Raw genomic sequence first — 56,440 nt, forward strand, 5'->3', positions numbered from 1 at the left:
CTTTCTTTTTGGCGGCCTTTTTCTTCGTCGCCTTCTTTTTCGCAGGCGCTTTTTTAACAGCCTTCTTCTTGGCGACTTTCTTTTTCGCCGGGGCCTTCTTCACCGCTTTCTTTTTGGCGGCCTTTTTCTTCGTCGCTTTCTTAACGACCTTCTTCTTGGCGACTTTCTTTTTCGCAGGAGCCTTCTTTACCGCTTTCTTTTTGGTGGATTTTTTCTTCGCCGGAGCCTTTTTGGCAATCTTCTTTTTGGCCGGAGCTTTCTTCACCGCTTTTTTCTTAACAGCCTTTTTCTTGGCGACTTTCTTTTTAACCGGTGCCTTTTTAACTGCTTTCTTTTTCACAGCCTTCTTCTTCGCTGCCTTTTTCTTCGCTGCCATTGTGGCCTCCTTAGTTTTTACTCCTGACCAACGATCATCTCCCCATTCCTGCGTGTCTTGTCCGAGTTACACTTTGTTAAAGATGCTTGAATGATCGTCCTTCTGAAAATGTTTATAAGCACAATGTTAATTTTATGCAAATGGTTTGAGTTATAAAAACTCATGGTGTCATTGGGGTTACAACAATAAGACCAACGGCCATGAACACTCACGCCCCCCGTGAAGCAGGACATAGCAACAACAGGAAAATGAATCTCGTTACCTGGAACGAATAAACCACTTTACCCAACCCACTGCTTTTTTATGGACGCCGGTCCTTTACGTAACGAAAGAGCCGGACCGCACGTTCAACAGCGCTTTCTGTGTCGTGAAGAAAGGCAACAAATCAATTGGCATGAGAATGATCTATCCTCTCCCGGAAACCTGATCTGTGCACAAAAAAACCGTTCGCAGCACGAACGGTTTTCGATGAATCTTTCAAGCAGCAGATCAGAGTTCCTGCGTAATCTTTTCAACGATGTACGCCTGAATTGTATCCCCGGATTCGAAGTTCGTAAAGTTGTCCGGACGAATACCGCACTCCTGACCCTGGCGAACTTCAGAAGCGTCGTTCTGGAAGCGCTTAAGCGAACCGATGAGCCCTTCGAACAGAATATCTCTGCCGCGTTTAATGCGGATACTTGCTTTAGCTGTAACCCGGCCGCTCATCACCATACAACCGGCGATCTTGCTTTTCTTGCTGAGCTCAAATACTTCCCTGATTTCAGCTTCGCCGATCACCTGTTCACGCAGCTCAGGCTCCAGGAGCCCCTTCATCGCGCTTTCAACATCTTCGATCAGTTCGTAGATGATGCTGTACAGACGGATCTCAACACCCTCGCGTTTCGCCGCAGCGTTGGCTCCGTTTTCTTTCCCGGTGTGGAAGCCGAGAATAATGGCATCCGATGCACTCGCCAGCATGACATCATTCACCGTAATGTTTCCGACATCGTTGGAGATAATATTGATTTCCACTTTGTCGCTTTTGATGCCGCTGAGTGAATGCGCAATCGCCTCTACCGAACCTTGCACGTCGGCTTTGATGATTACTTTCAGCTCTTTCTTCTCGCCGCCGACTCCGGCGGTACCGAACAGATCATCAAGTGACATCTTTTTCGGCGCTGCCGCACCGGCACCGCCCAGCTGATTCTGGCGTTCTTCCGCCTGCAGTTCTTCAGAAATCGCCCGGGCTTCTTTATCACTGCCCATGGTCTGAAATTCATCACCTGCTCCCGGCGCATTGGTCAGACCGAGAATCTTAACTGCGGTTGAAGGACCGGCCGTACGGATCTTTTTCCCCTGATCGGAAATCAGCGCTTTAATGCGACCCCAGTACTGTCCGCAGATGATCGGATCACCGACTTTCAGTGTCCCTTCTTTCACCAGCACAGACGCCGTCGGTCCCATACCCTGTTCCATCTGAGCCTCAACCACAAAACCATTGGCCGGTTTATTGGGATTGGCTTTCAGCTCCAGCATTTCGGATTCAAGCAGAATACGTTCAAGCAAACTGTCAATACCTTCTCCGGTATGCGCACTGACCGGAATACAGCCGATATCGCCGCCCCAGTCCTCCACCATCACTTCATGTTCCTGAAGCTGCTGTTTTACGCGATCGGGATTAGCCGAACGCAGGTCCATTTTATTCATGGCAATAATCATGCAGACGCCGGCCGCTTTCGCATGCCGAAGTGCTTCAAGCGTCTGAGGCATTACACCGTCATCGGCTGCAACCACCAGCACCACGATATCCGTCAGATTTGCCCCGCGGGCACGCATGGCGGTAAACGCGGCATGGCCCGGTGTATCGAGAAAAGTGATTTTATGATCATTGAGCTCCACCGTATATGCGCCAATGTGCTGGGTAATCCCGCCGGACTCACCGGCGGTCACCCGCGTGTCGCGAACTTTATCGAGCAGCGACGTTTTACCGTGGTCAACGTGGCCCATAAACGTAACCACCGGCGGGCGCGGAAGCAAAGCATCCGGAGTATCCGGAAGCTCCTGCTTCTTCTTGGCCGCCGCTTTCTTTGCGGATGCCTTGGGCTGCTGCGGTGCGGCCTTTTTCTTTTCTTCCTTGCGGACCGTAAAGCCGTGTTTCGCACCGATCTCTTTGGCCACCTTCAGATCAATCTCTGCATTGATCGATGCAAAGACGTTCATTTTCATCAGTTCAGCAATGACAACATTCGGCTTGAGATCCATCATCTCCGCGAACTCTTTCACAACCACCTTCGGCTTTTTCAGCTCAATCAGGCCAGGCTCTTTCGAGGGTGCAGCCGCCGGCGCGGCTTCCTCGGCAGGAGCCTGCTTTTCAGCCGGAGCTTCCTGAACGGCCGGTTCGTCGGCAGCCGGAATCTCTTCAGCAGCCGGAGCTTCCTGCTCCGGTTCCGCTTCGGCCTCGGAATTATCTTCGCGGGCCTCGTCAATGGAAGCATAGCCCAGCTCGTCGCAGACCTGGGCAATCTGTTCATCGTTCAGCTCGGCATCCGGGCCATCGACAGCAATGTCGATATCGCCCAGAATCTCTATCAGTTCATCGGCAGAAACGCCGACATCTTTTGCAGTTTGTACTACAGTCATCATTCTGAAATCTCACCATGTTCTTTAATGTATTCACCTTCGGCAGCATACCAGATTGATTTGGCCTGCTCGCGGGAAATGCCCTCGATAGAAGAAAGGTCGTCCATATCGGCCGCCAAAATTCCTTCCAGGGTCAGGAAGCCGGAGAAGACCAGCTTTTCTGAAAATTCGTCGCCGATACCTTCGATCGCCGCCAACTTTGTGACCGCGACAGCAACGCGTTCCTCAAAGTCCATACTCTCTTCATCCTTCTGGATGTCGACCCGCCAGCCAGTCAGCTTGGAGGTCAGGCGCGCATTCTGGCCGCGTTTACCGATGGCCAGCGAAAGCTGATCCGGCTCAACCGTAACCTGCACGGTCTGCGTCTCTTCATCGGCATCCACACTTTTCAGACGCGCCGGCGCAAGCGCATTGGTAATCAAGGTGTGGATATCTTCACTCCAGCGGACAATATCTATTTTTTCGCCGGAGAGTTCGCGCACAATATTTTTGACCCGCATGCCGCGCATGCCGACGCAGGCCCCAACCGGGTCCACCCGCTCGTCATAGGAAATGACCGCCACTTTGGAGCGGTAGCCCGCTTCTCGGGCAATGCCTTTAATCTCCATCGTTCCATCAGAAATTTCCGACACCTCCAGCTCAAACAGACGCCGGACAAAATCAGGATGATTGCGCGAAAGCACAATTTCAGGTCCACGCTCCCGTTCGCGTACATTCTGGATGATGGCGCGAATACGCTCACCGACTTCATACTCTTCAGTCGGAACACGTTCCTTAGAAGGCATGATGGCCTCGCCGTGCTCGAGCTCGATCACAACATCCGAACGATCAAAACGGGTAACAGTACCCGTGATGATTTCACCGATACGGTCTTTATACTCTTCGAAGATCAGTTCCTTCTCGGCATTGCGTATTTTCTGCATGATCACCTGTTTGGCAGTCTGGGCAGCAATACGACCGAGGCGCGGAGGAGTGGTTTCAATTTCAGAACCGTCCGAAAGCTTCCGGTACGCCTTCTGTTCAAACGTTTTCCGATCAATGGAAATACGCAGGGTGTCGTCTTCCATGCCATTCTTTTCCGCCACGCTCTGAAGCGCCAGCTCAATGGCACGTACAATCACATCACGCTCAACGCCGCGCTCGCTTTCCATGTACTCGACAACGGCTTTCAGCTCTGCAGGATTCATAACCGCTACCTCCTTCACTCAACCTTCAATTTCAAATAACCGGCCCCTTTATCGAAAAAGAGCGGCCGATGGGGCCACTCTTTACCAGAGCCAAAATATCAACAAGACGTGGAAGCTACTCCTCCACCCCCGCCCCGTCAAGGGCCAATCCGGGCAAATCCCGGCCCGCCAAACACAAAAATACGGACCGCACACCGACATACCCGCCCATGACAGAACATTGATTCATACCCCGCCCACGCGGCTTTTTCCCCTGCAGACTCAGGCAGTTTGTGTGATTAGCCCGATACTTACGAATCCGGTGAAATACAGATGGGTTGAAGAAAAGTGGAGCCAATGATCGGAGTCGAACCGATGACCTATTCATTACGAGTGAATTGCTCTACCAACTGAGCTACATTGGCCACTTGAAAGAAGGCCTGAGTGTTTACGAAAATCGGGGGACGGGGTCAACCCGGATTTACAGCTTTTCACGGTCAGCCGGAAAGCGGATTGAGCGGCACAGGCTGTTTCGGTACGGTCAGAGAGAACCGAAATGCACCGGATTCATCAGCGGCCCGGTTTTATGTGCCCGAAATTGCGGCCTGCCACTCCTCGCTGTCGGGGCCGACCACACATTCGTTGTTGACCCGCATGGCAAGGCGTTTTTTACATTTCGACACAACATCGGAAAACTCACCGGCCGGGATGGAGCCCACGGATTCAACCAGCGCCTGCCAGTGCGGTTCATTCTGTTCCGCCAACTGATAGTAAACCCATTTGCCGGATTTTTTCTGGGCCAGCAGGCCGGCTTTGTAGAGCATTTTCAGATTCCGGGAGGCATTGTACTGCGTATCGCCGGTCACATCCATGGCTTCGGCCACGGTGATGCATTGGTCCACGTGGATCAGCAACCAGAACAGGCGCAGCCGATGAGGCTCTGCAAGGGCTTTGAGGGCATCGATATATTCTTCATTCATGACGGTCCTTCTGATTCACTAAACCGGCAATCATGATAGCAATTCCGAGCAAACATACCACTCCGGAATGCATCGCATGAAAGGCCAGTGCCGCCCCCCGCTCTCCGGAAAACAACGCCATCCAGAAAATCGGGCAGCACAACCCCAGCAGGGCCATATTCCGACCGGCTTTAACCTGCCCGGACATACTGCCTCCTTTAATAAGGGTGGTAATCACCAGATACAGATAGCGGTATGCACACCATTTGCTCATACAGGAGATGAGTCGCCTGCCGGACATTCCCTCTTTCTCCTTCGATTGCATATCGGTCGTTTTTTCCATTTCGGGAATCTCCTTTAAGGCGCTGTTCTCCGCCGCCGTAATACGCCGGCGGCGGAGAAGACCACGCGGTTACCGGGTTAAAGGACGTATTGAACCAGAACACCGCCGCAGACTGCGGTGATCAGGACAATGGTGATAAATGCGATTACCGCTTTGGGTTTGAGCACGGAGGAGACCAGCGCAATTTCCGGCAGACTGGCACCGGTCCCTCCGATGATCAGGGCAATGGCCGGACCGAGGCCCATGCCTTTGGCGATCAGCACCTTGAGCAACGGAACCGCCATTTCAATGCGCAGATACACCGGAACACCGATCACGGCGGAGATGATAATTGAAAGCAGACTGTCGCCGCCGACATATTTTTCAACAATTTCAGCCGAGAGATAGGCCGCCGACACCCCGCTGATCAAAGCCCCGATCAATACATACGGAATAATTTTTTTGAACAGCACCCACGCGAAACGAATGGCCAGCACCGGCTTTTTCGTCTCACCGGAACCTGCAGCAGTACCCGGACAGCAGGTTGGCTGCGGTTCGGGCTTCGGTTCAGGCTCTGCGCCGCAGCAGGAGACGGGAGCACACCCGGAGTCCGCCTTTTTATCGCCCAGCTCTTCGCCCCGCCTGATCTCATTTTTCCAAGGGGTTTTCGTAATAAACCAGCCGCCGATAATCGCCGAAATGAAGGTAATCGCAAAATAACTGGCGGTGACCTTGAACCCGAAAACAGCATACACCATGGCCAGAACCACAAAGTTGCAAAGCGGAGCCGAAATCAGAAAACTCAGCACCGTACCCAGGTTTACCCCCATCGTGGCCATGCCCATGGTCAACGGAACAACGGATGCGCTGCAGAACGGGGTGAGCATCCCCAGAAAGGCTCCCAGCAACGGACCGAACCGCTCATGTTTCGTCAGTTTTTTCTGCAGTTTGTCCTGCGGAATATATTCCCGCATAAAACCCGTCAGCACCGATACCACGGCGATAACAATAACGAGCGCTCCGCCCACATGAACAAATTCTTCCAATGCAACAGTCAGTTTTTCAGCATTCATAATCCTGCCTGGTTAAGGGTTAATTTAAAAACGTCCGCGCATAATTACATACTTGCACATGTCTGCAAGTATAATGTCAAAAATTCGGGGCGAGGCGGTTTTTCGGAAATTTCGGGCCTTCGATCGGGTTTTCTGCAACAGCGGATTCTGTCCGCTCCGCCGACGCCCATATGCCGCACAGCCTATCGCAGATGAACCGGAAACAGATCTCAGTGCATCGAAGAAAGCAGGTTCAGTTGCTCGTTCAAATCCTGCCAAAGTGTATCGGTTGCAAACTCTTCATACTGGCCGTTGATGTCGGCCATATCCATAACGGTGACCCACGGGGAGCCGTCAACCCGGAAGGCTTCAAGGCGGAATTTACGAAGTCCCCGGCCGTTGGCCAGCTTCAGATGCTCGCACTTGAAAATAGTCTGAATGACTTTCCGTTTTATAAAACTGCCGGTTTCAAACCGGAGATTGGCATCGGTGATATAGGCCACCTCGCGCCCGTTGGCATCTTTCCAGACCACTTTGGCATCCTCAAGCTGCAGCAGGGTTTTGGCATTGATGGCCTTCGGCGGAAATTTCGGCAGCGAATCATCCGCCTTATCCGGCGGGCGGAACCCCACCACCGCCCCGAGCCGACGGCCGATTCCACTGAGAATCAGCGGTTCCCAGTTTCCCGTGTTTGGAACCTGCCGGAAGGTCATTTCCATATTCCTGATGCTCAACTCGCGTACAAACGGCGTCTCTTTGGAGAAGAAGAACAACCAGTTGAACTTCATCTTCACATCGGGCATTTCCACCCCCTGGAAACTCAGCCCCTGAAGATGGAGTCCGCACAGCAGCGTCATCCCCGTTTTCTGGATGGAAATCGGCTGGCGGGTGCCGTTGGACAACTTATCGACAATGGCCTGCCGCGTTCCCTCCAGCCGCGAAATAACATGCCCGCCGATATAGAGTATAATCAGAATAATCAGCGTTGTGACGGCATTCCGCTTGAAACGCTGCCATTTACTTTTTTTCGGCGGTGCTGTTTTTTTCTTAGCCATTTGCCAGTTCGATCGACCGCGTCTGCGCCGCTTTGAGCGCCGCCACAACGGCATCCTTCACGCCGTGTTCTTCCAGCGTTGAAATGGCGGCATGGGTGGTGCCGCCTTTCGATGTTACTTTTGCACGCAGACCGGCCGCCTCTTCGCCCGATTCCCTCATCAGTTTAGCCGCTCCGATCACCGTTGAAAGCGCGAGTTCACGGGAAACTCCTTTTTCCAATCCCATCTGTTCCGCCGCTTCAAGCATACTTTCGAGCAGATAAAAAACATAGGCCGGACCGCTGCCGCTCAGCGCCGTGACCGCATCGATTTCCTTCTCGTCAACCACAACCGCCACGCCAACCGCACCGAGCAGATTGCAGGCAATTTCCACATCCGCTTCAACGGCAAATTCCCCGGCGGCAATCCCCGCAGCCCCTTCTCCGACCAGCGCCGGCGTATTCGGCATCACCCTCACCACACGAATCGGTTTTCCATTGGCAATTTTAGCAGAAGGAATTCCGGCCATAATGCTGATCACCAGCGCGTCGGATTTAAGTGCGCGCTCAATCTCCGGCCAGACGTCCGGAAAAATCTGCGGTTTAACCGAAAGCACAATGACATCCGCCTGCGCCACCGCCGCCGCGTTATCCGTAGTGCGCCCGACGCCGTACTGTTCGGTAAAATGGTCCAGCCGCTCTTCGTTAATATCCGTCACGCAGACATCCGCCGCTTCAACCACGTTCTGCTTAATGATCCCCGCAACAATGGCTTCCGCCATGTTACCCGCTCCGATAAATGTAATTTTCATGATGATTTCCTTTTACCACAGGGCGCACAGAGTACACAGAGGCTAATTGCTCAATCGCGCATCCAATCCCTTTTCCCTGTTGGCGGATTTTGATTCATCCGCCGTGCGCTCGGGGGTTAAATCCTTATCCTCTCTTCCCAAACAGATCCGTTCCGATGCGGATCCAGGTGCTGCCCTCTTCAATAGCGACTTCCAGATCGTGCGACATCCCCATGGAAAGTTCGGGCAGCGGCGTACCGGTTTCGTCCTGCAGCTGATCGCGCAGTTTCCGAAGGCTGGAAAAATGAACACGCGTTTTTTCCGGATCAGGCGCAAACGGCGGAATGAGCATCAGGCCGTGCACCTCGCACTTGCTCATTTGGTTGGCCGCCTCAATGGCCCCCGCCACTTCTTCAGGTTTAAACCCGTATTTTGCGGCTTCCCCGGCAATATTGACCTGCAGCAAAACCGGCAGGGTCTGGTTGGCATGACTTTCCAGGGTTTGGAGCAGTTTCAGCGAATCCACGGAATGGATCATTTGGAAAAGGTTGGCTGCAACCTTGGCCTTGTTGCTCTGCAGATGCCCGATCAAATGCCATTCCAGCCCGCCGGGACTCATCGGAATTTTGGACTGCGCTTCCTGCACCTTGTTTTCACCGAAAAGCCGAAGTCCGCAGTCAACCGCTGCGCGCACCGCTTCCGGCGGTTTCGTTTTTGAGACCGCAAGCAGCGTTACGCTGTCGCGCGCCCGGCCGGCTTTTTCACACGCCGCCTGAATTCTGTGTTCCACCCGTTCCAGTCGATCTGAAAATGTTTCTTCCATATATTTCACGTCCTTTTCGACCCAACAGCATTACCGATGACCCCGTATCGAATAAAGAATGAAAACCGCGAATCTCAGTCGCTCAGTAGAGAGCGGTTATTCCCGGGAAAGGCCCTTCCATGAAAACCCCCGATTTGCCGGCCGCATCATTCCCGTTCATGAGCGCCGGCTGACCCTTGAAGGAACATAACCAAATCCGTACCATTTAAACGTGGTGAGCATCGGGTTCAGCCGGAAACCGCCGGGCCGGTTTTCAGGAATACGATATTAATCCCGCCCCGGACAACACATTCTAAAACTTTTGCTCCCAATCATTTCGAACACTTCCTTTCAAAGGAACCGTTGTATTATAGGATCTGAAAATAGACGTAAACGTTACTCCGTAAAATAAAAGAAAAGCGGTTGCAGTCTTATTCCGTTGTTTCTATGCTCCCAAACATAAATCACCAGCAACATGTAAAACCACAAGGAGAGAAAACATGAAAAAATTGATGATTGTAGCTGCAGCGTGCGCGCTGACCGCAGGATCTTTTGCTGAAACCGCAGGCTTCCAGCTTTCGTTGACTCCGGATATCGCCCTCCAGGACCGTGATACTGAAATCAAAGGCGTATCGATCGGGGTATGGAATGAAAACCCCGGTGCACAGTGGCAAATCGGTTTTGTGAACGGTTCAACCGGCGACAGCAAAGGTTTCGCCTGGCTGCCCTACCTCACATTCTATAACTATGCTGAAAACTTCTCCGGCGTACATTGGGCTTGGGTGAATAACACCTCCGGTAAATTTGTCGGCTGGCAGAGCGGCATTGTGAACATCGCTCAGGAAGAGTTTGTCGGGCTCCAATCCGCCTGGGTGAACTACACCGCAAAAATGCACGGCGTTCAGCTTGGCCTGGTGAACTATGCAAAAACTGTTGATGAATGGGCCTTCCAGCTCGGGCTCGTAAACATCATTGAAGACAACCCTTGGTTCAGCAACCTCCCAGGAGAACTGGCTCAGGGCATGATCATTGCCAACTGGAGCTTCGGTGATTAATTCAACGTGCTGAATTAAACATATCCAAAGCAAAGCCGCTCCGATGTTTCAGAGCGGCTTTTTTTACATCCGCATCTGATCACATGAGGATTGACAGCCTTTAAGATCTTGCAGAAAGTGAATTTGTTTGATCCCAAGTAGTTTTTTATGAAAGCCATCGATATTACTTCAGAGGATCGATATCGATAAACTGCAACAAAAGTAGGAAGAACCTTTTATTTCAGGAGAAAGCATGATGAATAAAAAGCTTAGATCTTCGGTTTCCTGCGTCGGCTTCATACTGATCGCCGGCTGTGCAACGGTTGATAAACAGCCGCAGGCGGTTGAGGCCCCGGTTTCGCGCGAGGCCCAGCTTCAAGCCCAGAAGCAACAGGCTCTTCCCCCGAAACCCCGTTTAAAACGAAAAATTGCGATCGGACGCTTCAGCAACGAAACCCGATACGGCCGCTCATTACTGCGCGACGATGAAAATGACCCGCTGGGCAAACAGGTTTCAGATATTCTGGCCGGACGGCTGGTGGAATCGGATCGTTTCCTGGTTTTTGAACGCCCGGATATCAATAAGCTGAAGACCGAAAGCGAACTGACCGGTCAAACGCTGAACCTTGTCGGCGTGGATACCATGATTTTCGGATCGCTGACAGAATTCGGAATGAATACCACCGGCAAAAAAGGCTTTCTCAGCTCCACCAAAAAACAGACGGCGGAGGCTTCGGTGGAGCTCCGGCTGGTGGATGTTAAAACCGGCCGTATCTTCTTCACCGCCAAAGGCAGCGGCTCGGCCAGTGTTGAATCCGGAGAAATTGCAGGGTACGGCAGCAAAGCCTCTTATGATGCAACCCTGAGCGATAAAGCCATTGATGCCGCCGTATCCGATGTGCTCAATACGCTGATCCGGAAGCTGGAGGAGAAAACCTGGAAAACCTCAATTCTTACGATAGAAAACGGCCAGGTCTACATCAGCGGCGGAGCCCATCAGGGCATCAGCAAGGGCGACACCTTTGCCGTCATGAAACGCGGAAAGACGGTGAAAAGTCCGCAGACCGGACTCGATATCGAACTTCCGGCTTCAAACGTGGCCTCCATTGAAATCCTTTCACTGTTCGGCGAAGACGAAGCCGGCGAAGGTTCAATCGCCCGGGTAACAGCAGGCGATCTGTCCGCTTACGATATAAACGACCTCTTCATCACGGAACAGGAGAATGAATCATGAAATGGATTTTCCTAACAGCAACCCTTCTGACCGCCGGCCTTTTTTCCGGCTGTGCCTATCCGGAAAAAGCGAAAGTGGAGCAGAAAGACGCCCGGCCGACCCTCGGCATCGCCGGAGCACCCGCCGGCGCAAAGCTCTTTGTTGACGGCCTCGATATGGGGCCGGCAGCCCGCTTTAATGGAAAAGCAGGCGTTCTGCTCGTCGAAAGCGGAAAGCACCAAATTGAGGTCCGCAGCCCGAGCGGCGCGGTTCTTTACACCGAGGAAGTTTTCCTGAGTGGAGAAACAACAAAAATCCTGACCTTTAAACCATGAACCGAAAACTGCTTCTGTACTGTTGTGCCGTTCCGCTTTTTCTTTCCGGCTGTGCCGCCCCGACCCTTTTCACCTGGGGCAATTACGACCAGTGGTTGTATGAAAACTATAAAAACCCCAAAAACGATGAAGTGCTTTATGCCGATTTGTCCGCCCTCATTTCGGACTACGAAAGCAGAAAAAATCCGCAGACCAAACCCCTGGCGCCCGGACTGTATGCCGAATACGGCTTTCTGCTGATGCGGCGGGGGGAAAACAAAAAAGCCATCGAATATTACAACAAAGAAAAAGCACTCTGGCCGGAATCCGCAGTATTTATGGATCATATGATTCAGGTGGCCTCCATCAACACCGGCACCGCAGACGGGGGAGAAATTCATGAATAAGAACATCATTTATTCTCTTTTGCTTTTACTCCCCGTTCTGCTGGCGGGCTGCAGCACCACCCCGCCCGCCGGATATGACTACACCGCGTTCCGTTCAGCAGACCCGCACTCCATTCTGATCGTACCGGTGGTCAACAACACCGTCGATGTGGATGCCGCCGATTATTTTCTGTCTGCCATTTCCCAGCCGGTTGCCGAACGGGGCTACTACGTCTTTCCGGTCAACATGGTCAAACGCGTAATGGAAGAAGACGGGCTCGCCGATGCCCATATGGTGCACCATGCCGACCCGACCCGCCTGGCCGCCCTGTTCGGAGCGGATTCGGTTCTTTATATTACGGTGGAACGCTGGGACGCACAATATGCCGTACTCGCCACCACCGTGACGGTTGAATTCAATTATGTGCTGAAAGACGGCCATACCGGAAACGAACTCTGGAGTACGGCGCAGAAAATTGTCTATCAGCCGCAAAACAGCTCCAGCGGAAATCTGATCGCCGATCTGGTGGTTGCCGCCGTTCAGGCGGCCGCAACCAAAGCTGCACCCAATTACATGCCTCTTGCACGGCAGGCCAACGGAAAAGCGGTTGTCCAGACGCACTATGGTCTTCCGGCCGGTCCGTATAACCTCAAAGAATATCAGAACGATATGGATCGATTCTAACGCCGGCGCCGCGGTGGGGCACAGAGTTTGGCCAGCAGCGTTTCAAGCATCAGCTCATGCGGGATCGATCCTTCCGAAATCATCTTTTCGTGGGTATCCACCACCAGCCGCTTGCTCGCCGCCAGGCGGGCGACCGTGTAGGGAGCCGCCTGGTTGGCAAATTTCGAAGCCCGGAACCAATGCATTTTCCGCGGATCATCTGGCATGGCCGCAAAATAATCATCAATCTCTTCGTCGTTCGCCCACTGGATCCGGTTGCCGTTCATGCGAAGCCAGCCGATCTCCATATATTCCCGGAACCGCAGTAGATTCTGAAACAGATTTTCAATCTGGATAATCAGACCGATGGCCGTCTGTTTCTGGAAAAGCAGCTGCCGGAAAATCCGGATCGCCTCCCCGAGTTTCCGCTCGGCAATAGCATCCGTAAAGTCCCAGGCCACCGCTTCATGAGAAGCCGCCGTCATCAGCTGCACATCCTGAAGCTGGATATTTTTATCCTCGCCTTTATAGAGCACCAGCTTCTCCACCTCATTCATGATCTGGCGGGTTTCAAAACCGGCCCGGTCGATAAACAGGTCCGCCGCATCGGAATCGATGCTGTACCCTTCGCGCTTAAACAACGATTTCGCCCGTTTCAACGCCACCGGCCGCGCCTCATAGTCGCGTTCGGGAATATCAAACTCCTCGAATTCAACGATATCCTTAATCGCCTTGTAAAAACCCGAAACCTTGTAAATCCCCGGCGCGGAAACCACCAGAAACTGATCCGGCGAAAGCCCGGCCTTCAGATCATTGGAAAGTTCCGCCAGCAGCCGTTTCACATCGGCATTCTTCATAATGACCTGATTTTTCAGAAACGCGGCATCGCGCAGCCAAACCACTTTTTTACCGCCGAAAAGCCCCACGGTCCGGAATGCCGCCACGCACTGATCGATTGCCGCAATGGCCTCATCCACCTTCGATGCACTGCCGTCGATCACTTCCAGCGAGAGCGACTGCTCCTCCGCAGGGCAGATCTGATCCACCTTTTTCCGCGCATTCGTACCCACCAGGTATTCATCATTTCCACAATAAAAATATACGTTATCCGCCATGATTCCTTCCAAACTTCCAATCTCCGGAAGATATGATTTAATCCTCTCCTTTGAAACTGAAAACAGGATCAAGCATGAACAAAACCATCTGGGCGCCGTGGCGCATTGAATACATTCTGGGCGAAAAAGAAGGCGGCTGTTTTCTCTGCCGCATGTTCGCCGAAAACAACGACCGTGAAAACCTGCTGCTTAAACGCGGAAAAACCTGCGCCGTCGTCATGAACCGCTATCCCTACAATTCCGGACATCTGATGGTCACTCCGTACCGCCACCTTGACAATCTTTCCGAACTCACGGCTGAAGAGCGGCTCGAACTGATGGATCTCACCGCCGAAGCCGTGGATATTTTAAAGGCGGAACTGCATCCGCAAGGCCTCAACCTCGGGTTTAATCTGGGCGAACCCGCCGGAGCCGGACTGAAAGATCATATCCACCAGCACATTGTACCGCGCTGGACCGGTGATACCAATTTTATGCCCGTTCTCGCCGACACCCGCGTGATGCCGCAGGCCCTGCTCGAACAGTACGATATTCTTCACCCCCTTTTTAATCCGGCCTGATGATGAAATCCGAAAAAGAAAAAATGCTCGCCGGCGAACTCTATTATTCCATGGGCGGCGAACTGGCCGCCGAACGTGAAACGGCCCGATCGCTGCTGAAAAAAATGAATATCGAGCTGTTCGATGACCCCGAAGGACGCCGGGAAACCCTCCGGCAACTGCTGCCCAACTGCGCGGATGATATTTATGTGACCCCGCCCTTCTATTGCGATTACGGCTATAATATTCACTGCGAAGAAAAGGTTTACCTGAATTTCAACTGCGTTTTTCTCGATGTCTGCGAAATCCGCATCGGTGCACGGACCCTTTTCGCTCCGAATGTGCAGCTCTACACCGCCGGCCATCCCTTATCCGCCACGCAGCGGGCGGCCGAACTGGAATTCGGCCAACCCATCACCATCGGCAAAGACTGCTGGCTGGGCGGGAACGTCATTGTCCTTCCGGGCGTCACGATCGGTGACCGCGTGGTAATCGGTGCCGGTTCTGTCGTCACAAAAGATATCCCTTCCGATGCATTGGCCGTAGGCAATCCTGCAAAGGTCATCCGGAACATTGAGAAAACCGATGCACCGCAATGACCTGCTTTCCAGACTCCGGACCTATCGCAAAACGTGGCCGAATGAAAAAGACACAGCGGACCGGCTGATCGGTTTTGTTGAAACCCATCCCGACTGTTTTGAACGCTCCTTGCAGGTTGGCCATATTACGGGTTCCGCCTGGTTAGTTAATCGAGCCGGGACACACGTGCTTTTGACGCACCACAGAAAACTCGATATGTGGCTGCAGCTCGGCGGACATGCCGACGGCAACACCGACATCATCGATGCCGCCCGGCAGGAAGCCCTCGAAGAATCCGGAATCCGGAATCTGACCCTGTGGAATCCCGAAATCTTCGACCTCGATATTCATCGGATTCCTGAGCGTAAAAATGAACCGGCGCATTTTCACCACGATGTCCGCTTTGTGTTCCAATGCCTGGAAAACGAGGACTACATCGTATCCGAAGAATCGCACGATCTCCAATGGGTCGACATCCAATCCCTGGAAAAATTTACCCATGAAGAATCCATGCTTCGCATGAAACGGAAGTGGCTTCAATTGCTGTCATAAAGAACTTGCGAAATATGTCATATATGACATATTTATAACCATGAACAAGCACCCCAAACCGCTTGTATGGCTGAAGGGCGAAATTAAAACGCCACCCCTCAGCAAGGAAGCCCGGATTGAAGCCGGCTGCCTGCTGAGAGATTTGCAGGAAGGAATTCGTCTCTCCCTGCCCCATTCACGCCCAATGCCCGCAATCGGGAAAAGGTGCCATGAGTTGAGAATCACAGATGAAAATTCGATTTGGAGAATTGTCTACCGCATAGATTCTGATGCGATCGTCATTGCTGATGTATTTCAAAAGAAAACACAACAAACACCCAAGCGAGTGGTCGACGAAAGCAAACGCAGGCTCAAACAATACGATCTGATCTAGACAGGAGAAGAGCATCATGAATGCCGAACAAAGAAAAAAACTTGAAGCTGCTGGATTTGCCATAGGAGATACTCAGGAATTTCTGAATCTGAGCGATGAGGAGATGGCCTATATCGAAATTAAGCGCGCCCTCAGCCAGCACCTTCGTGAAAAACGGAAGTCGAAAAAACTTACCCAGAGCCAGGCCGCTAAACTGATGCACACCAGTCAGAGCCGTTTCGCGAAGATGGAACACGCCGAAAAAACCGTATCCATCGATCTGCTTGTGCGTGCCAATCTTGCACTCGGAGCAACCCCCGGCGAACTCAAACACGCCCTCTGAACCCTGCCCTCAAGGGTCGGAGCACTCCAAAACACCGCTTCTCGCTACATGATTTTCCTGTCCTCTTCTTTTCTATCGTCCTGGATTCTGCAACGCTCCCCCGCCATATGAATCAACATTTTACAGCCATCACCCTCAAAGCCACCGGCGCTTCCGCCCTCACCGAATCCGAAGTGATTCAAAACCTCTGGAGCGGCTACGGAAAAATTGTGCGTGTAGGCCTGGAATATACTATGGAGGGACGACCTCCGTGTCGTCCTGGGACGGTACAGAGCCCGTCCCTCCAGAGCGTCATCGTCAAACACGTCCAGTGGCCCACCCGGCAGCACCATCCGCGCGGCTGGAACACCGGAAATTCCCACGAACGCAAAGTAAAATCCTATCAGGTCGAAACCGCATTTTATCGTGATTTTTCCAACCGCTGCGATGATTCGTGCCGCGTTCCGGAATGCTATGCCCTCGAAACCCGCGGCGATGAAGTGTTCATGGTGATGGAAGACCTCGATGCATCCGGGTTTCATTTGCGGAAAAGCTATGTGACCGAGGCCGACATCGAAGCCTGCCTTTCGTGGCTCGCCCACTTTCACGCCGAGTTTATGCACGAGGAACCTTCCAGTCTTTGGAAAACCGGCACCTACTGGCACCTCGAAACCCGCCCCGATGAATTACAGGAACTCGATGATCTGAAGCTGAAAAACGCCGCCGCTGCGATCGATCAGCAACTGAAAAATTCGCCCTTCCAGACCTTCGTGCACGGCGACGCCAAACTGGCCAATTTCTGTTTTGCGGAAAACGGCGAGGTCGCAGCCGTTGATTTTCAATATGTCGGCGGCGGATGCGGCATGAAAGACGTGGCCTATTTTATCAGCAGCTGCCTTTCAGAGGATGAATGCGAACAGCAGGAAACCCGGCTGCTTGATGTTTATTTCCAATGCCTGGAAAAGGCGCTCGAAACACGCGGAAAAAACATCGATTTCCAATCATTGGAAAAAAACTGGCGGTCGCTGTATCCCGTAGCCTGGACCGATTTTTTCCGCTTCCTGCAGGGCTGGAGTCCCGGGCACTGGAAAATCCATGCCTACAGCGAACGCCTCGCCCGCGAAGTGCTGGAACAATGTAATTAGACCATTTGCTAAAACATACTGGTATATTTTTACCACCCTCTCCGCTGGAGGACTCGGAGGACACAGAGTCCTTCCTCCGTGGTGAACCCTCGGAGGTTGATAACGTACAAATAGTTTCGCCCATTTGAATAAGAAGTCCTCCGGCGGATACGATCAGCCAGTGCAACCAAACACATAAGAGGACCAAATGGAAAGAGCAGATCCCCTACGACGAGAAGCACTACCTGAGCATCATTAAAAGACGGGGCCTCTCAATTTGAAAAACCATCGCTGATGACCCTGATGATATTAGGCTGAACGGCCCTGTCGAAAGTCAGTTCTTACGTTGACGGAGAACCTAAGATGACTGGTTGGGGCTTTTTTGTTTCTTGGTAGGCCTACTGGTTTTTCTGGAAAACGAATGTTAATCCTTTTTCTTTCAGGTAATCCTTAATTTCCTGAACTTCGTCATACTTCTTCGCATTCATGAATTCTAGCCGAATTGAATATTGGTCAATTTCCGAAATGCCGACCTCTTCTTCTAAATAGAGATACCATTCATCTTTCCTGTTATAAAACTCGCAAACTTTGAGAGGAGGCGTTGCTTTGAATACATTAGAGCTCATAGTTTTTGTTCCTTATTTGCATTAGAAATCATTGTTAGGTTTTGCATTCAAATATTCGACGATGCTTGTTTCAAATGCTTTCAGCTTCGTGTCAATTTGAGAGACTTCGCTTTCGTATAGGGTAGAACTGTGTCGTCCAACTATGCCGTAGTCACTGAATGTAAATCTGGCTTTGCCTTCTTTAACTTCAATTTTCATTTTGAATTCTGCCTGTAATGCGATGGATGATAATCCAGACTTCAGGATGATATTGGGCACAATGCCATTGCAAATTATTATCCCTTTCTCTTTATCCTCATAATCAATCACAGCTTTGGCTGATTTTAAATTCTCAGCTACCCATAACTTCAGGCCAGTGTAAATATCTTCACTGGAATGATCGGTAAGAGTAACAACGTATTGTAAATCAGCTCGGTCTGTATCCGCTGGACTTATTGATGTTGTTTCACAACCAGAAAAGAGCAAGGAAGCTATGACAGTTAATGTGATGTATATTTTTTTCATTTCATCTGCTCCTTGAAAGGATGTTTTATTTTTCTTCCCCAGACCCTATGGCTGAAGCTCGACTCAGCCACGGTCTCTTTCTTTGTTAAAATTGGCGGCGTTTTCACCGTAAAGTCCATGTGCTGGTCGATCATTTATGTGTTCTCACGAATGCTTTTCAGTTTGGATGGACCAATGCCCTTGAGAGCAAGTAATACCTCATCTGGTGCATTAAGCATTTTAGAAATCGAGCAAAATCCTAGATTTGATAATTCTTCTAGGTGCTCTAGCTTCAAACCTTTGTGGGATGGAGCTCCAATTTCTTGTAAGACAAATTCTAATATCTGGTTTTTGGTGCCTCCAAATAATTTGTGCAGGTAATCGTCAGCATTGGATATTTTCGAGTTAGACAATTTTAAAATTTCATTCTGTTTATATAGTGCATCTTGATAGTCAGTTATTTTGGGATCTTGGGGTTTCTCAATTATTTCCCTTAATGCAATTAGGAAGAGGAGAAAATCACCTCCGTCAGGATCAATGGGACCTACTGAACTTGAGACTGTACGTCCTTCTGAAAGGAAAGAATACTTGCTTTCTACTTCGGGTAACCAAATGAAATGTGGGCTATCCACTTCCTTTTCTTCATCTGGGATGTTGGGTGAAATTTCTCCGTGTCTACGTAAATATTTCAAAGGAACGGTAGGTTGGAGTGTTGCAGAGAAACGATATCCTTTCATAACCACAGACGATTGATCTGCAAACTGGTGTACGGTCATTTTTAACAACTCTGGATCAACCTTTTGGTCAGGTATTTTGCCTTGAACCTTTGAGTTTTTGTTGTTGCGTAGTTTGTTAATGAATTTTCTTATCATGATTATTTATGAACAGTGTGTTAAACGGATGCGATGTATGGGGTATACGTTGCATCGCTGTATGCATTCAGCGGCCCGCGCTGTATATCCCCGATAACCGGTTACGTCGATGGATGGAATGCAGTGTAGATCAGGCCCATAACAACTTAAAGACTTGGCTTGAAAAAATCTTTTTGCGCCGCATTTACTTTTTCCAGAAAGAGGAAAAGGGAAGCAAAAACAAAACGGCGTTCCCGACACACTGCCCGCTTCCCGCGGGCTTTCCGATTGCAGACCTTTTTTCCTAAGTTAAGCGTGTTTCAAATTGTAGGGCGTGAATGGTCAAAGACCTTCCCGCCGCATTCCAACGGGCTGAAACTACAGTAGAGTCGTTGCAGTTCAAGGGTGCAACCCACTTTACGAAAGGGGTGGGAAGGTCTCGCAAACTCAACCGTTCCAGCCCTACAACCCTTAACTTAGGGCCATGGCTGGTTATGCTTATTTTTCAATTATAAATGGAAAATCGACTAAGACAGCATCATCTTTCTTTAGTTGTACACGCCACTCGCCGGGGCTTCTTGATGGCATGTTTCCTTTAATCGGTAATGACGTTATCAGAACAGAATTATTTCCGTATTTGGTGGTGATAGGGCGAGATAGATAGACGCTAGAGTCTGGTTCAATCCACTCCACAATAAATGTTGGAATTGACCATGAAAAATTTGGCTTGAATACGACGTGTAGAGTCACTTTTTCATCATTTATATTAAAAATGGTTTTAGTATTGGATGACGATGAACCTAACCAATAGTACTCGGCATCATCGGATAAATTTGCTGTTTTTACTACTGTTGAGCACCCAGTAAGCAACAAGGCAAATGTTGAGATTAGTGATAGAGATATATTTTTAGTCATAATATTTTTTCCGGCATAACGTTACGAGTGACCCGCTTTGGAATCAGACTCTGCTTTCAAAATCGGGCGTTGTTCAAGGTAGGGTTAATGAGCTTGGTTTAACTCATCAAGGGATTTCTGAGCGGTCATACGTTCTTTCTTGAGCATGTCGATGTCGACGATAATGGACATAATATTTTCTTTTTCCGTCCTTTTAAGGCTCACCTCTAACTGCTTGATCTGCGAATCTAATGATCGTATTTGATTCTTATAACCTGCCATTCGTCTTTCTCTTTCAAGATCATTTTTCTGACTAGGAGTTAGGCTGTCATAAAAACTCCGTTGCTTCTCTGACAGGGAGTTGTATTCCTCTTGTGGTATTTCGAAGGGTTTCTGGGACGGGGAGCTACTTATCATGGAGCAACCGTTGAGACAGATTAGTGCACTGATTGTGATTATTATCTTTTTCATATTTATCCTCCGAACGTTACGAGTGACCCGCTTGGGAATCAGACTCTGCTTTCAAAATCGGGCGTTGTCCAAGTAGGGTCTACTCGCTGGTTAGCCGTTGTTATTCTTTTTCATCACATCATCAATAAAGCTCTTAAGGTCATCATATTTTCGTGTCCCTAAATTCAGGTGTTTCCCCCTGGAGTCCATTGACATAAAAAACTTGGATTTCCCTGGCCGAATACATCGATTCCTTTTTCCAAGGTGTAATAGAGATATTCATCATCTGATTTTATCAGCAAGACGTGATAGCACTCTGGAGGTTCTGCGGGTTTCTGAAACGTTATGGTATATGCGTCTTTGTTTTTAACGGGCTGTATGGTTAGAGCTTTAGCAAAAGTTGAGTCAACAGACTCTTTTGCGATACCTATCAGTTTTGACTTTGAGCCATTTTCTAAATCAGCAAAGAATCTTCCGTCAGTTTTAAATAGAAGTGACGGTGTGAGTTTGTGCTGAAATGCATAGATTTTATCATGCCTTGATTGAGCTTCATCTTTCCCTTGAACAATGGGGGTTAATAGTGAGATGGAAATAAAGAGAATGATTGATAGATGTTTCATAATATTTTTCTTTCCGTGGCTAACAGTGTGTTAAACGGATGCGATGTATGGGGTATACGTTGCATCGCTGTATGCATTCAGCGGCCCGCGCTGTATATCCCCGACAACCGGTTCCGTCGATGGATGGACTGCAGTGTAGATCAGGCCCACAACAACTTAAAGACTTGGGTTGAAAAATCTTTTTAATCGTATTTCCTTTTTCCAAAAAAAGAAAAGGGAAGCAAAAACAAACCGGCGCACGAAGTACTGCAGCAGCCTGCTTCATGCCCGCAAATCTATACCTGCTGATTCGTTGCTTTCTATTCATTCGTTGCTACTCTTCTTTCCCATGAAACTGAATGCAAACCACTTGAATTCGCTGTGCAGTATCGCCATTGAAGCCGCAGAGGCGGCGGGAAAGCATATTGCCGAAACACGGCCGCTGGACATCCGGCAGGATAAAGAAGGCGATAACCTCGCCTCGCAGGTGCTGACGGAAGTGGACGGCCAGAGTCAGGACATCGTGCTGCGGATACTGGAGCCGACGTTTGCCGAATTTGATCTCGCGCTGCTGACCGAGGAGAGCCCGGATGACGGCAGCCGGCTGGAAAAGGATTATTTCTGGTGCATTGATCCCATCGATGGAACGCTTCCGTTTATTGAGGCCGTACCGGGCTATTCGGTTTCGATTGCGCTGGTTTCGAAAGCCGGCGTTCCCGAGATCGGTGTCGTTTATGACCCGGTGGAACACACGCTTTATCATGCCGTCCGGGGCGGCGGCGCATTTCGGAATTCCAAACCCTGGAAGATCCGCGATCATGGATCGCAGCTGCAGATTATTACCGACCGCAGCGTGGCGGAATTTCCATATTGCGGGCAGGTTGCCGATGCGCTCGGAGCACGTGTAAAAGCCCAGGGCGGCGGCGTCATGAATGCCGTCTGGTGCCTGGAAAGTCCGCCGGCCTGCTATTTCAAATTTCCGAAAGAGCAGCCGGGCGGCGGCTGCTTCTGGGATTATGCCGCAACGGCCTGCATGTATACCGAAATCGGGGCGGTCGTTTCCGATATGAGCGGCAATCCCCTGAATTTTAATGCCGAATACAACCGGTTCAACCGCGTCGGCATTCTGTTTGCAACCGATCCGGAGCTGGCCCGCCGGGTGATTCAACTGAAGGAACAGATACAGCCGTGAACAGGCGGTTTGCTGACGCGTGATCGCGGCGGCCTGTGGACGGCCTTTTTCAGCAGGCGCAACGCATAACCTATTTTCCAAAGGATCTGAATAATGATGAAACAACTGACAACGGGACTATTGATCATGACGATGGCTGCAATGGCACAGAATGACCCTTTCCAATGGCTGGAAGAGGTCGACAGCGAAAAAGCAATGGCGTGGGTGGAGCAGCAGAATGCTGACACCCTCAATGTGCTGACCAACTATCCGAAATATAACGCGGTCTATGAAAAGACGCTGGAAATTCTGAACTCGCAGGAGCGTATCGCCTATCCCGGAATCCGCGGCAGTCATTTTTATAATTTCTGGCAGGACGCCGAATACCCGCGCGGCGTCTGGCGGCGCACCACGCCGACCGAATATGCAAAGAAAAATCCTGAGTGGGAAGTGATGCTCGACGTCGCCGAACTGGCCGAAAAAGAAAACGAAAAATGGTCCTACAAGGGCGTTGATGTGCTGGCCCCGGACTTTGACGTTGCGCTGGTTAAACTGTCGCGCGGCGGCGGAGATGCCGTTGTGGTGCGCGAATTTGATATGCATAAAAAAGCCTTCATTGAAAACGGCTTTAAACTCGATGAAGCCAAAACACGCGTCAGCTGGCTGGACCGCGACACCCTGCTGGTCGGCACCGATTTCGGCGAAGGTTCCCTGACGTCGTCCGGCTATCCGCGCCAGGTGAAAAAGTGGAAACGCGGCACCCCGCTGAGTGAAGCGGAACTGATCTTTGAAGGGGAAACCTCCGACGTCAGCGTCGGGGCCTATGTGCAGCGGACCGCAGAGCGGAACTATGTGATGGTTTACCGGGGAATTTCATTTTATGAATCGGAATACCGCGCCTATGAAAACGGGAAACTGATCCCGCTCGATATTCCGCTGACCGCCGACCTCAGCGGCATCTTTAAAAATCATCTGCTGGTAACCCCGAAAAAAGAGTGGAACGTCGCGGGAAAAACCGTTGCGGCGGGATCGCTGGTTGCACTGGATTACGAGGCCCTGCTGAAGGGAAAACATGCGGCTTCCATCCTTTTCCAGCCCTCGGAAAAGGACAGCCTCGGCGATGTCTCCTCCACGGAAAACCAGCTGATTGTCCGGATCTTCAAAGGCGGCCGTTTCGATGAATTTGAGCGCCATACGTTCAGCAATGGAAAATGGGCGGCGGAAAAAATCGATGCACCGGAATTCGGCACGCTTTCCGTGGTTTCGGCCGACGATTATTCCGACCGCTTTTTCTTCACCCACGAAAGCGCTCTGCGGGCACGCGCGCTCTACTTTTCGGAAAAGCCGGGATCCGAAATCGTTAAAATGAAAAGTATGCCGGAATTTTTTGATCCCTCCGGATTCGAAGTCAAACTGCATGAAGCGGTTTCCAAAGACGGGACCAAAATTCCATATTCCGTCGTTTTTCCAAAGGCTGGAAAAATGGATGGAACCACCCCGACCCTGCTCTACGGTTACGGCGGATTTGAAGTTTCGCTGCGTCCGTTCTATTCCCCGGTCATGGGGTCCACCTGGCTGGCCAACGGCGGTGCGTTTGCGGTGGCGAATATTCGCGGCGGCGGCGAATTCGGCCCGGCCTGGCACGACGCCGCCCGGAAAGAAAACAAGCAGAAATCCTACGACGATTTTATCGCCGTCTCCGAGGACCTGATCAAACACGGCTATGCCTCGCCGGAAACCCTTGGCATTCAGGGCGGCAGCAACGGCGGACTCCTCGTCGGGGCCGTCACCATGCAGCGGCCCGACCTTTTCCGCGCCGTCATCTGCGAAGTACCCCTGCTCGATATGAAGCGCTATCACAAACTGCTCGCCGGGGCCAGCTGGATGGCGGAATACGGCGATCCCGACAATCCCGATGAATGGGCCTACATCAAAAAATATTCGCCCTACCAGAAGTTGTACAAGGATCGGAAATATCCGAAAGTCTTCTTCAAAACCACCACACGCGACGATCGGGTCCATCCGGGCCACGCCCGCAAAATGGCCGCAAAAATGAAATCCATGGGCCACCCCGTTTTCTACTTCGAAAACACCGAGGGCGGCCACGGCGCCGGCGTCACCAACGAACAGCGCGCCCAATCGACCGCCATCAGCTATGTCTACCTGCTGAAGATGCTGTCGAAGTAGGTTGCAGGGCGGGAACGGTTGAGTAAAGCAAACCCTTCCCGCTCTACAATGGTTTCCCACGGAACTGCTGCCCGTTTGGGGCAGGCTATTTCGTGTTTACCATCCAGCCAGAAAATCCATCGAGCCAGATCCGGAAATCTTCAAGATGTTGTGCGGGAAAGTTGTGCTGCTCAACGGCGCGATCCAAGACCGTGTTGAAGCATGCCAACCACACGTGTCGCGCTTCTTCATCAATTCTGAAAGGGATATGGCGGGCCCGCATGCGGGGCGGGCCGTATTTTTCCGCATAGCGGGGTGGTCCGCCAAACAGACTGACGAAAAAATCGGCACTTCTTTGAGCCGCTTCTTTCATGTTCGAGGGGAACATATGTCGTATTGAAGATTTTTCGAGCTCCCCATAGAAATCCTCGAGTAATCCATAGACATGCTCATCCCCCATTAAATCATAAATCTCCCGGCTCGGTGCCGGTCCCTGCGGAATGCCGCCGGCTGGCGTGTATATCGGTCGATCCATCGTCATCCTCTGTTCCATTGTATAAATTCAGCGTACTCTATCCGGATTTTCGGCACCGGCTCAGAAACTGCGGGCCTGAATACAGCGATTTATTTTCATCCAGACGCGGGTTCAAAAATACATATTCCATGATCGTGGAACATAATCGATAACGTACAAATAGTTTCGCACATTTGAATAAGAGATCCTCCAACTAATACGATCAGCCGACATAGGAGGACCAAATGGAAAAAACAGATCCCCTACGACGAGATGCACTACCTGAACATCCTCAAAATCAGGGTGTTCTGATAAACTTCCGGATGCAAATCCAGACTCCTTTTTTTGAAGGCTTCCATATACATACTTTGGGCAAAAAGAGCAGGGGTGAAGCTGAAAAGCCTGCTCGTGAACAACGGGCGCTGAAAGAGAAAAGCCTCTCAGGCCTGGGCGAAGTGAACCGCAATGTATCAAGCGCAGACCGAAACCCTTTCAGTTATTAAGTACCATAACACCAAATGAAAAAGATAACCACATAGGGAGAAATATCGTGCAAAACGGCTTAACTTAGTGCCATTCATCTCAGATGGCTGGTTAGGCTTTCTTATTGTTTCTGATTACTCCGACCATACTGCATATTCGTTGCCATTCGGGTCTGTAAAATGGAATCTTCGACCTCCCGGAAATGCAAATATTGGTTTTACAATTTCCCCTCCAGCTTTTTCTATTTTTGATTGAGTGGCTTCTAATTTTTCACTGTACAAAACAATAAGAGCACTACCTTGTTTCGTGGAAGAAATTAATTCTGATTTGAAAAACCCACCGTCTAACCCTTCATCAGTAAACGCAACATACTCTGGTCCATAATCTACAAATGACCACCCAAATGCCTCAATAAAGAATGCTTTTGTTTTCTCTATATCTTTTGCCGGGAACTCAACATAATTTATTTTTTCATGCTTTTTCATAATTCATTCTTGTTGAATTTATATATCCAATTGAGCCTAACGGCGCGAGCTTGCGAACGTCCGGTGACCGTAGGGAGCGAATTTAATGGCTTTGTTATAGCGTAATTGTTGGGGGCTATTCATGCTGAAGAACATTGATTAGTTTCCCGAACGGATCACGAACGTAAAACCTACGAACACCCCAAGGTTCTGACACTGGACCGTATTCAATTTTAATATTTTTAGCCTTAACTCTTTCTAATACTGTATCTAGTTCATCAACTTCAATGGACAAATCTGGTACAGGAGTCCCTGAGCCCCCCTCAGATGCCACATTGATCTGTGTAGTCATTTCTTCACCTGAGCTATAGGTTTTAATCCATCCGTGATTCATGACAAGCTCAAGATCGAAGATAGACTCGTAGAATATCTTGGCATCATTTGGGTTTGATGCTGCGATATTTGAAACTATTCGTTTTATTTTCATTAAGCGAGCCTCAGGGCATATGATTTTGCGCTATAGACCTTATAGCTGAAGCTGATTCAGTTGCGGTCTTCTTTCTTTTAAATTAAGCGGCGCCCCGGGAGTCCCCCCGACAGAGGACTCACCCAATAGTTAATTAATAAACACCACAAAGAAAACGCCGTGTAAAAACTAACCATAGGTATCGATGCACATAAAGTATAAAGCGTATTCATATGGGCTTTTAACAAAATAAAAAACGTTTGTTATATCCGGAAAAGTTTACACCGATCTGAATCGGGCGGGGTGAATCAGACCGGAAAAAGGGACGGTTCGGAATAGCCCTACGTTAAGAATACTCGAATGAACTTTCCCTTCGGGAGTGCAGACGAGCCGTCTGCGGTACAGGTGGGTATCGCAGGCCGCCGGCCTGCCCCGTAAAGAGGGTGATGTACGCCTAATTTAGCGCCATTGCGGCCTGATGTCATTAGGCTGAACGGGCCTGTCGAAAGTCAATTTTTGCGTTAACGGACAACCGCAGATGGCTGGTTCGATGCCGTTTTATAGTTTTCTTATTGAGAGTATAGGTAGACTTGTTTTTCTATGGTTTCCAAATATTGAAGATCTATAAGGTAGTAGCCATCCGGATTTCCATTGCTTTCCCATATCACGGATGATCCGACCGGTGCATCAAGGTGCCAGTTGGTCACTATAACGTAATCTGAGTTTCTTATAGTAACGTCTATAACGGGAATGTCCGGAACGGGATTGCTAGGGGTGCCGTGGCTGTCAAATGCAGACCATTCAATAAGTACGTTGCCTGTAACAGGAAGATCTCCTGGAGAAGTCAGTCGCCAATCCTTGGCGTATGCATAGGAGCTGAATTCATGAGGGATCTCTACTTTGGCAGGGAGATAGAAAAACGATTGGTTATTGGTGATGTCAGTGCTTCCTAACCAAGCATGCTGAGCACTATATCCATAGACATTATATAAAGAAGTATTCTGGTCCCAGACAAACAACTGGTCTCCGGGGTAGCCATGGGGCCATTCCGAAGCAAGGAGATTGGTATTAGCTCTTAGTGCAATAACATCGGAGGAAGAATAGTATGATGAATTTTTGCGGGTAATGAGACGAAAGAAGGCATGAGGATGATCATCCGCAGGTAAAATATAACTGTTGGTCGGATTAATTCCGAGGACATTGGTCCCCCCTCCTTCCTGTCCCCACAATCCTGACATCAGATTTGTTGATGATTGCATCTCATAAAAGGCATTGGAGCTGTTTTCCCATGTAAGCAATACAGTGTTGGAGGCTTGATTAAATTCGAAATGAGAAATCTCACCTGGTTGGGCATAGGTAGTTCCAAGAAGTAACAGAGTGAATATCATGAATTTTATTTTCATTTCTTTCTCCCTTTTATCGAACAGTCTGTTAAACGGATGCGATGTATGAGTATACGCTGCATCGATGTATGCATTCAGCGGCCCGCGCTGTATATCCCCGATAACCGGTTCCGTCAATTTATGGACTGCAGTGTAGAGCATGCCCATAACAACTTAAAAGACTTGGCTTTAAAAAATCTTTTTGCGGCGCATTTACTTTTCCCAAAAAGAGGAAAAAGGAAGCAAAAAAACCGGCATTCCCGCCGTACCCCCGCTTCCCGCAGGCTATTCGGACTTCGTCCGAAAGCCCTGATGTTTATTCCAGGCGAAGGCGGAAAAATGTATGGGGCTGCGCCTGATTCACCGTTTGGGTCATGATTCCGCTGATCCCCGGAATTGCACCGCCCACGCCCGTCCAGTTGGTCAGTGTGGTCGAGGACTCAAGATAGTAGTCCACGTTGGTGAATCCCGGCCAGGTCAGTGCGGCCGTATGGGTTGATGCGCCGGGGTGGATCATCAAATACGGATTGACGAACGGGGCTTCGGTGCTGATCGCCGGAGCGGACAGGATTTCCCAAAGTGTATTGCTGTTGAAAACCGGAGGTGTCGAATGAAAGGTTTCACCCGTATAGGGCAGCTCGGACATCCCCTGCGAGGGCTGAAGCCACCAGACTTCAATCCCGCTGTAGCTCTCTGCTTCATACAGGGTAATTTCGATGGTGTGATAGCCGGCTCCCAGATAGCAGTAGGCTTCCTGCCAGTCGTACCACTGCTCTTCGTTATTATCCACCACCATGCGTCCGTCGATCCAGATTTCCGATCCATCATCGGAAATGGTCCCGAAACCGTAGGTTCCGCTTTCGGTGATATGGAGATAGCCGCTCCAATGCACGGTGTAATAGCCGCTGCCAATGGGATTCCAGTCATGATACCGGCTCCCGTTCCAGAAATCGAAGACGGTATTGGTCTGAGTACTCACCAGCGGCAGTCCCTCGAAAACAATGCGATTGCTCACGACGTTGTACCCGGAATAGTAATGACCCACCAACCCCTCCGCGCCCCGGGTGGAAAGTGTTGCCGATGCCAGCAGCACAGCCCCTGTTTGGATAAAAGTCCGCACCAAAAAAACAGCTGATTTTCCGCCCGCATTTCGGGCTGGATTACCGATCTTCATTTTCATGCCCTCCCGTTGACCGCATTACCGGATAGATGTCGTACAACGACCCTGTTTTACATGAACGGGCGGTGTATGCAATGCTTCACACGGCCTAAAGACTTGATAAATAGACGTACAACGGTGCCCTGTTTTATCGCAACAGCAGCTTTTGTTTCCGGCCTTATTCTTCCAGGGATTGGAAAAAGGCGGAGGCTTTCTGATAGGCGAAGGCGAGGATGAGCAGGAGCAGACCGGTGCCGATGAAGGCTCCGATGCGCTGGAGGCCGTCGAGTTCGGAGGAGTCGATCAGCAGCACTTTGAGGGAGGCGAGACCGAAGAGAATGAGGCCGAAATAGCGGTGCGGTGCACTGCGGCGTTTCATGCCGTAGAGAATGAGTGCCAGTGCACTGAGGGCCCAGAGGATGGTAATCCCCATGGCGGCCCAGTCGGTTTTGACCCGGCTGATCTCCAGGCTGAGCAGGCCGAGGGCGGAGGCGAGCGGCGCAAGATTCATGATCCATGGCAAGGCGGAGAGGGTTTCGAGCATCGGACCGTGCCGTTTTTTGAGTAGGGGCTGTATGGAGCCGGCAACCAGCGCAAGCAGAATGAGCTGCAGCCAGATATAGCGGTTGAGAAAGGGTTCCGGTTCGAGGGCAAAATTTTCCACCGCAAGGAAGGCATCGATCAATAGCATTTTAAGCGGAACCATAAGAAGCAGAACGGTTCCGAGCCACAGGGTGGACGGACGCTGCGGGCCGTACAGTGCCAGCAGCGTTCCGGCGGCCAGTAAAACAGCCGATGTAAGCAGCCAGCTGGCCGGATGATCCATCCCGGCCGTCCAGAAAATATCCGTGAAGAAAAAGAGAACCGCCGATATCGCACCGATGAGCCACGCGGCATCAATCCAGGGATCGGGCTCATTTTCATCCGTCAGGCGCGCCGCAAATTTTCCCTGCAGCGCCAGCAGTCCGGCGGAAACCAGGCCTACGGCAAACCGGGCGTTCAGGAAAAGGTGCGGCGGCTCGGCGTAGGATTCGAAATCCAGCACCATCACTTTAAAGATGCCGGTCAGGCCGAGAAAAAAGGCCCCCGCCTGCAGCGTGCGTGATTTTACGCGCAGAGCGAATCCGGCGAGCACCGCGCCCTGAATCCCCCAGCCGAGCGATACCCATTCGCCGTCGAACTGCACCGGCAGCGCCATGGCGAGGGCAAAAATACCGCCGGAAACAAAGGCCGTGGCTTCGCCGGAAAACCGCGTGAGTATGTTGTGCGAAAGCGCTGCCACCCCGAATTGCAGCAGCCCGAACAGGGCAAAAGCGATTCCGCAGCCGCTTTTGCCGGTTTCTGAAAAAAGCCAATACGTCATGCCGAGCAGGAAAACGGAGAGCAGCACCAGCCGGACCAGGTCCGCGGTTCGCCCGTGTACGGCCTGTTCGTGCCGCAGCTTCAGCAGACCGAGGGCGGCAAACTGGAGATAGAGCACCGTGAAAAAGAGCAGCCCGGGAATAAAGTCGGCAGCGCTGAGCCGATCCATCCAGATCAGCGAGTGAATGACGGTAAAGCCAAACGCCAGATTGTACAGCCACTGCCATTTTCGCCGCAGACCGAGCAGAATGACGGGTACATTGATCAGCGCAACATAGACGAGCGGAAAAACACCGGCATCAAGATCGCCTCCGATCAGAATCGGCGTAACGAAGGCTCCCAGCACGCCAAGCACCGCCACAGCCTGAGAGGCATAAAACATCGCCAGCCCGAACACAGCGGCGGCGGCAATGAAGAGCCCCGCACCGGCGGTGACGGCACCGATTAACTGATAGAAGGCAAAGGCGGAAAATACGGTGAAATAAAACAGGGCGCTTCCGCCTCCCGTTAAAACGCGCGAAAAAATGGTATATTTTTCGTCCATCCGGCTGACGCCGTATCCGGCTCCGACCAGCACCAGACCGGCCGTCAGACCGAATAAAACGCGGGCGCCGGGCCCGAGCCATGCGTGCTGGATGGCATAGCCGACGAGCAGCGCAATGCCGATGACCAGAATGGCGATTCCGATGAAAGCGGCGGCGCGGCCGCCCATGAGGAATTCGATGCCCGGTTTCGGAGCGGTGGGTTTTGCCGCGACCGGTCTGATCTCCGCTGGGGATTCGGCGGAAGCGGCCGGACGGGGCGCCGGAGCGGCCGGTTTCGGTTTTACCGCCGGGCGGGACTTTTCCGGAACAGAAAGCGGAGCGGAAGAGATTGAGCGGGTTTGCGGCGGCTGAATCTGCTCAACCGATTGATTTCTGAGTTTGCGCTTCAGCGCATCCAGCTCGTTCCGAAGACTGGAAACTTTGACGAGTGCGATGATAGAAATGATGATCGGTGCGAAAACAACGCCGAATACAGCAAGTACGATGAGTCCTTCCATGATGATCCCCTTTGCAAAAGGGGCATTATCGGGGAACCGGGGCTCAGGTCAATGCGGGATCAGTCTTCTTCCTGGCGCAGTTCGAGCGAAATCACAATGGCGGTTTCGTCGACGACCGGTTCCGCCGGTTCGTCTGAATCGCCGCAGCCGGAACAGGTGGAGCAGGATCCCGCGCATTTCGAGAGTGCATATCGAATGCGGCCGCCGGCTTCGAGCTGGTCCAGCCGCGGCTGCAGCGCTGCGGCTTCCATCTCCAACGAGGAGGCCAGATTCCCGACCGACATCATGCGGCGGGGCGTGAGAACATCCATAATCTGATCGAGCATTTTTGTTTTTCTCCGGTTGGTCTCTCCTCCAGCCGTTGGATGTTATGTACCCCTGCGCTCTCCTGCACACGAGCTTTTTCTGCCGTATTGCGGGCTGTTTAAACACAATCTCAAAAAGCAGGGCTTTTCAATCATCGCCGGGGAACTATAGTGTTTTATTGCGCGATGAAGCCCATGCAATACAGGAGTGTAGATGATGAAGATTCAGAGAATCGCAACGTTCTTTTTCACGATGGCCATTACGGTTCATGCGACCGCACGCCCCGCCTTTGAGCCCGATAAAGACCTGCTGATTGCACAATATGACAGCAAACCGGATCCGGACGATCTGCATGCCCAGGCGGCGGCAGGCTGCATGCTGAATCATCCGGACTGGCAAAATGTGACTGTTTTTGCTGTGGCCGGCGCCTACGGTATTCAGAAGGGCAAATACATGGATTCCTCCTCGCTGTTTTCCATGGCATTCGGCGAAAAGAACAAGGGCTGGACCGATGCCCACAAGGATTGGGACGGATCGGTTAAGCGGATAAAATCGCGGGCGGAAGCCGTACTTAAAAAAGGCGGAAAAGTCTGGGTTGCCGAAGCGGGGCAGTCGAACATTACCGCCGACTGGGTGAAAGCCCTGATCGACGGGGGTATGAATGAAGCCATTGTGAAAAAGCGCGTTATTGTGGTGCAGCACAGCCTATGGAATGAAAATCAGACCGACCCGGCCGACCTGGATTATGTAAAGAGCAAGACCGACTATTTTGCACTCGATGACGGTAATGCCCCGTTTGATGAAACGAGCTGGGGCGACCGCGGTGCCTATTCAACCCCGGAGTATCGAAGCAAAAATGCTGCCTTCATGAAATCGGCCAAGGCCTCTTCCAACAAAAAAGCCGCCGCCTACTGGACCGAAGCGGAGCGGATTATCGACCATTATTATCCCGAAGGATTCCCGCATGAGTGGTCCTTTATCAAACCGGGCGGCGTCGATTTTTCCGATACCGTGGAAATCTGGTGGATTCTCGAAGACGCGGTCGAGGGTAACGGCACCGCCGGATTCTGGAAAAAATATGTAACCCCATAATCCGACCTGTTTATGCCCGATTTTAAAAGTCGGATAAACCGGGCGGCACACTAACGATAAAAAAATATCGATTTAAGCTTTCCAAGCTTTGGAGCGATCGGTATACCCCATTCCATATTTTTATATCGATTGCGAAGACCCAAAAGGTGATTATTTTTATCTGCAATTTGTTGTAGGGCAAAAAATGCAGTGATAGTTTTCGCGGATTATAAATTTCTAACTGATTAAGGAGTAGAGATATGGCACGTAAGAAAATTGCACTCGTAGGCGCCGGACAGATCGGCGGGACCATGGCGCTGCTCGCTGCGCAGAAAGAGCTTGGCGACGTGGTTACCATTGATATTGCAGAAGGTGTTCCGCAAGGTAAAAGCCTGGACATCACGCATGGCGCACAGGTCATTCCTTCTTCCGTAAGTCTCACCGGCTCCAATGATTATGCGGCGATGAAAGATGCCGATGTGGTGATCGTGACCGCCGGCCTGCCGCGCAAGCCGGGCATGAGCCGCGACGACCTGCTGGAAGTGAACTGCGGCATCATTAAAAACGTCGGTGAAAACATCAAGGAACAGGCTCCGAATGCCTTTGTGATCGTGGTGACCAATCCGCTCGACGCGATGGTCTACACCATGCAGAAGGTCACCGGCTTCCCGGCCAACAAAGTGGTCGGCATGGCGGGAGTACTCGACAGTTCGCGCTTCTCCTCTCTGATTGCTCTTGAGCTCGGCGTTGCAGCTGAAGATGTTACCGCAATGGTGATGGGCGGACACGGCGACACCATGGTTCCGCTCATTCGATACGCCACTGCCGGCGGTGTTCCGGTGACCCAGCTGCTTCCGATGGATACGCTGAATGCCATCGCGGCCCGCACGGCGAAATCCGGCGGCGAAATCGTCGGCCTCCTGAAAACCGGTTCGGCCTTCTACAGCCCGGGCATCTCCGCCATTAAAATGGCTGAAGCCTATCTGAAAGACAAAAAATCGGTACTCACCTGCGCCGCACGGCTCAATGGAGAATACGGCATCGACGGTCTTTATGCCGGCGTTCCGGTCATCATGGGAGCAAACGGTGTTGAAAAAGTAATCGAAGTCGAGCTCGACGAAACTGAAAAAGCGGCGTTTGATGTTTCCATCAGTGCGGTCAAAGAACTGACCGCGTGGGTGGAAAACAACTTTTCTGCGTAATCGCTGCACTGCAGTTGTGCCATGCCACCCGATCCGGGCGGCATGGCTTTATTGTTTCATTAACTATTAACCGGGGGATAAAAGGGCATGGGTGCCTTTCATCAATTGTTAACTGATCAACCGCTGATCACACTTTTTGCGGTCATCGCATCCGGGCTGTTGCTCGGCAATGTAAAAATCAAAGGGCTGAACCTTGGAAGCTCCGGCGTCCTGTTCACCGCTCTGCTGGCCGGTCATCTCGGCTACGCCATTCCCGGCGGCGTCGGGAAGCTTGGACTCTTACTGTTTGTCTACTGCGTCGGAATCGGAGCCGGCGACCGCTTTTTTGCTTCATTGGCCCGCGAAGGGGCGAATCTGGCGAAACTGGCGGTCCTGATTGTAGGGCTCGGCGCGCTGGTTACTTATGGCGGCGCCTCCCTGCTTCACCTTCCGCCCGGACTGGCCACCGGTATTTTTGCCGGCGCATTGACCTCCACACCGGCACTGGCGGCCGCGACTGAAGGACTCGCCATGCAGGGCGGCGGCGATGCGGTTTCGATCGGCTACGGTATTGCCTATCCGTTCGGCGTGATTGGTGTTGTTCTTTTTGTGCAGGTTCTTCCGCGTATTCTCCGCATCGACCTGGATGCCATTAAAGATGATTCACCGAATGCCAATACAAACCGGGTTCAGACGGTCCTGGTTGAAGTGACCAATCCGAACCTTTACGGAACGAAGATTTCTGAATCCGGCGTCACCCAGTTTAATGCCGTGCAGGTGACCCGTGTCCTCAAAGACAACTGCCTCGTCCCCCTGAGCTACGAAGACGAATTCGAAGAAGGACAGCATGTCCTGATTGTAGGCCGCCAATCCGAAATGAAGATGGCCGTCGAATTTATCGGGGTGAAAAGTGACCGAAGAGTCCTTAAGGACGCTGAGAATGAGCGGCAGGACATTGTGGTAACCTCCCCGAGCTTCACCGGCCAGAAACTCGGCGACAAAGCGCCGTTGCGCAATTACGGCGTGGTCGTCACCCACATCAACCGCCTCGGCCTCGAATTTGTACCCAACGCGGATACCATTCTTGAACGGCATGACCGGTTGAACTGCGTCGGCCGGGCGGATGATATTAAAGAATTTGCGGTCGCAGTGGGCCACCGCTCTAATGCCATTGATGCCACCGACCTGCTGTCGCTTTCCGTCGGTCTGACCCTCGGCATCATTGCCGGCCTGATGCCGATCGGATTTCCCGGCGCCACACCGATCACACTCGGCCTCGCCGGCGGTCCGCTGCTGGTTTCATTGATTCTCGGCCACTTCGGCAAGGTCGGCCGGATTGTCGGCTTCATTCCGCGCCCCACCCGCATGCTGCTGCAGGAACTCGGTCTTGTTTTCTTCCTGGCCAATGCCGGGGTGAAAGGCGGAGCCCTGCTGGTGCCGACACTGAGAGAACACGGGCTGATCCTGTTCCTGCTCGGTATTGCGGTATCATCGCTCCCGCTGATTGTGGCCTGGCCGATTGCCACGAAATTCTTCAAAATGAATGCACTGCAGTCGCTCGGCGGCATCTGCGGCGGTATGACCTCCACGCCGGCCCTCGGCGCTATTACCGCAAAAACCGATTCCACCATCCCGGTGGTCAGCTATGTTTCGGCCTATCCGGTTGCACTGATTATCATGATCATTGCCTCGAAAATCCTGATCAAATTTATCGGCGCCGGATAAACCCGCCTCCAAAGGCTGGAATCTTCCAGTCTTCGGAAAAGCGTCCCGACACACCGGGGCGCTTTTTTTATTTCTTCCGGGCATTGGATATTTATTCGCCGTGAACGGTTTCCGGGATTTCGCGATAGAAAAGAATGAGAATGATGGCAATGCCGATCGCTTCCCCCAGAACCGCCTGCGCGGCGGGATAGGGACCGGTGTACCAGGCAAACAGCGCAAAAGAGAGCCCGGTCACAGTAATGACCCCGAAAGTGAATGTGGCCGTGATACTGAAAGGATCCTGCCACTCCTCGCGCAAATGCCGCAGCCAGCCGAAATACTGATAACCCATCAGAATGAACACCGTGTAGGTCAGCCAGGAATAATCCTGAAAGGCATGAACCATCATGAACGCATCATAAAATCCATGAACCGCAACGGCAAGCACCAGCGTGGTCAACGCATACTGAATGTCTTCGCCGCGCTGGTAAATCGCACGTGTCAGCGTCAGGCCGCACATGGCCGTTAATGCAATGTGCAGAAAATTGGCGGTGGCAAAACGGGCAACGGCGCTCAGCCCGGCCGAAGCGCTGAAATAGTTAATGTTTTCTTCAATGGCAAAACCCAAGCCCACCAGCCCGGCAATCGTTAAAACCGCCAGATCGCTTTTCCGCCGAAGGAACGGAATCAGCGGAACAAAAAGCAGCAGTTTAAGCACCTCTTCCTTCAATCCGATGGACAGGCAGTACAGCAGTTGACGGTACACGCCCTCCCCGAAACCGAAGTCCATTTGATATTCCTGCCAGAATACCACCAGCAGCGTGGCATGCGCCGAAACCGCCCCGAGCACCAGCGCCGGAAGAATAAATTTCCAAACCTCGGAAAACGATCCGTTGAACCGGATCAGCACCGTGGTCCAGATCAGACCGGAAAGGAGCGCCAGAAGGACGGTCGCCGGAAGAATATCCTCATAAGCCGCCGGTATCAGCGTTTTAAAAATCATCGGCCAGTCGAGTCGGCTCAACGCAATATCCTGCAACACCCAGGCGGTGAAAAAAACGCGATATTCCTCATCGCGCGCCAGCGCATCGAGAATATCGTATTTCTGCATATCGAGGTAGATATCCACAATACGCTCCCGCGCATAGTCCGGATTATACCGCTCCACTTCACGGTAAAGCGCGCTGATCTCGCCCTCTTTGTCACCTTCATTTTCGAGCGCAACGGCAAGGGCAAAGTTGGCATCCGGCGGTGCAGCATTTTCGGCAAGGATCTTCAGCGGTTCAAAATTTTCTTCCGAACAGGCCGTCACCATCGCCTCGGCAATCGCCTGCTGATGAGGATTCAGATTTCCAATAACGGGAAGCGTTACCGGCGCATCGGGCTCGATATAATAAAAGAGATCGGCGATATCCATCATTTTCACATGGAACTCTACATCCGATTTCAGACTCTCCACCAACGCCTGCATGACGCTGTCCGCCGGCACCCGCCCATCGATCAGATCCCCGTCAACCGCATCGCCAAAGAGCTCAATGGGCATTGATGAGGAAAAAATACTCTGATAGCGGTCGAGCCGCTGCGTATTTAGAAAACTGATCCCGGTCCCCAGCGCCAGCAGCAGTATCGCCAGCAACGCCGAACTTTTCACCAGAAAAGGCATGCTGCGTGTTTTTTGAAAGAGATCCCGTTTATTCATCATCATTCCCGCGGTTCTTCAAGCTGTGGTTATACATACCTTCGTTTCCAATCCTTGGGAAACAAATCAGGAGCCTAAAGTCCTTTTTTCACGTTCTGTTTCTCCCATCACCGTACTGTTTTCGCAAACCTATAAATAAAAATCAGATCCCTTTTCGCACGCAAATCAAATAAAAATACAAAAAAATAAATTCCCTTAAAATGCCGTTATACAAGGCGTATTTCGCATTCTATGAGGAATTTATGGCGACCCTACAAAACTAACCCCTTGACAGTTTTCGAAAACACTCCTATATGTTTTCGTGAACATATAAGGAGGACCAGATGACAAACACAACAAGCTATAAAGGGACTACAAAACCTGTTTTCGATAACTTTAAAGCAGTATCCCCCCTGCGGATGCTCCCGTTGCTGCTGCTTTCCACCTGGCTATCAGGACCGGATGCCACGGCGATGAAAGCCGTACCGATGCAGGAAAATGACGATTATGCCTTTGGAATTTCCGGATATCTCCGAACCGGAATCGGCACCAGTAAGGGCGGCAACACGCAGGCGGCTTTTCAGGCACCGGGCCCGCAGAACAAATACAGCCTGGGCAATCAGGCCGACACCTACGGCGAGCTGGAATTTGACTATGTGCAGTATCTGTTCGATGACAAAAACAAAAATATCGAAGGGGTCTGGATGGTTTCCGGCTGGGAGGCTTTTGACAGCGATTCCATGACCTATAACCTGACCGAGCAGCTCTACGGCCGCGCCAACAACCTTTTCGGAAACGAAATCGACCTCTGGATCGGCCGCCGTTTTTTCGAGCGGCAGGCAATTCACATGCTCGATCGCCAGTGGAACAATCCGGGTCAGGCCGGCGAGGGCCTCGGCATCGAAGGCCTGCTCGGCCATCAGCCCGGCGAACACGACCTTAAACTGACCCTGTTTCATTTTAAGGATGACGATGTAATTTCATACGTGAACGGCGAACACAACCGCCTGCACACATATGCCTTCGATGCGCGCTGGGTGAAATATCCGCTCAATGACCGCTGGGACCTGAATGCCAGCACCACCTACAGCATCCGCATGGAAAACGAGGAGCTGGGCTATCAAACCAAACACGGTTTCGGAGCATCGGCCTGGCTCGACTACCTGAACGGCGATTTTTCCAACCAGGCCGGGCTGGTCGTGCGCCAAGGGGCGAATATTCCGATCAACCACTGGAACAGCGCATCGGTGCGTGAAAATCCCGGCACCTTCAACGGCGATCCGGACTATGTGGAAAATGATCTGGATAAGGCCTACAGCATCGAACTGAACAACAACTGGCTCTATGATAATCAGGAAAGCTGGGCGCTCAATATCGTCAGCATTCTGCAATACCGGAACCACGGCACCGCACCGTATGAGGAAGGATCGGCCCCTGCCGCGAACCTCGGCGATGACGAGTTCTGGTTCAGCCTCGGCGGCCGGTTCATCTATTATGTCACCAAACAGTTCCGCCTTTCGATGCAGCTGAGCAACGACTATGTCGACAACCGCCAGAAAGACATTGCCGGCAACCTGAGTATGATCACGTTCACTCCCGAATTTTCCCTGGCAAAGGGATACTATTCCCGCCCGGTTCTGCGCCCGTTCGTCACCTATGCCACGTGGAGCGGCGATTTCCGCGGCGAAATCGGAAACGGTCCGGGCAGCGCGCCCTATGGAAACGACACTTCCGGCCTGACCGCCGGCGTCCAGTTCGAAATCTGGTGGTAATCAAAAAGGAGGAAAACCATGAAAACAGCAACCCGATCCACAGCAACCTTAACGAAATCAACTCGAGGAAAAACCATGAAAACAACCCTTACAGCACTGATCACCGCCCTCGCCGCTTCCACCCTTGCACAGCAGTATTTCGTGCAATCCCCCGGCGGAAACAACACCATTGAAGTCTACACCGAAGGCGGACTTGCCTACCAGGTGCGCCATAACAAGGTAATGGTCACCACGCCCTCGCCGATCAGCATCACGATCGATGGAAAAAAATATGGCGAAACCGCAGTGGTCACGAACAAGAAAGAACGCAGCGAAGACCGCATCCTCAAACCGGTTGTAAAAGAAAAACGCGCCGAAATCCGCGACCGCTACAACGAACTCGAACTGACCTTTGAGAGCGGCTACGGGGTAATTTTCCGCGCATTCGACAACGGTGTGGCCTACCGCCTGTTCACCGAACTCGACGGTGAGGTCCTCGTGGAAGCCGAGGAAATTGTCTACAACTTCACCGGCGATCATCCGGCATCCGTCCCGGTTTCCGACGGTTTTTTCTCCCACTATGAACGCGGCTACACCAACCTCACCATCAGCGCACTCGGTGATATTATGGCCTGCCTGCCTTCCATGGTAACGCTGGAGCCCAATCTGAAAATCGCCCGCGAAACCGAAGTGAAGGTCGCCATCACCGAAGCCGATCTCGACAGTTATCCGGGATTTTATCTGGTTAAAGGGGCTGAAAAAAACCAACTCGTTTCCACCTTCCCCCACTACCCGAAAACCACCTATCAGCCGACCGACCGCGACATCAAAATCGGCGAACGCGAAAACTTTATCGCCCGAACCACCGGCAGCCGCGCATTTCCATGGCGCCTGATGGTGATTACTGATGAAGATCGGGAACTCATCAACAACACCCTCGTCTATCAGCTCGGCCCGGAGCAGGCGATTGAAAACACCGACTGGATCAAACCCGGAAAAGTCGCCTGGGACTGGTACAACATGAACAACATCGAAGGGGTTGACTTCAAAGCCGGTATCAATACCGAAACCTACAAATACTACATCGACTTCGCTTCACAGTACGGCCTTGAATACATCATCCTCGATGAAGGCTGGTACGACATAAAAACCAACGATCTGCTCGATCCGGTTGATGCCGTCGATGTGCAGGAACTGATTCGCTACGGAAAAAAGAAAAACGTCGGCATCATTCTGTGGGTCACCTGGACCGCCCTCGAGGAAAATGCGGACACCGCCTATGAAGCCTTCGCGAAATGGGGCGCCAAAGGGATCAAGGTCGATTTCATGCAGCGCGACGACCAGCCGATGGTCGATTTCTACAGCCGCTGCGCTGCGGAAGCCGCAAAACACAAACTGCTCGTAGACTTCCACGGCTCCTACAAACCCGCCGGTCTTCGCCGCGCCTACCCGAACGTCATCACCCGCGAAGGCGTCCGGGGCCTGGAAAACAACAAATGGGAAGGCATGTTCTCCAACCCGGAATACTGTCTGGAAATGCCGTTTCTCCGCATGCTGGCCGGCCCGGTGGATTACACGCCCGGCGCCATGGCCAATGCTCAGAAGGAAAACTACAACGCCGTCTGGAACCGCCCGATGTCGCTCGGAACCCGCGCCCATCAGTTCGCCATGTATGTGGTTTACGAAAGCCCGCTGCAGATGCTGGCCGACGCTCCGTCATCCTATCTGAAGGAACCGGAAGTGATGGAATTTCTCGCTCCGGTCCCGAGCGTGTGGGATGAAACGGTCGTGCTTGATGCAAAATACAGCGACTATGTGGTCATTGCCCGACGCAACGGCGACACCTGGTATGTCGGGGCCATGACCGACTGGACCCCCCGCGACCTGGACGTTGATTTCTCGTTCCTCCCCAAAGGAAAATACACCATCGATATCTGGCAGGACGGAGCCAATGCCGACAAACGTGCCACCGATTACAAAAAGGTCTCCACCAAAATCAAAGCCGGCGAAAAAATGAACATTCACCTGGCTCCCGGCGGCGGCTGGGCAGCCATCATTAAACAGAAATAACCGAATACCTCGGCATGAACGCCGCCCGGAATTCATCCCGGGCGGCGCTTTGATTCCGCACAAAAAAAACTCTAATCTCCCGGCAATGAATCCCACCGTCATACTTTCTTTCCTGGCCTTCACCGGATTCGTCCTGCTGTACACCCTCTGGAAAATGCGCGGCAGCCGGCGCGACACCAAGGACGGCTATTTTCTGGGCGGGCGCAGCCTGACCGGAGGCCGGATTGCCGCATCGCTGATTCTGACCAATCTCGGCGCGATCAGCTTTGTCGGTATGAGCGCGCAGTCCTACACCCACAACATGAGCGTCATGGGCTGGGAAGTCACCTCCGGCATCACCCTCGTCCTTGTTGCGCTGCTGCTCGTTCCCCGCTATCTCAAACAGGGCATCACCACCATCCCCGATTTTCTCGAAAGCCGCTACGACTCCGGGGTCAAACGCTTCGTCACCACCCTCTTCCTCTTTCAGTACATCATCAACATCCTGCCCACCACCCTCTATGCCGGAGCACGCGTGCTGAACGAAATTTTCAATCTGCAGCAGATGTTCGGCCTTTCCGAATTCACATCCCTCGCCATCATCTCCGCCGCCATCTGCCTGCTCGGCTTCTTCTACTCCGTCTTCGGCGGCCTCAAAGCCGTGGTGATTGCCGACTCCGTCAACAGCATCGGCCTGCTGATTGGCGGCCTGCTGATTCCAGTCTTTGGAATTCTGGCCCTCGGCGACAGCTTTGACGAAGGCCTCAACCACCTGCTCACCGCCGCCCCCGAAAAACTGCAGGGCATCGGCAGCGCAACCGACCCGCTGCCGTTTTCCACCCTGTTCAGTGGTCTTCTGCTGGTAAATCTCTACTACTGGGGCACGGACCAGTCGATTATTCAGCGCGCCCTCGGCGCAAAAAACCTGGCCGAAGGGCAGAAAGGCGTGCTGCTCGCCGGCGGCATCAAGGTGTTTACGCCGCTGCTCCTTATAATTCCCGGGGTTATTGCCTTTCATCTCTTCGGGCCCGATGCGGGGAATCCGGATTCCATGTATACACGCCTTGTACACACGGTACTGCCGAAGCCGCTTGTCGGTTTTTTCACGGCCGTCATGTTCGGGGCCGTGCTCAGCACCTTCAACGGCGTACTCAACTCCTCTTCCACCCTCTTTGCGCTGAACGTCTATAAACCGCTGTTCGGCAAAGGGAAAACGGGCCGCCGGCTCGTTCACGAAGGCCGTTTTTTTGCCATGATCATTGCGGTCATTTCCACCGTCATCGCCCCCTTTATTATGTATGCCCCCGAAGGCCTCTTCCAATATCTGCAGCTGGTTGCCGGCTTTTTCAGCGTTCCGATTTTCACCATCGTCTTTGTCGGCTATGTCTCAAAACGCGTTCCCGCCGTTGCGGCAAAAATTGCCCTGACCGTGTTTGTTGCGTCCTATGCCCTGATGCAGCTTGTCTTTAAAACCCCGCTCCATTTCCTCCACCAACTCGGCCTTCTTTTTGCAGGCTGTTCCGCTCTGATGTTCATCATCGGAGCAATCAAACCGCGCCGCACCGACTACGTACTTCCGCTCCATCACGCGGTCGACATCACCCCCTGGAAACACCGCCGCAGTGCCACTGCGATCATTCTCTATCTGGTCGGCGGCGCCTACCTTCTGTTTTCAGACCTCGGCCTGCCCGCAGAAAACACACTGCCGCTCAAAATCTACGGCGGTCTCGGCCTGGTCCTCCTCGGCATTGCTGTTTTACGGAAAATAAAGCGATAGCATCAACCGCTTGTTTGCGAAAACAGCACGATCTATACTGCAGAACATTAATTTTTAAGATCACAATCGATAACCGGAAACACATGAAAAACAAAGTCACCTTCAAAGATGTTGCCCAACTCGCCGGCGTTTCCACCCAAACCGTATCGCGCGTCACCAACAACAACGGGTATGTTAACGAAAAGACCCGCGCGAAAGTACAGGCCGCCATCGACAAACTCGGCTATGTGCCCAACAAAAGCGCCCAGCTCATGGGGCGAAAAAAAGCCGATGTTTTCGGCGTCATCACCCTCGATATCAGTTTTCAGGGGGCCTCACGTATCGTCGAAGGCATCCGAAACGAAAGTAAAAAAGCCGGATATGCCATTTCACTCGCTGTGCTGGATGATGAACCCGATGCTCTCGAAAATGCTGTCCGGGACATGAAATCGCAACAGGTGAATGCCGTCCTGATCAATGCGCCGGTCTCCCGTGAACAGGCGGAACAGCTCGTTCACAAACATGCCCCGCTTCCGTTTATATTCATTGATGCCCCGCCGGATTCACAGGTTGATCACGTTATGACCGATCACAGCGCAGGCGGACGGATTGCCGCTCAGCTCATGATACAGCAGGGCCGCACACGTTTTGCCTTTCTGAACGGACCGGAGCACTCACCGGCCGCCCGGTTACGGCGGGCAGCCTGGCTTACCGTGATTAACGAATCCGGTGCCACACTGATTGCCGAAGAAACGGGGGACTGGTCGGCCCGCAGCGGTTACCAGGCGGGCTCAGCACTGATCGCCGGCGGACAGGCTTTTGATGCGCTGCTGATTGCCAACGACCAGATGGCGCTCGGTGCGCTGCGCGCCTGCCGCGAACACCGGATTGATGTCCCCCGCCAGACGGCGGTCATCGGTTTTGACGACACGGCAAACAGCGAATTTTTCTGTCCGCCGTTGACTACGATTCGGCAGAATTTTCTGGAAATCGGTCACCAGGCGGTCACTGAAGTACTTGCCTGCATGAAAGATCCCGAAAAGGAAGCCGTCCGAGTGGACGTACCTGTTGAACTGATCGAACGCCAGAGCACAGCCCCCGCTGAAAGCCCGGCAGACAAAGCCGCCCGGTTGGAATCTCTGCTTTCCGAACTGAAACAGGTTTTATAAATCGTCCGGCTCCCAGCCGAAACGGCGGAGATCGATCCGGTCGTTGGAAAAGACAATGCCTTCCGCTTCGAGCCGTTCACGCTGCTCTTCATAGCCGAACCCGGGTTTCAGCGCAATCATACCCCGGCTGTTGACAATCCGCCACCAGGGCAGCTTTTCCTGCTCTGAATATGTGTGCAGCACCCGCACCACCTGCCGCGCCGCCCGCGGGTTTCCGGCCAGTGCCGCAACCCCGCCATAGGAGCAGACGCTGCCGCGCGGAATTTCGCGGATCACCTCAATCACCTCTTCCGTGAACGGCTGCATGCCTATTTCCGCCCGTTTTCACGATGAGCCCGGGCAATTTCAGAAGGCGATGCGTGCAGCGCCTTTACGCGGGGAAGATTCAGTTTAAACCGCAATGCTACAATTCGCGTGATCAGCGTAAAACTGATGGTGATAAAAATCCGCAGCCCTTCCGAACATTGGAACTGGCCGAGCAATACAAACATAAAACCGCCCAGCAGGGCCGCCGAGGCATAAAAACCGGTGGTCAGAATGGCGGGAATCTCGCGGGAAAGCAGATCGCGGATCACGCCGCCGCCACAGGCGGTAATCATCGCCATCATCGCAACCGTCAGCGGAACAGCACCATAAGCCTCGGCCTTGGTGGCACCGATCGCCGCAAAGACACTCAGTCCGACCGCATCAGCCGCCATCAGAACATCCCAGCGCCGGGCAATTTTGGGCGCCGCGAAAAAGACCGCCGCCGCGCCGGCCAGACAAATCAGAATATAGCTCGTATCCGTGAGCGCCACCGGCGGCGTGGCCCCCAGCAGCAGATCACGGATCATACCGCCGCCCACACCGGTGGCCATGGCCAGCACCGCAATACCCAGAATATCCATTTCATATTTTACGGCGCGGAAGGCACCCGACACCGCAAACGCAAAGGTTCCGGCAATATCCAGAATGTGAATCAGTTCCATACCACAACAGCTCTCTTCAATTGGACGGCTTTAAACATTTTCCCCTGCCTCGCATTTCGGACAGACGGAGCAGAATGCATAAAAAAACAGCGACCGGCAAGGGGGGAGCCGATCGCTGTTCTCGAGGCTTTGCAGCCTCTCAGGGAGTTGTTGGTATTTTCGTAGACCCGCAGATTCCCGGTCCGTTCAAAAAAGGTGTGAAAAAGTTTCCCGCGTTTGGAAACCCGCTCTATTCTGCCCTTCCAACCTTTGGAAAAAACAATGCTACCTGCTTTTCTAACCACTCTTTTCTGGAGCTACTGCCTGATTCCCGCCCGGCAGTCCGTGGCGCAGCTCGGCGAAAATGCCGCCAATTTCTGGCGGCTTCTCGCGGGGATGGCCGTTCTGGGACTGCTCGCCCTCTGCGGCGGCATCACACTGAACCACAACGTGTTTTTCTGGTTGTTTATCAGCGGAATCATCGGTTTCGGGTTTGGCGATATCGGGGTCTGGTTTGCCCTTCCGAGAATTGGAAGCCGTCTGACGTTGCTGATGGTGCACTGCATTGCGGCTCCGCTGGCGGGACTGGCCGAGTGGCTCTGGCTGGGCACCACCGTCGGCATCGTTCAGTTGATTTCTCTGGCCATTATTCTCTGCGGCATTGCCCTGGCGCTTGCACCGGAGCGCGAAGAGGAAAAGAAGGCGGACCACCGCTACGGCTCCGGTATTCTTTTCGGGCTGCTCGCCGCGGCCGGTCAGGGACTGGGGGCTGTCTGCAGCCGAAAGGCCTTTTCGGTGTTCGATGAATCCGGAATTTCTTCCGTTTCCGACTACATTTTTCTCGGTTCAACTTCCGGATTTATCCGACTGACCGGCGGCATACTGATTGCCGGGTTATTCTGGCTGATCAGCCGATGGCACACCCGCTGGCGGAGCCCGCCGGATTCACTTCACCAAAACGATCCCCTATCCGGAAAGGTCCGGAACATCCTGCTTTGCGCCCTGGCCGGACCGATTCTGGGCGTCATCTGCTATCAGTGGGCATTGGCCACCACACCCAGTCTGATCGTTCAACTGATTGTTTCCACTTCGCCGCTTGTTATTCTGCCGATGGCCTGGTTTATCGAACACGACCGACCGTCCGGGCGATCGCTGCTCGGAACGGTTGTGGCCGTGCTCGGTGTGGTGATTCTGGCCTGTTTTTAATCTATTTCCACTCGCTGATTTCGAGCGTATTCAACCAGATACCCCGGCCTTTTCCGGATGCATCGGAAAAACGGATCATCACCGGGTCGCGGCCGTTGCTTTCGACATGAAACGCAACGGAACCAAACGGTGCTTCGTGCATGGCTTTGCCTTCCGTCACAACTGTTTCAACCGATTCGCCGGCGGTCTCAATCTTCAGCTTCCGCGCATAAGGCAACTGATGAATGGCCGCATTTTTCTTTTTATCCGGATTCGGATCCATACTGTCGGAATTGTTACGCGGTGCGTGGTGTCCGGAGGTAATGCGGTATTTACCTTTCCGAAGATTGGAAAGTTCAAGCATCAGCCCGTTTTCATCCATACAGAGTACACCGTCGCCCCAGGCAAACCCGTTACGGCCCATGACATTCATTTCGCCCAGCCAGCGGAGCAGTTCGGGATTGCTGCACCGCAACACGGCCGAGAAACCGCTCAAAGATTCAAAGTCCTGCTTTGAATCCGCATTATCATCGCCCATCCACGGCGTCCAGCCGAACTGCACCAGTTGAGAACGGCCGCCGATATCAATTTTAACCGACTCGAAATCATAAATCGGTCCGGCATTCGCGGCAATCATATCGGTTTCCGCTTTCACGGTTTCAAACACCGCTTTTCCGGATTTGAGTCCGTCCACTTCGGCCGTCACCGTGACGGTACCCGGCTCCGTCCCGGCCCGGATCAGCACAGGCGCATGTCCATGGCGTACGTGCGTCGGATTTGCCCCGATTCCTTTCCTCTCTCCGACAATGGAAGCCGGACCGTTTACCGAAAACGTAACGTTGAACGGTGTATCCGGAATCGGCGTACCGTTTTGATCCACCACCTGCGCATAGGCCACAAGAAGATCGGAACCGTCAGCAAGAACAGTACGGCCTTGCGTATCGAGAATCAGCGTCACCGCCGCCGGCTTTTCCGGCGTCCGGATGGACATGGAGGAAACCATGTTCCCGTTTTCCAGTCCGTTGGCCGTCAGCGTTCCCGGTTTAAAATCATCGATCTCAAAAATAAACGGCGGCGCATTCAGCAGGCTGTATTTTTCATCCGTCGATGGACCGCTTTTCCGATAGGGTTTCCCGTTAAGCAGCAGTTCCACCTCCTCGGCATTGCTGTAAACCTCCAGCGTGCTGACTCCGTTCGTCCAGGCACCTTCAATATATGTGAACGGTTCAGCGGTCAGTTCAGCGCGATACCACATCGTTCCTTTTTTCGGCCACCGGAAAACCGTCATCATTCCACCTCGCGCACGATCCTGCGGTGTTTTGGTGGGATGAAAGGTGTAGTAGGCATGGGCCGTCCAGGCAATCAGACCGAGCTTCAGCGGATCATCCAGATAATGATTCACCGCCTCCGGCCCGCGCCGGCCTTCCATCGCAAGCATCGGTTCTTTGTGGTTCCAGTAATAATCCCCGTAAATCATCTGCGCATAAATATCGGTAATGCCCGAATGCTGCGGTCCGGTCCAGCGGCTGCCCTGCGAGGCGGTGAAACGGAATGGATCCTCCTGTTTACAGGCATTGTGGATCTGTGCCACCGGACCACGATGATTGATTCCCGCACCCCAGATGATGACCGATGGGTGGTTATAATGATTCCGGATCATGATTCTCGCGGCTTTTTCCAGATTGGCGTACCACTGTTGATTGGTGGTGATGGTGATCCACGTCGGCGCTTCTTCATAAACCAGAATACCGAGTTCGTCACAGGCTTCGAGAATTGCGTTATCCTGCGGATAATGTGCCGTCCGCATAATATTGAAGCCCAGTTCTTTAAACTGAAGCATATCTTTGTAATGCAGCGAATCTGGAAGCGCGTCCCCGATATACCCGTAGTGCTGATGCCGGTTCATCCCCATCAGTTTGACCGGGTCGCCGTTCAGAATCACCCCTCTGTCGGTAATCTCCACCTTCCGGAAGCCCATGCGGTTTTCCAGGCCGTCCACCGTTTTTTCTTCATCCAGCACCAGTGAATTCACCCGGTAGAGATAGGGGTGATCGATCCCCCACAGCTGCAGGTTTTCTTCAATACTTCCGATTTGATTAAAAGTGAAATCGCTTCCCGGTTGAATCAGCTGTGTATCTGCCAGTTTCAGCACCACCAGGCCGTCCGCATCGATCACCCGTGTAATCAAAGTGGTTTCCCTGGGAACATCATACGCATTTCTCACTGTGGTTTTCACATTCACCGTGCCGTAAAGATTAACCGGATCAACCGTCGGCGTCGTAATTTTCACCCCGGCATCCATCGCTTCCCAGTTAAAGGTGATGTGCAGCGGATCTTTCTCCACCAGATAAACATCGCGATAGAGCCCGCCGAATTTAATGTAGTCAAACGGGCCGGGATCCGGCGGCGTGGTTTCATTCTTCCGGTTATCAACCCGCAAGGTTACCTGTGCGGTTTTTCCGGGTTCTACTTCATCTGTAATATCAAAATGGAACGGAGAATAACCACCAACCGCAAACCGGCCGATGTGCTTTCCGTTGACCCAGCAGTCCGTAATCTGATGCGCCCCTTCAAATTCCAGAAAAATACGTTTTCCAGGCGTTGGAGAAATGCGGATATCGCGGCGGTACCAGCCGACCTTTCGCATAAAGGTTTCCTGATATTTATCGTCCTGACAGTCATTCAGGCTCATCGAGGTCAATTCCAGCGTATGCGGAACATGAACCGTTTCCCACGATTGATCCTTTGTATCCGGTTTGAAAAATTCTGCATCCGGATTGCCCAGATGAAATTTCCAGTGCTGATTAATCTTCGTTTTAACGCGCGGCGTTTCCGGATAGCCTTCCGGCAGTGCAAATCCCGATACGCTCAGCCCCAGCAGCAGTGCAAACAGTGTTTTTTTCATCATCTCTCCCCGTTGTTGATCTGTCATATGTTAACGCACACAGCAACAGAAAACGGACAGAACAGGGAAAGATGATGCCAATCTTCGTACCCTCAGGGCAGCTGTACGCGGAAAAAATGCCCGGCGGTCAGGTTCGTACTGAACGAGGTTTCGGAACCATCGGAGGCGGTCACGGTTTTGATGACCGAAAAATCGTTGGTCAGGTGATCTGCAGCAAGAATCCGGTACTGCTTACCGGAAACGGAATTCCAGCTGAGCTCAATTTCGCCAGGAAATGGTGAGCCCGGTCCGCTCATCGACAACCGGAAATAAGAGTTTTTTTCGTTCGGGTCTGTTCCGGTGCGGTATTCCTCGGCATTGGTGAATCCGTCACCATCCGGATCCTCCCCGGCATCACCCGCAAAATCAGGATTCAGACCATTATCCGTTTCCCAGACATTCGGAAGCCCGTCGTTGTCGCGGTCGGAAGAACCGTTTCCACCGGAATTTCCGATCCCATTAAACGCCTTCGGTACCTTGACCGGACCGAACGAACCCGGTAAGGCGCGGATCACATCATAGCCGGACTGAACAGCCCCCTCTGCCTCATCGCTCTCGCTATTGAGCCGGGTGATAATCCAGTCAACCTGCGAAAAGGAGAACGCCACGGTAAAATCGGGGACCTCCATATCATGCTGCAGCCGGCTTTGAATCGCGGAAAAACGGCAGCCGGAAAACTCAAGCTGGGTAACAACCGTTGCGGTATTTTCGGCGGAAGGTGTTACCACCTGCAACGTCAGGTCCAATAAATAACCTTGCTGCAGCGCATCAAAAAGCTCCGCCGTGGAGCTATCCATCGACAACACCAGTTCCGTGTTCATCGGCTCCGGATTCCCCCCAGCAGAAGAACCGGATCCAATCTGAACAGCGGTTTCCATGCCGTGGCCGAATGCCTTCACGCGCACCCAGCCGAATTCGTTGCCGGTATCAACGGTCTGTCCATCCCGGGTCAGCTTCAGATAGGCTTCAGTGGCTGAAACCGTATGGGCCAACAGCAGACCCGCTGAAAAAAGTGCTATATGCCCGAACTTCATGGGCTCACAGTAAACACAGAATCGTTGAGTACAACACTCCACTCCGTCATTCCGACCTCGGAAACCTGACCCGTTTCAGGATCCGGCTGATAGAAAGTGATTCGGTGCGCTCCGTATTTCAAGACCACCGACTCAATCGGCAGTTCACCGTTGGACGAAGCGTTGGACGTTATAGACTGCACCATCACCAGTTTCAGCTCGATTTTCATCACCGCATAGGGCCTGCTGACCGATCCACTGAATCCCGGGTTCACCAAAACAATCTCGACATCCTCCCAGTGCGCTCCCGTAACGCAGGTCTGAAACAGTGCCGCACTGGCACTGTTCACCGCTTTTTCCAGCTCAATATCGTTGAACGACGCCTTGCCGGCTCCGCCGCCCCCCGTCGTGCCCCCACCAACAGTGACACTGTTTTCAACACCGAACGAAAGCGACTCCAGCTCAATCCAGCCGGTATCACCCCGATACAGCGGATTCTCCACGTCACCGGTATAGGTGATGCCTGCCGGTCCGTTTGTGAATTTGGCATATAGCCGCGTCTGCGCTTCACTCGACACGACCGCCATGAGCAGACTCGTGCATACCGCAAACAGCCTGCGTTTCCCTTTTATCAACTGACGTGATTTCTTCATCCGGAACCCTCTCATGATATTTTTTCAGCCACTGCGGCCAGCCCGTCGCTCAATTTTCTGAAGAATTGGTAACTGCACAGAATCTTTCAACAATAAATATGATCATATTTTACATATTATCTTCTGACACATGGATTCCCGCATCAGACGCAAAAAAAACAGCAACCGGTAAGGGGGGACCGATTGCTGTTCTCGAGGCTTTGCAGCCTCTCAGGGAGTTGTTGTTGGTATTAAGGTAGACCCGGCGGTTCCGAAAACGTTCAAAACGTTTTTCACATTTCCAATCCCTGTAAATTTCCAAGGATTGGAACCGCTTTTTTGTATGCCCGATGACGCTGTCGGTTTATCGTTCTGCACATTTGTTACAAGGAGCAGAAAACCATGCGAATCGAAACCGACCTCAAACTGGGCTTTAAAGACGTCATGTTCCGGCCGAAACGTTCCACCCTGAAAAGCCGTGCTCAGGTAGACCTGAAACGAACCTTCAGATTGATGCACACCGATACCGAATGGACCGGGATTCCGATTATGGCGGCCAATATGGATACCGTCGGCACCTTCGAAATGGCGGCAACGCTGGCGGAACACAACCTGTTCACCGCCATTCACAAACATTACACCGCTGAAGAATGGCGAACCTTTATCGCATCCGCTCCGAAGGGCATCGAAAACCATATCGCGGTCAGCACCGGCACCGGCGAAGCCGATTTCAAAAAACTGATCACCATTAAAAATGAAAATCCGCAGCTGCGTTTTATCTGCATCGATGTCGCCAACGGCTATTCCGAACATTTTGTGACGTTTCTGAAAAAAACGCGCGAACAGTTTTCCGACAAAGTCATCATCGCCGGCAATGTCGTCACCGGTGAAATGGTGGAGGAACTGCTGCTGGCCGGTGCGGATATCGTGAAAGTCGGCATCGGTCCCGGCTCCGTCTGCACCACACGCGTAAAAACCGGCGTCGGCTATCCCCAGCTCTCCGCCATCATTGAATGCGCCGACGCCGCGCACGGTCTCGGCGGGCAGATTATTTCCGACGGCGGCTGCGCCACGCCGGGCGATGTCTCCAAAGCGTTCGGTGCCGGAGCCGATTTTGTAATGCTCGGCGGTATGCTCGCCGGACATGATGAGTCCGGCGGCGAAACCATCGAACGCGACGGCAAAACCTACCGTCAGTTTTACGGCATGAGCTCCTCCACCGCCATGAACAAACATGCCGGCGGCGTGGCCAACTATCGCGCGTCCGAGGGAAAAACCGTGGAAGTTCCCTATCGCGGAGCCGTGGAACACACGCTCAGCGACATTCTCGGCGGCGTACGCAGCACCTGCACCTATGTCGGCGCGGCTACTCTGAAAGAGCTGACCAAACGCACCACCTTCATCCGCGTCGCCGAGCAGGAAAACCGGGTTTACACCCAATAAATCAGAATTCCACGGTCGGAGCCGCGGCCGCTTCGGGTGCGGCTTCGAAAGCTTCTTTTTTGTCGAAACCGAACATATTGGCCATCATATTTCCGGGAAAACGGCGAATGCTGACATTATAGGCGGCCACCGCTTCGTTATAACGCCGGCGCTCCACCGAAATCCGGTTTTCCGTTCCGGCCAGTTCTTCCTGCAGTGCCAGGAAATTCTGGTTGGCTTTTACATCCGGATATTTTTCAACCACCACCATCAGGCGGCCCAGCGCACTTTCGAGCATTCCGGCGGTTTTCACGCTCTGCTCGGTATTTCCGGCGGCTTTGGCCTCGCCCCACTGACTGCGCAGGCGGGTGACTTCGGTGAGCAGTTCTTTTTCATGATCGGCGAACCCCTTCACCGTATTCACCAGGTTGGGAATCAGGTCGTAGCGGCGCTGCAGCACGGTTTCCACGTTGGCCCAGGCTTTATCGACATTTTCCTCCTGCGTCACAAAACCGTTATATTTTCCCGCAACACAGCCGCCCATGGACAACACGCCGACGAGCAGTACTCCGGCCGCGATTAAGGGAATCAGACAACCTTTTTTCATGATTTTACTCCTTTATGAATTTCTGCATCCACGGCGTCGATGACGCACTCGATGGTTGTTAAATAGGTATTAAACAAGGTTTCAACATCGCATGATTTTGCTTTTTTTGTTCCGTCTTTCAGCTGCTGAACGGTCTGGAATACCGATGGATCAAACGAAAGATGAGCCCCCAGCTTTTCCAGGGCCTGGAACTTTTTCTGCGGAATTTCATCTGCAAACAGGCGAAGCGATGCACGAAACAGCACCAGAAACGTGGACAGCGATTCCACCATCAGATCCGCCACGGCTTTAGATTTCCCGCCGGTCAGCAGATAAGCCTGCCGCAGTTTAATCAGGCTGCCGCGCAGTTCGTGCTCAATTTGAAGGCGCAGATTCTCGGTTCCGATTTCCAGATCCGACACCACATCATCGCCATAGAGAATTTTATGGCATTCGCGAATATCGAGCAGCTCAATGGGAAACACATCCGTCGCCTGTTTCAGCCGCTCCTGCGTAAACAGCAGCGGTGCGGGATTCCCGGCTTTCGCCCACGCCGTCGCGGTCTTTGAAAAGGCATTCAGCGTTTCAACGCCCAGCTCTTCGGCAATCACCAGCACATTATAATCCGAGTTCTTTCCGGCATGGTCGCCTGCCGCCGCAGAGCCGTAAAGCACCACCGACTTCAGGCTGCCTGAACCCGCTTTTGTTAATTCTTCTACCAGTTTATCCGGGGTCATTGTTCTCTCCTTGAAATTCTACCAGCCACCGCTGGATCCGCCGCCGCCCGACATTCCGCCGCCAAAACCGCCGCCGGAAAATCCGCCGCCACCGCCAAACCCGCCTCCCCGGCCTCCTCGGCCGCCGCTCAGCAACAGCAACATCGCCAGATGCGGATGACGGATCGCAAAAATCACAAAAATAATGCCCATGATCAGCGGAAGAATCGGATTCTGTTTCCGGTTTTCTGTACGGTGCTGGACGGGATAGCGGGTTTGCGGAACAGCTCCGCTGAGCTGGACGCCGTATTCCTGCGCCACCTCCTGAGCCAGCGCCGCCACCCCCAGCTCGATGCCTTTTCCTGGATTTCCGGCTTTAAAATACGGGGTAATCATATCGCGCCGGATGCGCCCGGCCGCGGCATCGGGAATTGCGCCTTCCAGGCCGTAGCCCACTTCGATGCGCATTTTCCGGTCCTGCATGGCAGCCAGAAACATCACGCCGTTATCTTTGCCTTTCTGCCCGATCCCCCACTTTTCAAACAGACGGTTGGTGAAATCATCAATTTCGCCGCCTTCGAGCGATTTCAGTGTAACCACCGCGATTTCGGCGGAAGTCTTCTGCTCCAGCTCATCGATCATGGATTCAATTTTCGCTTCCTGAGCGGCTGGAATGACGTTGGCGAAATCGTTAACTGCACGGCCGTATTTCGGCTGCAGTTTCTGCAGCAGCGCATCCGAGGCATGAACAGGAAAAGCGGCGGCGAAAAGAGCACCGGCCAGAAATAAAATACGTGTTGCTTTCTGCATGGCGCCTATCCTACTGCATGCCGTTTTGGATGCGATTACAAACCTTCTGCTTTTTTGCAAAGCAGGCTGATTCTAGGGAGCGTTTTTTCGATAGTGATCAGCAAAATTTTTGAGCGAAGCGACGGCAACACGCGCATTCAGTGATTCGAGATCCACTGCGGAAAGATCGGCCGCCTGCCCGGAGGCATCGATGACGGAAAGCCGGCTGATGCCGTCGCACTCAAATTCTTTGTAGTAGGATTTAAGCCGCTTTTCATCCACCGGCTGATCCAGAGACAAAAACAGCCATTCCGGGCCGTTCCGGCGGCGGGCCAGCATCGGAAATTCCTGGCAGAAACGGGCGGCTGTTTCATTTCCGTTTTCCGGTTTGAAAAGAATGGAACTCGGACTGAAGGTGTCGGAAAGGCCTGCTCCCCATTTACGTTTGAAACGAAAGGTGCCGTCGCCCATGAAAGCGCGCGTTCCGGTGAAATCAACCACCTCGCATCCCATCTCCTGTGCATACTGGATGCCGAAATAATACACCGCGCTGATCAGCGCACGGGGCGGATGCTCAAAACATTCAGGGGCCAGACCGATCCAGAGAAAAAAGAGGGCGTCGTCCTCTTCGAACACAATCCCGCCGGCCAGCATTTTATCGTCTTTCAGTATTTTCAGCAGAGCGCCTTTCCGGCCGCGCCGCACAAAATGACCTTTGCGGGCCTTGACCATCGATCCCCCATGTTTACTGCGCATGAACGGCAGATACATCCGGTCGTAAAAATCGGCGACTTCCTTCGGATCCGAAGTTGTTTCGGAACGATAACCTTCGATGCGGATATACCGCAGGTCCTGCCGGCGGATCGTTTTATGAAAAAGCTGTTTGGTTTCCTCCCAGGTTTCTTCGAGAAAAATGGACATATTCACCCAGTCGGGCAGTTCCAGAAAACTGCCGTTGCGGTTGATGAGACCGTGATAGGGCCAGCCGATGTCGCAGAGCAGCAGATCTGCCTGCGCCCGCAGTTTTTCGGCATGACGGCGTGCGCTGAACAGCGTGGTCCGTTTTTCAATAACGGTTTCGAAACGGTCGAAAATCGCCTTTTCGATATATTCCCCGTTATAATAGCGGCCGATGTAGAGCACCTTCACCGGCATTTTTTCGCGGCGGGTGATGCCGTCAATAAGCGTGATCCGGCAGCGCGGATCAAAAATCATTTTCATGGCCACGGGAAAATGTTCGCCGTACAGCCGGATAAAGCCGACGACGCGCATGATCCTGTTCCAAACTCTGGAAAGGAGCCTCATATGTCGGATCCGGACTCAGCAACCCCGTAAACTGCCTGTGGAAAAATCATCCCGCATAAAGTAAGTTTGCCTCTTTAACGTGTCAAGGCCGCCCTGCCCGGGGCTGTACTGAAGTATGCGTTTTTCTCAAAAATCTATACCGCTATTGCACGTTTCCAGAGATAGGAACCTTTCGGTTTCCGCATCGGAATCGGCCGGAACATATTCAATCCGTTTATTTTACTTCAGTTTAAATACCCGTTTTGCAAAGCCTCGCAATTCCGGACAACGACCGTGCTGAAAATCGCGGTCCTTTACATCCGAACAGCTTTACCGGAACGTAGCGGGTGCTGAAGCTTAAAACAGGAGTTGATTATGGATGTAAAAATTGAACCGATTACAAAATCTGCATTTGCTGAATACGGCCAGTTGCTGGAAACCCCGCCGGCAGCCGAACCGACCATTGCGGTGCCGACTGTGAACTTCTGGAAACAACAGGCTGCATTCACGGTGGACGGCGAGCTCGAGGTCGGTTTTCTTAACGTGAAAAAAATGGATATGATATTTGATGATCTGGAAAATCATTTCAAAACACAGACCGGTCTGATCAGTCTTTCCGGCGACTGGTGCATCGGCGTCGGCACTCCGGGGAATGAGGTTCCGGAGGCTGGAAGTTTGAAAGCATTCCGTATTCCGAAAGGCCGGCTGGTGGTGCTTCATGAAAAATGCTGGCATACAACGCCCTACCCGGTGGACCACGATGAAAGTGCCATGCTGGTGATGTGCAAAAAAGATTTTCTGGACGACGATACCGTCTACGAAAAAATC

The 56,440-nt window shown here is 52.4% G+C and carries 57 protein-coding genes and 1 tRNA gene (1 of these 58 cut by a window edge); 25 read left to right on the forward strand and 33 right to left on the reverse strand.

Annotated features, from left to right (window positions below):
- The coding region (locus tag P9H32_RS07490) for a hypothetical protein (protein WP_322609318.1) at positions 1–470 on the forward strand (470 nt) is incomplete at its 5' end.
- 395 nt (positions 471–865) lie between these two features.
- On the opposite strand, the gene infB is transcribed toward P9H32_RS07490, so the two are convergent.
- The 9 genes from infB to P9H32_RS07535 all read right to left on the reverse strand — a co-directional run bounded on the left by infB (position 866) and on the right by P9H32_RS07535 (position 9,144).
- Positions 866–3,001 (reverse strand): translation initiation factor IF-2, encoded by a 2,136-nt coding sequence (gene infB / locus P9H32_RS07495; protein ID WP_322608270.1) that lies wholly within the window; start codon positions 2,999–3,001, stop codon positions 866–868.
- Positions 2,998–4,185: a transcription termination factor NusA gene (gene nusA, locus P9H32_RS07500; protein ID WP_322608271.1), complete on the reverse strand. Its 1,188-nt coding sequence runs from the start codon at positions 4,183–4,185 to the stop codon at positions 2,998–3,000. The genes infB and nusA overlap by 4 nt, the downstream gene beginning before the upstream one ends.
- 328 nt (positions 4,186–4,513) lie before the next feature.
- Positions 4,514–4,589 (reverse strand) — tRNA-Thr (locus tag P9H32_RS07505).
- Between the two features lie 159 nt (positions 4,590–4,748).
- On the reverse strand, positions 4,749–5,144 hold the full coding sequence (locus P9H32_RS07510) for an ArsR/SmtB family transcription factor (protein WP_322608272.1): 396 nt from the start codon (positions 5,142–5,144) through the stop codon (positions 4,749–4,751).
- Positions 5,137–5,466, reverse strand: a complete 330-nt coding sequence (locus P9H32_RS07515) for a hypothetical protein (RefSeq protein ID WP_322608273.1) — start codon at positions 5,464–5,466, stop codon at positions 5,137–5,139. The genes P9H32_RS07510 and P9H32_RS07515 overlap by 8 nt, the downstream gene beginning before the upstream one ends.
- Positions 5,467–5,543: 77 nt before the next feature.
- Positions 5,544–6,518 (reverse strand): permease, encoded by a 975-nt coding sequence (locus P9H32_RS07520; protein ID WP_322608274.1) that lies wholly within the window; start codon positions 6,516–6,518, stop codon positions 5,544–5,546.
- Between the two features lie 209 nt (positions 6,519–6,727).
- Positions 6,728–7,552, reverse strand: coding sequence for a hypothetical protein (locus P9H32_RS07525; RefSeq protein ID WP_322608275.1), 825 nt, complete (start codon positions 7,550–7,552; stop codon positions 6,728–6,730).
- Positions 7,545–8,342 carry a pyrroline-5-carboxylate reductase gene (gene proC, locus P9H32_RS07530; protein WP_322608276.1) on the reverse strand — a complete coding sequence of 266 codons (798 nt, stop codon included), beginning with the start codon at positions 8,340–8,342 and terminating at the stop codon, positions 7,545–7,547. The genes P9H32_RS07525 and proC overlap by 8 nt, the downstream gene beginning before the upstream one ends.
- 124 nt (positions 8,343–8,466) lie before the next feature.
- Positions 8,467–9,144, reverse strand: a complete 678-nt coding sequence (locus P9H32_RS07535; RefSeq protein ID WP_322608277.1) for a YggS family pyridoxal phosphate-dependent enzyme — start codon at positions 9,142–9,144, stop codon at positions 8,467–8,469.
- A 479-nt stretch (positions 9,145–9,623) separates the two neighbouring features.
- Between P9H32_RS07535 and P9H32_RS07540 the strand changes: the two genes are divergently transcribed.
- The 5 genes from P9H32_RS07540 (at position 9,624) to P9H32_RS07560 (ending at position 12,755) form a co-directional block, all read left to right on the forward strand.
- Complete coding sequence (locus tag P9H32_RS07540; protein ID WP_322608278.1) at positions 9,624–10,178, forward strand: hypothetical protein; 555 nt, start codon at positions 9,624–9,626, stop codon at positions 10,176–10,178.
- A gap of 232 nt (positions 10,179–10,410) precedes the next feature.
- Entirely contained in the window at positions 10,411–11,391 is a 981-nt protein-coding gene (locus P9H32_RS07545; RefSeq protein ID WP_322608279.1) for a CsgG/HfaB family protein, read from the forward strand.
- Complete coding sequence (locus P9H32_RS07550; protein WP_322608280.1) at positions 11,388–11,705, forward strand: peptidase associated/transthyretin-like domain-containing protein; 318 nt, start codon at positions 11,388–11,390, stop codon at positions 11,703–11,705. The genes P9H32_RS07545 and P9H32_RS07550 overlap by 4 nt, the downstream gene beginning before the upstream one ends.
- Positions 11,702–12,091: a DUF4810 domain-containing protein gene (locus tag P9H32_RS07555; RefSeq protein ID WP_322608281.1), complete on the forward strand. Its 390-nt coding sequence runs from the start codon at positions 11,702–11,704 to the stop codon at positions 12,089–12,091. Before P9H32_RS07550 ends, P9H32_RS07555 begins: the two co-directional genes overlap by 4 nt.
- On the forward strand, positions 12,084–12,755 hold the full coding sequence (locus P9H32_RS07560) for a DUF799 domain-containing protein (RefSeq protein WP_322608282.1): 672 nt from the start codon (positions 12,084–12,086) through the stop codon (positions 12,753–12,755). The genes P9H32_RS07555 and P9H32_RS07560 overlap by 8 nt, the downstream gene beginning before the upstream one ends.
- On the opposite strand, the gene holA is transcribed toward P9H32_RS07560, so the two are convergent.
- Positions 12,752–13,849, reverse strand: coding sequence for a DNA polymerase III subunit delta (gene holA / locus P9H32_RS07565; protein ID WP_322608283.1), 1,098 nt, complete (start codon positions 13,847–13,849; stop codon positions 12,752–12,754). The two genes, P9H32_RS07560 and holA, sit on opposite strands and share 4 nt — an antisense overlap.
- Before the next feature lie 74 nt (positions 13,850–13,923).
- Here holA and P9H32_RS07570 point away from each other — a divergent pair, with 74 nt between their 5' ends.
- The 6 genes from P9H32_RS07570 to P9H32_RS07595 all read left to right on the forward strand — a co-directional run bounded on the left by P9H32_RS07570 (position 13,924) and on the right by P9H32_RS07595 (position 17,338).
- Positions 13,924–14,409, forward strand: coding sequence for an HIT family protein (locus P9H32_RS07570; RefSeq protein WP_322608284.1), 486 nt, complete (start codon positions 13,924–13,926; stop codon positions 14,407–14,409).
- Positions 14,409–14,987, forward strand: a complete 579-nt coding sequence (locus P9H32_RS07575; protein ID WP_322608285.1) for a sugar O-acetyltransferase — start codon at positions 14,409–14,411, stop codon at positions 14,985–14,987. The genes P9H32_RS07570 and P9H32_RS07575 overlap by 1 nt, the downstream gene beginning before the upstream one ends.
- Complete coding sequence (locus tag P9H32_RS07580) at positions 14,974–15,519, forward strand: NUDIX hydrolase (protein ID WP_322608286.1); 546 nt, start codon at positions 14,974–14,976, stop codon at positions 15,517–15,519. Before P9H32_RS07575 ends, P9H32_RS07580 begins: the two co-directional genes overlap by 14 nt.
- Before the next feature lie 40 nt (positions 15,520–15,559).
- Entirely contained in the window at positions 15,560–15,892 is a 333-nt protein-coding gene (locus P9H32_RS07585; protein ID WP_322608287.1) for a type II toxin-antitoxin system RelE/ParE family toxin, read from the forward strand.
- Positions 15,893–15,908: 16 nt separating this feature from the next.
- Positions 15,909–16,214, forward strand: a complete 306-nt coding sequence (locus tag P9H32_RS07590; RefSeq protein WP_322608288.1) for a helix-turn-helix domain-containing protein — start codon at positions 15,909–15,911, stop codon at positions 16,212–16,214.
- A 107-nt stretch (positions 16,215–16,321) separates the two neighbouring features.
- A complete protein-coding gene (locus P9H32_RS07595) occupies positions 16,322–17,338 on the forward strand; it encodes an oxidoreductase family protein (RefSeq protein WP_322608289.1) in 1,017 nt (338 codons plus the stop codon).
- 377 nt (positions 17,339–17,715) lie between these two features.
- Here P9H32_RS07595 and P9H32_RS07600 read toward each other — a convergent pair whose 3' ends face one another.
- The 6 genes from P9H32_RS07600 to P9H32_RS07625 all read right to left on the reverse strand — a co-directional run bounded on the left by P9H32_RS07600 (position 17,716) and on the right by P9H32_RS07625 (position 21,241).
- A complete protein-coding gene (locus tag P9H32_RS07600) occupies positions 17,716–17,943 on the reverse strand; it encodes a hypothetical protein (protein ID WP_322608290.1) in 228 nt (75 codons plus the stop codon).
- Between the two features lie 21 nt (positions 17,944–17,964).
- Positions 17,965–18,447, reverse strand: coding sequence for a DUF4468 domain-containing protein (locus P9H32_RS07605; protein WP_322608291.1), 483 nt, complete (start codon positions 18,445–18,447; stop codon positions 17,965–17,967).
- 134 nt (positions 18,448–18,581) lie between these two features.
- Positions 18,582–19,298 (reverse strand): hypothetical protein, encoded by a 717-nt coding sequence (locus P9H32_RS07610; protein ID WP_322608292.1) that lies wholly within the window; start codon positions 19,296–19,298, stop codon positions 18,582–18,584.
- A gap of 477 nt (positions 19,299–19,775) precedes the next feature.
- Entirely contained in the window at positions 19,776–20,192 is a 417-nt protein-coding gene (locus P9H32_RS07615) for a hypothetical protein (protein ID WP_322608293.1), read from the reverse strand.
- Positions 20,193–20,276: 84 nt separating this feature from the next.
- A complete protein-coding gene (locus P9H32_RS07620; protein ID WP_322608294.1) occupies positions 20,277–20,642 on the reverse strand; it encodes a hypothetical protein in 366 nt (121 codons plus the stop codon).
- 164 nt (positions 20,643–20,806) lie between these two features.
- Positions 20,807–21,241 carry a hypothetical protein gene (locus P9H32_RS07625; RefSeq protein WP_322608295.1) on the reverse strand — a complete coding sequence of 145 codons (435 nt, stop codon included), beginning with the start codon at positions 21,239–21,241 and terminating at the stop codon, positions 20,807–20,809.
- Positions 21,242–21,569: 328 nt separating this feature from the next.
- On the opposite strand from P9H32_RS07625, the gene P9H32_RS07630 reads away from it, so the two are divergent.
- Both P9H32_RS07630 and P9H32_RS07635 read left to right on the forward strand, forming a co-directional pair.
- A complete protein-coding gene (locus tag P9H32_RS07630; protein ID WP_322608296.1) occupies positions 21,570–22,412 on the forward strand; it encodes an inositol monophosphatase family protein in 843 nt (280 codons plus the stop codon).
- A gap of 93 nt (positions 22,413–22,505) precedes the next feature.
- Complete coding sequence (locus P9H32_RS07635) at positions 22,506–24,578, forward strand: prolyl oligopeptidase family serine peptidase (RefSeq protein ID WP_322608297.1); 2,073 nt, start codon at positions 22,506–22,508, stop codon at positions 24,576–24,578.
- Positions 24,579–24,663: 85 nt separating this feature from the next.
- On the opposite strand, the gene P9H32_RS07640 is transcribed toward P9H32_RS07635, so the two are convergent.
- Entirely contained in the window at positions 24,664–25,092 is a 429-nt protein-coding gene (locus tag P9H32_RS07640) for a globin domain-containing protein (RefSeq protein WP_322608298.1), read from the reverse strand.
- A 224-nt stretch (positions 25,093–25,316) separates the two neighbouring features.
- On the opposite strand from P9H32_RS07640, the gene P9H32_RS07645 reads away from it, so the two are divergent.
- Entirely contained in the window at positions 25,317–25,574 is a 258-nt protein-coding gene (locus P9H32_RS07645; RefSeq protein WP_322608299.1) for a hypothetical protein, read from the forward strand.
- 114 nt (positions 25,575–25,688) lie between these two features.
- Here P9H32_RS07645 and P9H32_RS07650 read toward each other — a convergent pair whose 3' ends face one another.
- From P9H32_RS07650 to P9H32_RS07675, 6 genes are all read right to left on the reverse strand, one after another.
- The gene (locus tag P9H32_RS07650; protein ID WP_322608300.1) at positions 25,689–26,039 is read right to left on the reverse strand and encodes a VOC family protein; all 351 of its coding nucleotides are present in this window, start codon (positions 26,037–26,039) and stop codon (positions 25,689–25,691) included.
- Between the two features lie 115 nt (positions 26,040–26,154).
- Complete coding sequence (locus tag P9H32_RS07655; protein ID WP_322608301.1) at positions 26,155–26,505, reverse strand: VOC family protein; 351 nt, start codon at positions 26,503–26,505, stop codon at positions 26,155–26,157.
- A 548-nt stretch (positions 26,506–27,053) separates the two neighbouring features.
- Complete coding sequence (locus tag P9H32_RS07660) at positions 27,054–27,887, reverse strand: hypothetical protein (RefSeq protein WP_322608302.1); 834 nt, start codon at positions 27,885–27,887, stop codon at positions 27,054–27,056.
- A gap of 295 nt (positions 27,888–28,182) precedes the next feature.
- Positions 28,183–29,046, reverse strand: coding sequence for a PA14 domain-containing protein (locus P9H32_RS07665; protein ID WP_322608303.1), 864 nt, complete (start codon positions 29,044–29,046; stop codon positions 28,183–28,185).
- A 157-nt stretch (positions 29,047–29,203) separates the two neighbouring features.
- On the reverse strand, positions 29,204–31,429 hold the full coding sequence (locus P9H32_RS07670) for a DUF2339 domain-containing protein (protein ID WP_322608304.1): 2,226 nt from the start codon (positions 31,427–31,429) through the stop codon (positions 29,204–29,206).
- 59 nt (positions 31,430–31,488) lie between these two features.
- Entirely contained in the window at positions 31,489–31,755 is a 267-nt protein-coding gene (locus P9H32_RS07675; protein WP_322608305.1) for a FeoC-like transcriptional regulator, read from the reverse strand.
- A 193-nt stretch (positions 31,756–31,948) separates the two neighbouring features.
- Here P9H32_RS07675 and P9H32_RS07680 point away from each other — a divergent pair, with 193 nt between their 5' ends.
- From P9H32_RS07680 to P9H32_RS07690, 3 genes are all read left to right on the forward strand, one after another.
- Complete coding sequence (locus P9H32_RS07680) at positions 31,949–32,827, forward strand: hypothetical protein (RefSeq protein WP_322608306.1); 879 nt, start codon at positions 31,949–31,951, stop codon at positions 32,825–32,827.
- A 239-nt stretch (positions 32,828–33,066) separates the two neighbouring features.
- On the forward strand, positions 33,067–34,008 hold the full coding sequence (gene mdh, locus P9H32_RS07685) for a malate dehydrogenase (protein WP_322608307.1): 942 nt from the start codon (positions 33,067–33,069) through the stop codon (positions 34,006–34,008).
- Between the two features lie 87 nt (positions 34,009–34,095).
- The gene (locus tag P9H32_RS07690) at positions 34,096–35,712 is read left to right on the forward strand and encodes an aspartate:alanine exchanger family transporter (protein WP_322608308.1); all 1,617 of its coding nucleotides are present in this window, start codon (positions 34,096–34,098) and stop codon (positions 35,710–35,712) included.
- 91 nt (positions 35,713–35,803) lie between these two features.
- Here P9H32_RS07690 and P9H32_RS07695 read toward each other — a convergent pair whose 3' ends face one another.
- Complete coding sequence (locus tag P9H32_RS07695; protein ID WP_322608309.1) at positions 35,804–37,396, reverse strand: PrsW family glutamic-type intramembrane protease; 1,593 nt, start codon at positions 37,394–37,396, stop codon at positions 35,804–35,806.
- A gap of 317 nt (positions 37,397–37,713) precedes the next feature.
- Here P9H32_RS07695 and P9H32_RS07700 point away from each other — a divergent pair, with 317 nt between their 5' ends.
- The 4 genes from P9H32_RS07700 (at position 37,714) to P9H32_RS07715 (ending at position 44,094) form a co-directional block, all read left to right on the forward strand.
- Positions 37,714–39,141, forward strand: coding sequence for a carbohydrate porin (locus tag P9H32_RS07700; protein ID WP_322608310.1), 1,428 nt, complete (start codon positions 37,714–37,716; stop codon positions 39,139–39,141).
- Between the two features lie 75 nt (positions 39,142–39,216).
- Complete coding sequence (locus P9H32_RS07705; RefSeq protein ID WP_322608311.1) at positions 39,217–41,190, forward strand: glycoside hydrolase family 97 protein; 1,974 nt, start codon at positions 39,217–39,219, stop codon at positions 41,188–41,190.
- Between the two features lie 85 nt (positions 41,191–41,275).
- Positions 41,276–42,946 carry a solute:sodium symporter family transporter gene (locus P9H32_RS07710; RefSeq protein ID WP_322608312.1) on the forward strand — a complete coding sequence of 557 codons (1,671 nt, stop codon included), beginning with the start codon at positions 41,276–41,278 and terminating at the stop codon, positions 42,944–42,946.
- A gap of 83 nt (positions 42,947–43,029) precedes the next feature.
- Positions 43,030–44,094 carry a LacI family DNA-binding transcriptional regulator gene (locus tag P9H32_RS07715; RefSeq protein ID WP_322608313.1) on the forward strand — a complete coding sequence of 355 codons (1,065 nt, stop codon included), beginning with the start codon at positions 43,030–43,032 and terminating at the stop codon, positions 44,092–44,094.
- On the opposite strand, the gene P9H32_RS07720 is transcribed toward P9H32_RS07715, so the two are convergent.
- Both P9H32_RS07720 and P9H32_RS07725 read right to left on the reverse strand, forming a co-directional pair.
- Complete coding sequence (locus tag P9H32_RS07720) at positions 44,089–44,400, reverse strand: MGMT family protein (protein ID WP_322608314.1); 312 nt, start codon at positions 44,398–44,400, stop codon at positions 44,089–44,091. The two genes, P9H32_RS07715 and P9H32_RS07720, sit on opposite strands and share 6 nt — an antisense overlap.
- 2 nt (positions 44,401–44,402) lie before the next feature.
- Positions 44,403–45,062 (reverse strand): trimeric intracellular cation channel family protein, encoded by a 660-nt coding sequence (locus P9H32_RS07725; RefSeq protein ID WP_322608315.1) that lies wholly within the window; start codon positions 45,060–45,062, stop codon positions 44,403–44,405.
- 261 nt (positions 45,063–45,323) lie between these two features.
- On the opposite strand from P9H32_RS07725, the gene P9H32_RS07730 reads away from it, so the two are divergent.
- The gene (locus tag P9H32_RS07730) at positions 45,324–46,247 is read left to right on the forward strand and encodes a DMT family transporter (protein WP_322608316.1); all 924 of its coding nucleotides are present in this window, start codon (positions 45,324–45,326) and stop codon (positions 46,245–46,247) included.
- A gap of 1 nt (position 46,248) precedes the next feature.
- Here the strand turns inward: P9H32_RS07730 and P9H32_RS07735 are convergent, their stop codons facing one another.
- The 3 genes from P9H32_RS07735 to P9H32_RS07745 all read right to left on the reverse strand — a co-directional run bounded on the left by P9H32_RS07735 (position 46,249) and on the right by P9H32_RS07745 (position 50,836).
- On the reverse strand, positions 46,249–49,134 hold the full coding sequence (locus tag P9H32_RS07735) for a glycoside hydrolase family 2 protein (RefSeq protein WP_322608317.1): 2,886 nt from the start codon (positions 49,132–49,134) through the stop codon (positions 46,249–46,251).
- A gap of 89 nt (positions 49,135–49,223) precedes the next feature.
- Positions 49,224–50,204, reverse strand: coding sequence for a thrombospondin type 3 repeat-containing protein (locus tag P9H32_RS07740; protein WP_322608318.1), 981 nt, complete (start codon positions 50,202–50,204; stop codon positions 49,224–49,226).
- Positions 50,201–50,836, reverse strand: a complete 636-nt coding sequence (locus tag P9H32_RS07745; protein WP_322608319.1) for a type VI secretion system tube protein Hcp — start codon at positions 50,834–50,836, stop codon at positions 50,201–50,203. Before P9H32_RS07745 ends, P9H32_RS07740 begins: the two co-directional genes overlap by 4 nt.
- A 381-nt stretch (positions 50,837–51,217) precedes the next feature.
- On the opposite strand from P9H32_RS07745, the gene P9H32_RS07750 reads away from it, so the two are divergent.
- A complete protein-coding gene (locus P9H32_RS07750) occupies positions 51,218–52,258 on the forward strand; it encodes a GMP reductase (protein WP_322608320.1) in 1,041 nt (346 codons plus the stop codon).
- Position 52,259: 1 nt separating this feature from the next.
- On the opposite strand, the gene P9H32_RS07755 is transcribed toward P9H32_RS07750, so the two are convergent.
- The 4 genes from P9H32_RS07755 to P9H32_RS07770 all read right to left on the reverse strand — a co-directional run bounded on the left by P9H32_RS07755 (position 52,260) and on the right by P9H32_RS07770 (position 55,600).
- Positions 52,260–52,844, reverse strand: a complete 585-nt coding sequence (locus P9H32_RS07755) for a LemA family protein (RefSeq protein WP_322608321.1) — start codon at positions 52,842–52,844, stop codon at positions 52,260–52,262.
- Entirely contained in the window at positions 52,841–53,560 is a 720-nt protein-coding gene (locus P9H32_RS07760; protein ID WP_322608322.1) for a nucleotidyltransferase domain-containing protein, read from the reverse strand. The genes P9H32_RS07755 and P9H32_RS07760 overlap by 4 nt, the downstream gene beginning before the upstream one ends.
- A gap of 18 nt (positions 53,561–53,578) precedes the next feature.
- Positions 53,579–54,349, reverse strand: coding sequence for a TPM domain-containing protein (locus tag P9H32_RS07765; RefSeq protein WP_322608323.1), 771 nt, complete (start codon positions 54,347–54,349; stop codon positions 53,579–53,581).
- A gap of 72 nt (positions 54,350–54,421) precedes the next feature.
- On the reverse strand, positions 54,422–55,600 hold the full coding sequence (locus tag P9H32_RS07770; protein ID WP_322608324.1) for a hypothetical protein: 1,179 nt from the start codon (positions 55,598–55,600) through the stop codon (positions 54,422–54,424).
- A gap of 387 nt (positions 55,601–55,987) precedes the next feature.
- On the opposite strand from P9H32_RS07770, the gene P9H32_RS07775 reads away from it, so the two are divergent.
- Positions 55,988–56,440 carry the 5' portion of an ureidoglycolate lyase gene (locus P9H32_RS07775; RefSeq protein WP_322608325.1) on the forward strand. The gene runs 27 nt beyond the window's last position, so only the first 453 of its 480 coding nucleotides appear in the window; it begins with the start codon at positions 55,988–55,990; its stop codon lies off the right edge, out of view.

The sequence above is a fragment of the Pontiella agarivorans genome, from assembly GCF_034531395.1.
Taxonomy (GTDB): Bacteria; Verrucomicrobiota; Kiritimatiellia; order Kiritimatiellales; family Pontiellaceae; genus Pontiella; species Pontiella agarivorans.

What these genes read in the sequence shown, in the direction of transcription:
- infB (WP_322608270.1), bottom strand. Translation starts at nt 3,001, where the DNA reads ATGATGACTGTAGTACAAACTGCAAAAGATGTCGGCGTTTCTGCCGAT.
- nusA (WP_322608271.1), bottom strand. Translation starts at nt 4,185, where the DNA reads ATGAATCCTGCAGAGCTGAAAGCCGTTGTCGAGTACATGGAAAGCGAG.
- P9H32_RS07510 (WP_322608272.1), bottom strand. Translation starts at nt 5,144, where the DNA reads ATGAATGAAGAATATATCGATGCCCTCAAAGCCCTTGCAGAGCCTCAT.
- P9H32_RS07515 (WP_322608273.1), bottom strand. Translation starts at nt 5,466, where the DNA reads ATGGAAAAAACGACCGATATGCAATCGAAGGAGAAAGAGGGAATGTCC.
- P9H32_RS07520 (WP_322608274.1), bottom strand. Translation starts at nt 6,518, where the DNA reads ATGAATGCTGAAAAACTGACTGTTGCATTGGAAGAATTTGTTCATGTG.
- P9H32_RS07525 (WP_322608275.1), bottom strand. Translation starts at nt 7,552, where the DNA reads ATGGCTAAGAAAAAAACAGCACCGCCGAAAAAAAGTAAATGGCAGCGT.
- proC (WP_322608276.1), bottom strand. Translation starts at nt 8,342, where the DNA reads ATGAAAATTACATTTATCGGAGCGGGTAACATGGCGGAAGCCATTGTT.
- P9H32_RS07535 (WP_322608277.1), bottom strand. Translation starts at nt 9,144, where the DNA reads ATGGAAGAAACATTTTCAGATCGACTGGAACGGGTGGAACACAGAATT.
- P9H32_RS07540 (WP_322608278.1), top strand. Translation starts at nt 9,624, where the DNA reads ATGAAAAAATTGATGATTGTAGCTGCAGCGTGCGCGCTGACCGCAGGA.
- P9H32_RS07545 (WP_322608279.1), top strand. Translation starts at nt 10,411, where the DNA reads ATGATGAATAAAAAGCTTAGATCTTCGGTTTCCTGCGTCGGCTTCATA.
- P9H32_RS07550 (WP_322608280.1), top strand. Translation starts at nt 11,388, where the DNA reads ATGAAATGGATTTTCCTAACAGCAACCCTTCTGACCGCCGGCCTTTTT.
- P9H32_RS07555 (WP_322608281.1), top strand. Translation starts at nt 11,702, where the DNA reads ATGAACCGAAAACTGCTTCTGTACTGTTGTGCCGTTCCGCTTTTTCTT.
- P9H32_RS07560 (WP_322608282.1), top strand. Translation starts at nt 12,084, where the DNA reads ATGAATAAGAACATCATTTATTCTCTTTTGCTTTTACTCCCCGTTCTG.
- holA (WP_322608283.1), bottom strand. Translation starts at nt 13,849, where the DNA reads ATGGCGGATAACGTATATTTTTATTGTGGAAATGATGAATACCTGGTG.
- P9H32_RS07570 (WP_322608284.1), top strand. Translation starts at nt 13,924, where the DNA reads ATGAACAAAACCATCTGGGCGCCGTGGCGCATTGAATACATTCTGGGC.
- P9H32_RS07575 (WP_322608285.1), top strand. Translation starts at nt 14,409, where the DNA reads ATGATGAAATCCGAAAAAGAAAAAATGCTCGCCGGCGAACTCTATTAT.
- P9H32_RS07580 (WP_322608286.1), top strand. Translation starts at nt 14,974, where the DNA reads ATGCACCGCAATGACCTGCTTTCCAGACTCCGGACCTATCGCAAAACG.
- P9H32_RS07585 (WP_322608287.1), top strand. Translation starts at nt 15,560, where the DNA reads ATGAACAAGCACCCCAAACCGCTTGTATGGCTGAAGGGCGAAATTAAA.
- P9H32_RS07590 (WP_322608288.1), top strand. Translation starts at nt 15,909, where the DNA reads ATGAATGCCGAACAAAGAAAAAAACTTGAAGCTGCTGGATTTGCCATA.
- P9H32_RS07595 (WP_322608289.1), top strand. Translation starts at nt 16,322, where the DNA reads ATGAATCAACATTTTACAGCCATCACCCTCAAAGCCACCGGCGCTTCC.
- P9H32_RS07600 (WP_322608290.1), bottom strand. Translation starts at nt 17,943, where the DNA reads ATGAGCTCTAATGTATTCAAAGCAACGCCTCCTCTCAAAGTTTGCGAG.
- P9H32_RS07605 (WP_322608291.1), bottom strand. Translation starts at nt 18,447, where the DNA reads ATGAAAAAAATATACATCACATTAACTGTCATAGCTTCCTTGCTCTTT.
- P9H32_RS07610 (WP_322608292.1), bottom strand. Translation starts at nt 19,298, where the DNA reads ATGATAAGAAAATTCATTAACAAACTACGCAACAACAAAAACTCAAAG.
- P9H32_RS07615 (WP_322608293.1), bottom strand. Translation starts at nt 20,192, where the DNA reads ATGACTAAAAATATATCTCTATCACTAATCTCAACATTTGCCTTGTTG.
- P9H32_RS07620 (WP_322608294.1), bottom strand. Translation starts at nt 20,642, where the DNA reads ATGAAAAAGATAATAATCACAATCAGTGCACTAATCTGTCTCAACGGT.
- P9H32_RS07625 (WP_322608295.1), bottom strand. Translation starts at nt 21,241, where the DNA reads ATGAAACATCTATCAATCATTCTCTTTATTTCCATCTCACTATTAACC.
- P9H32_RS07630 (WP_322608296.1), top strand. Translation starts at nt 21,570, where the DNA reads ATGAAACTGAATGCAAACCACTTGAATTCGCTGTGCAGTATCGCCATT.
- P9H32_RS07635 (WP_322608297.1), top strand. Translation starts at nt 22,506, where the DNA reads ATGATGAAACAACTGACAACGGGACTATTGATCATGACGATGGCTGCA.
- P9H32_RS07640 (WP_322608298.1), bottom strand. Translation starts at nt 25,092, where the DNA reads ATGGATCGACCGATATACACGCCAGCCGGCGGCATTCCGCAGGGACCG.
- P9H32_RS07645 (WP_322608299.1), top strand. Translation starts at nt 25,317, where the DNA reads ATGGAAAAAACAGATCCCCTACGACGAGATGCACTACCTGAACATCCT.
- P9H32_RS07650 (WP_322608300.1), bottom strand. Translation starts at nt 26,039, where the DNA reads ATGAAAAAGCATGAAAAAATAAATTATGTTGAGTTCCCGGCAAAAGAT.
- P9H32_RS07655 (WP_322608301.1), bottom strand. Translation starts at nt 26,505, where the DNA reads ATGAAAATAAAACGAATAGTTTCAAATATCGCAGCATCAAACCCAAAT.
- P9H32_RS07660 (WP_322608302.1), bottom strand. Translation starts at nt 27,887, where the DNA reads ATGAAAATAAAATTCATGATATTCACTCTGTTACTTCTTGGAACTACC.
- P9H32_RS07665 (WP_322608303.1), bottom strand. Translation starts at nt 29,046, where the DNA reads ATGAAAATGAAGATCGGTAATCCAGCCCGAAATGCGGGCGGAAAATCA.
- P9H32_RS07670 (WP_322608304.1), bottom strand. Translation starts at nt 31,429, where the DNA reads ATGGAAGGACTCATCGTACTTGCTGTATTCGGCGTTGTTTTCGCACCG.
- P9H32_RS07675 (WP_322608305.1), bottom strand. Translation starts at nt 31,755, where the DNA reads ATGCTCGATCAGATTATGGATGTTCTCACGCCCCGCCGCATGATGTCG.
- P9H32_RS07680 (WP_322608306.1), top strand. Translation starts at nt 31,949, where the DNA reads ATGATGAAGATTCAGAGAATCGCAACGTTCTTTTTCACGATGGCCATT.
- mdh (WP_322608307.1), top strand. Translation starts at nt 33,067, where the DNA reads ATGGCACGTAAGAAAATTGCACTCGTAGGCGCCGGACAGATCGGCGGG.
- P9H32_RS07690 (WP_322608308.1), top strand. Translation starts at nt 34,096, where the DNA reads ATGGGTGCCTTTCATCAATTGTTAACTGATCAACCGCTGATCACACTT.
- P9H32_RS07695 (WP_322608309.1), bottom strand. Translation starts at nt 37,396, where the DNA reads ATGATGATGAATAAACGGGATCTCTTTCAAAAAACACGCAGCATGCCT.
- P9H32_RS07700 (WP_322608310.1), top strand. Translation starts at nt 37,714, where the DNA reads ATGACAAACACAACAAGCTATAAAGGGACTACAAAACCTGTTTTCGAT.
- P9H32_RS07705 (WP_322608311.1), top strand. Translation starts at nt 39,217, where the DNA reads ATGAAAACAACCCTTACAGCACTGATCACCGCCCTCGCCGCTTCCACC.
- P9H32_RS07710 (WP_322608312.1), top strand. Translation starts at nt 41,276, where the DNA reads ATGAATCCCACCGTCATACTTTCTTTCCTGGCCTTCACCGGATTCGTC.
- P9H32_RS07715 (WP_322608313.1), top strand. Translation starts at nt 43,030, where the DNA reads ATGAAAAACAAAGTCACCTTCAAAGATGTTGCCCAACTCGCCGGCGTT.
- P9H32_RS07720 (WP_322608314.1), bottom strand. Translation starts at nt 44,400, where the DNA reads ATGCAGCCGTTCACGGAAGAGGTGATTGAGGTGATCCGCGAAATTCCG.
- P9H32_RS07725 (WP_322608315.1), bottom strand. Translation starts at nt 45,062, where the DNA reads ATGGAACTGATTCACATTCTGGATATTGCCGGAACCTTTGCGTTTGCG.
- P9H32_RS07730 (WP_322608316.1), top strand. Translation starts at nt 45,324, where the DNA reads ATGCTACCTGCTTTTCTAACCACTCTTTTCTGGAGCTACTGCCTGATT.
- P9H32_RS07735 (WP_322608317.1), bottom strand. Translation starts at nt 49,134, where the DNA reads ATGATGAAAAAAACACTGTTTGCACTGCTGCTGGGGCTGAGCGTATCG.
- P9H32_RS07740 (WP_322608318.1), bottom strand. Translation starts at nt 50,204, where the DNA reads ATGAAGTTCGGGCATATAGCACTTTTTTCAGCGGGTCTGCTGTTGGCC.
- P9H32_RS07745 (WP_322608319.1), bottom strand. Translation starts at nt 50,836, where the DNA reads ATGAAGAAATCACGTCAGTTGATAAAAGGGAAACGCAGGCTGTTTGCG.
- P9H32_RS07750 (WP_322608320.1), top strand. Translation starts at nt 51,218, where the DNA reads ATGCGAATCGAAACCGACCTCAAACTGGGCTTTAAAGACGTCATGTTC.
- P9H32_RS07755 (WP_322608321.1), bottom strand. Translation starts at nt 52,844, where the DNA reads ATGAAAAAAGGTTGTCTGATTCCCTTAATCGCGGCCGGAGTACTGCTC.
- P9H32_RS07760 (WP_322608322.1), bottom strand. Translation starts at nt 53,560, where the DNA reads ATGACCCCGGATAAACTGGTAGAAGAATTAACAAAAGCGGGTTCAGGC.
- P9H32_RS07765 (WP_322608323.1), bottom strand. Translation starts at nt 54,349, where the DNA reads ATGCAGAAAGCAACACGTATTTTATTTCTGGCCGGTGCTCTTTTCGCC.
- P9H32_RS07770 (WP_322608324.1), bottom strand. Translation starts at nt 55,600, where the DNA reads ATGCGCGTCGTCGGCTTTATCCGGCTGTACGGCGAACATTTTCCCGTG.